Annotated in this window: 52 protein-coding genes and 1 tRNA gene; 14 read left to right on the forward strand and 39 right to left on the reverse strand. The window is 40.7% G+C overall.

The annotated features are described in order from the left end of the window. The first annotated feature begins 434 nt into the window (after positions 1-434). The gene (locus PAT01_RS11700) at positions 435-1,013 is read left to right on the forward strand and encodes a sulfite exporter TauE/SafE family protein (RefSeq protein WP_154945531.1); all 579 of its coding nucleotides are present in this window, start codon (positions 435-437) and stop codon (positions 1,011-1,013) included. 92 nt (positions 1,014-1,105) lie between these two features. After that, entirely contained in the window at positions 1,106-1,339 is a 234-nt protein-coding gene (locus PAT01_RS11705) for a hypothetical protein (RefSeq protein ID WP_154945532.1), read from the forward strand. A 177-nt stretch (positions 1,340-1,516) separates the two neighbouring features. Here the strand turns inward: PAT01_RS11705 and PAT01_RS11710 are convergent. The 12 genes from PAT01_RS11710 to rppH form a co-directional block, all read right to left on the reverse strand. After that, positions 1,517-1,591: transfer RNA gene (locus PAT01_RS11710), tRNA-Arg, on the reverse strand. A gap of 115 nt (positions 1,592-1,706) precedes the next feature. Continuing rightward, positions 1,707-2,384 (reverse strand): FlgO family outer membrane protein, encoded by a 678-nt coding sequence (locus PAT01_RS11715; RefSeq protein ID WP_154945533.1) that lies wholly within the window; start codon positions 2,382-2,384, stop codon positions 1,707-1,709. Between the two features lie 8 nt (positions 2,385-2,392). Continuing rightward, positions 2,393-3,085 carry a FlgO family outer membrane protein gene (locus PAT01_RS11720; protein WP_004586248.1) on the reverse strand — a complete coding sequence of 231 codons (693 nt, stop codon included), beginning with the start codon at positions 3,083-3,085 and terminating at the stop codon, positions 2,393-2,395. Between the two features lie 13 nt (positions 3,086-3,098). Further along, positions 3,099-3,692, reverse strand: coding sequence for a FlgO family outer membrane protein (locus PAT01_RS11725; RefSeq protein WP_004586247.1), 594 nt, complete (start codon positions 3,690-3,692; stop codon positions 3,099-3,101). A gap of 159 nt (positions 3,693-3,851) precedes the next feature. Beyond that, positions 3,852-4,430 carry an SPOR domain-containing protein gene (locus PAT01_RS11730; protein WP_154945534.1) on the reverse strand — a complete coding sequence of 193 codons (579 nt, stop codon included), beginning with the start codon at positions 4,428-4,430 and terminating at the stop codon, positions 3,852-3,854. Between the two features lie 210 nt (positions 4,431-4,640). After that, the gene (locus tag PAT01_RS11735; protein WP_029771919.1) at positions 4,641-5,339 is read right to left on the reverse strand and encodes an SPOR domain-containing protein; all 699 of its coding nucleotides are present in this window, start codon (positions 5,337-5,339) and stop codon (positions 4,641-4,643) included. A 380-nt stretch (positions 5,340-5,719) separates the two neighbouring features. Further along, the gene (gene galU, locus PAT01_RS11740; RefSeq protein WP_121637835.1) at positions 5,720-6,598 is read right to left on the reverse strand and encodes a UTP--glucose-1-phosphate uridylyltransferase GalU; all 879 of its coding nucleotides are present in this window, start codon (positions 6,596-6,598) and stop codon (positions 5,720-5,722) included. A gap of 19 nt (positions 6,599-6,617) precedes the next feature. Beyond that, complete coding sequence (locus PAT01_RS11745) at positions 6,618-7,469, reverse strand: thymidylate synthase (RefSeq protein ID WP_004586243.1); 852 nt, start codon at positions 7,467-7,469, stop codon at positions 6,618-6,620. A gap of 12 nt (positions 7,470-7,481) precedes the next feature. After that, entirely contained in the window at positions 7,482-8,285 is an 804-nt protein-coding gene (gene lgt, locus PAT01_RS11750) for a prolipoprotein diacylglyceryl transferase (protein WP_004586242.1), read from the reverse strand. A 10-nt stretch (positions 8,286-8,295) separates the two neighbouring features. Continuing rightward, positions 8,296-9,105 (reverse strand): sulfite exporter TauE/SafE family protein, encoded by an 810-nt coding sequence (locus PAT01_RS11755; protein WP_154945535.1) that lies wholly within the window; start codon positions 9,103-9,105, stop codon positions 8,296-8,298. 72 nt (positions 9,106-9,177) lie between these two features. After that, positions 9,178-11,442 carry a phosphoenolpyruvate--protein phosphotransferase gene (gene ptsP / locus PAT01_RS11760; protein ID WP_004586240.1) on the reverse strand — a complete coding sequence of 755 codons (2,265 nt, stop codon included), beginning with the start codon at positions 11,440-11,442 and terminating at the stop codon, positions 9,178-9,180. A gap of 29 nt (positions 11,443-11,471) precedes the next feature. Further along, positions 11,472-11,990, reverse strand: coding sequence for an RNA pyrophosphohydrolase (gene rppH, locus PAT01_RS11765; protein WP_004586239.1), 519 nt, complete (start codon positions 11,988-11,990; stop codon positions 11,472-11,474). 577 nt (positions 11,991-12,567) lie between these two features. Here rppH and mutH point away from each other — a divergent pair. Further along, entirely contained in the window at positions 12,568-13,239 is a 672-nt protein-coding gene (gene mutH, locus PAT01_RS11770) for a DNA mismatch repair endonuclease MutH (protein WP_004586238.1), read from the forward strand. A 290-nt stretch (positions 13,240-13,529) separates the two neighbouring features. Here the strand turns inward: mutH and eno are convergent, their stop codons facing one another. The 5 genes from eno to rlmD form a co-directional block, all read right to left on the reverse strand. Beyond that, positions 13,530-14,828 carry a phosphopyruvate hydratase gene (gene eno / locus PAT01_RS11775; protein ID WP_029771921.1) on the reverse strand — a complete coding sequence of 433 codons (1,299 nt, stop codon included), beginning with the start codon at positions 14,826-14,828 and terminating at the stop codon, positions 13,530-13,532. 113 nt (positions 14,829-14,941) lie between these two features. Then, the gene (locus tag PAT01_RS11780; RefSeq protein ID WP_004586236.1) at positions 14,942-16,576 is read right to left on the reverse strand and encodes a CTP synthase; all 1,635 of its coding nucleotides are present in this window, start codon (positions 16,574-16,576) and stop codon (positions 14,942-14,944) included. Between the two features lie 177 nt (positions 16,577-16,753). Further along, the gene (gene mazG, locus PAT01_RS11785; protein ID WP_154945545.1) at positions 16,754-17,551 is read right to left on the reverse strand and encodes a nucleoside triphosphate pyrophosphohydrolase; all 798 of its coding nucleotides are present in this window, start codon (positions 17,549-17,551) and stop codon (positions 16,754-16,756) included. A gap of 1 nt (position 17,552) precedes the next feature. Further along, entirely contained in the window at positions 17,553-19,709 is a 2,157-nt protein-coding gene (gene relA, locus PAT01_RS11790) for a GTP diphosphokinase (RefSeq protein ID WP_154945536.1), read from the reverse strand. An 8-nt stretch (positions 19,710-19,717) separates the two neighbouring features. Continuing rightward, a complete protein-coding gene (gene rlmD / locus PAT01_RS11795) occupies positions 19,718-21,043 on the reverse strand; it encodes a 23S rRNA (uracil(1939)-C(5))-methyltransferase RlmD (RefSeq protein ID WP_154945537.1) in 1,326 nt (441 codons plus the stop codon). Positions 21,044-21,154: 111 nt separating this feature from the next. Here rlmD and barA point away from each other — a divergent pair, with 111 nt between their 5' ends. Then, positions 21,155-23,929, forward strand: a complete 2,775-nt coding sequence (gene barA / locus PAT01_RS11800; protein WP_154945538.1) for a two-component sensor histidine kinase BarA — start codon at positions 21,155-21,157, stop codon at positions 23,927-23,929. A 104-nt stretch (positions 23,930-24,033) separates the two neighbouring features. Here the strand turns inward: barA and pdxJ are convergent, their stop codons facing one another. The 10 genes from pdxJ to rpoE form a co-directional block, all read right to left on the reverse strand. After that, a complete protein-coding gene (pdxJ, locus tag PAT01_RS11805) occupies positions 24,034-24,765 on the reverse strand; it encodes a pyridoxine 5'-phosphate synthase (RefSeq protein WP_064385222.1) in 732 nt (243 codons plus the stop codon). A 21-nt stretch (positions 24,766-24,786) separates the two neighbouring features. Continuing rightward, the gene (gene recO, locus PAT01_RS11810) at positions 24,787-25,479 is read right to left on the reverse strand and encodes a DNA repair protein RecO (RefSeq protein ID WP_024033080.1); all 693 of its coding nucleotides are present in this window, start codon (positions 25,477-25,479) and stop codon (positions 24,787-24,789) included. Positions 25,480-25,499: 20 nt separating this feature from the next. After that, entirely contained in the window at positions 25,500-26,432 is a 933-nt protein-coding gene (gene era / locus PAT01_RS11815) for a GTPase Era (RefSeq protein WP_121637841.1), read from the reverse strand. Continuing rightward, on the reverse strand, positions 26,422-27,099 hold the full coding sequence (gene rnc, locus PAT01_RS11820) for a ribonuclease III (RefSeq protein ID WP_004586228.1): 678 nt from the start codon (positions 27,097-27,099) through the stop codon (positions 26,422-26,424). The genes era and rnc overlap by 11 nt, the downstream gene beginning before the upstream one ends. Positions 27,100-27,101: 2 nt before the next feature. Continuing rightward, the gene (gene lepB / locus PAT01_RS11825; protein WP_154945539.1) at positions 27,102-28,037 is read right to left on the reverse strand and encodes a signal peptidase I; all 936 of its coding nucleotides are present in this window, start codon (positions 28,035-28,037) and stop codon (positions 27,102-27,104) included. A 16-nt stretch (positions 28,038-28,053) separates the two neighbouring features. Further along, a complete protein-coding gene (lepA, locus tag PAT01_RS11830; protein ID WP_029771928.1) occupies positions 28,054-29,841 on the reverse strand; it encodes a translation elongation factor 4 in 1,788 nt (595 codons plus the stop codon). Between the two features lie 189 nt (positions 29,842-30,030). After that, positions 30,031-30,480, reverse strand: coding sequence for a SoxR reducing system RseC family protein (locus PAT01_RS11835; RefSeq protein WP_004586225.1), 450 nt, complete (start codon positions 30,478-30,480; stop codon positions 30,031-30,033). A 19-nt stretch (positions 30,481-30,499) separates the two neighbouring features. Continuing rightward, a complete protein-coding gene (locus tag PAT01_RS11840) occupies positions 30,500-31,450 on the reverse strand; it encodes a MucB/RseB C-terminal domain-containing protein (RefSeq protein ID WP_029771929.1) in 951 nt (316 codons plus the stop codon). A gap of 4 nt (positions 31,451-31,454) precedes the next feature. Next, positions 31,455-32,081: a sigma-E factor negative regulatory protein gene (locus PAT01_RS11845; protein WP_138579040.1), complete on the reverse strand. Its 627-nt coding sequence runs from the start codon at positions 32,079-32,081 to the stop codon at positions 31,455-31,457. Position 32,082: 1 nt separating this feature from the next. Continuing rightward, positions 32,083-32,664, reverse strand: a complete 582-nt coding sequence (gene rpoE / locus PAT01_RS11850; protein WP_004586222.1) for an RNA polymerase sigma factor RpoE — start codon at positions 32,662-32,664, stop codon at positions 32,083-32,085. 245 nt (positions 32,665-32,909) lie between these two features. Here rpoE and nadB point away from each other — a divergent pair, with 245 nt between their 5' ends. Next, the gene (gene nadB, locus PAT01_RS11855; protein WP_024033085.1) at positions 32,910-34,520 is read left to right on the forward strand and encodes an L-aspartate oxidase; all 1,611 of its coding nucleotides are present in this window, start codon (positions 32,910-32,912) and stop codon (positions 34,518-34,520) included. Here nadB and PAT01_RS11860 read toward each other — a convergent pair. Beyond that, complete coding sequence (locus tag PAT01_RS11860; RefSeq protein WP_138579038.1) at positions 34,495-34,914, reverse strand: hypothetical protein; 420 nt, start codon at positions 34,912-34,914, stop codon at positions 34,495-34,497. The genes nadB and PAT01_RS11860 overlap by 26 nt on opposite strands. Beyond that, entirely contained in the window at positions 34,907-35,158 is a 252-nt protein-coding gene (locus PAT01_RS11865) for an FAD assembly factor SdhE (RefSeq protein WP_004586219.1), read from the reverse strand. Before PAT01_RS11865 ends, PAT01_RS11860 begins: the two co-directional genes overlap by 8 nt. 162 nt (positions 35,159-35,320) lie before the next feature. On the opposite strand from PAT01_RS11865, the gene ygfZ reads away from it, so the two are divergent. After that, a complete protein-coding gene (ygfZ, locus tag PAT01_RS11870; protein WP_004586218.1) occupies positions 35,321-36,232 on the forward strand; it encodes a CAF17-like 4Fe-4S cluster assembly/insertion protein YgfZ in 912 nt (303 codons plus the stop codon). A gap of 12 nt (positions 36,233-36,244) precedes the next feature. Beyond that, complete coding sequence (locus PAT01_RS11875; RefSeq protein ID WP_004586217.1) at positions 36,245-36,730, forward strand: FKBP-type peptidyl-prolyl cis-trans isomerase; 486 nt, start codon at positions 36,245-36,247, stop codon at positions 36,728-36,730. Positions 36,731-36,771: 41 nt separating this feature from the next. Here PAT01_RS11875 and PAT01_RS11880 read toward each other — a convergent pair whose 3' ends face one another. From PAT01_RS11880 to PAT01_RS11890, 3 genes are all read right to left on the reverse strand, one after another. Further along, positions 36,772-37,260, reverse strand: a complete 489-nt coding sequence (locus PAT01_RS11880; RefSeq protein WP_138579036.1) for a hypothetical protein — start codon at positions 37,258-37,260, stop codon at positions 36,772-36,774. Between the two features lie 16 nt (positions 37,261-37,276). Then, positions 37,277-38,056: a DUF481 domain-containing protein gene (locus PAT01_RS11885; protein WP_276537847.1), complete on the reverse strand. Its 780-nt coding sequence runs from the start codon at positions 38,054-38,056 to the stop codon at positions 37,277-37,279. Between the two features lie 66 nt (positions 38,057-38,122). Beyond that, complete coding sequence (locus tag PAT01_RS11890; protein ID WP_029771932.1) at positions 38,123-38,452, reverse strand: HI1450 family dsDNA-mimic protein; 330 nt, start codon at positions 38,450-38,452, stop codon at positions 38,123-38,125. A gap of 249 nt (positions 38,453-38,701) precedes the next feature. Here PAT01_RS11890 and PAT01_RS11895 point away from each other — a divergent pair, with 249 nt between their 5' ends. The 4 genes from PAT01_RS11895 to PAT01_RS11910 all read left to right on the forward strand — a co-directional run bounded on the left by PAT01_RS11895 (position 38,702) and on the right by PAT01_RS11910 (position 41,502). Continuing rightward, entirely contained in the window at positions 38,702-39,493 is a 792-nt protein-coding gene (locus PAT01_RS11895) for a crotonase/enoyl-CoA hydratase family protein (protein ID WP_154945540.1), read from the forward strand. A 72-nt stretch (positions 39,494-39,565) separates the two neighbouring features. Continuing rightward, positions 39,566-39,919, forward strand: coding sequence for a CidA/LrgA family protein (locus tag PAT01_RS11900; RefSeq protein WP_138579034.1), 354 nt, complete (start codon positions 39,566-39,568; stop codon positions 39,917-39,919). Next, positions 39,912-40,631: an LrgB family protein gene (locus PAT01_RS11905; protein ID WP_154945541.1), complete on the forward strand. Its 720-nt coding sequence runs from the start codon at positions 39,912-39,914 to the stop codon at positions 40,629-40,631. The genes PAT01_RS11900 and PAT01_RS11905 overlap by 8 nt, the downstream gene beginning before the upstream one ends. 37 nt (positions 40,632-40,668) lie before the next feature. Next, positions 40,669-41,502 carry a mechanosensitive ion channel family protein gene (locus tag PAT01_RS11910; protein ID WP_004586209.1) on the forward strand — a complete coding sequence of 278 codons (834 nt, stop codon included), beginning with the start codon at positions 40,669-40,671 and terminating at the stop codon, positions 41,500-41,502. 42 nt (positions 41,503-41,544) lie between these two features. Here PAT01_RS11910 and PAT01_RS11915 read toward each other — a convergent pair whose 3' ends face one another. From PAT01_RS11915 to PAT01_RS11930, 4 genes are all read right to left on the reverse strand, one after another. Beyond that, positions 41,545-42,897: a magnesium transporter gene (locus PAT01_RS11915; protein ID WP_024033089.1), complete on the reverse strand. Its 1,353-nt coding sequence runs from the start codon at positions 42,895-42,897 to the stop codon at positions 41,545-41,547. Positions 42,898-43,164: 267 nt separating this feature from the next. Then, positions 43,165-43,914, reverse strand: a complete 750-nt coding sequence (locus tag PAT01_RS11920; RefSeq protein WP_154945542.1) for an RIO1 family regulatory kinase/ATPase domain-containing protein — start codon at positions 43,912-43,914, stop codon at positions 43,165-43,167. 146 nt (positions 43,915-44,060) lie between these two features. Next, complete coding sequence (locus PAT01_RS11925; RefSeq protein ID WP_052026274.1) at positions 44,061-44,534, reverse strand: MarR family winged helix-turn-helix transcriptional regulator; 474 nt, start codon at positions 44,532-44,534, stop codon at positions 44,061-44,063. A gap of 306 nt (positions 44,535-44,840) precedes the next feature. Then, a complete protein-coding gene (locus PAT01_RS11930; protein ID WP_154945543.1) occupies positions 44,841-46,508 on the reverse strand; it encodes a methyl-accepting chemotaxis protein in 1,668 nt (555 codons plus the stop codon). A 385-nt stretch (positions 46,509-46,893) separates the two neighbouring features. Here PAT01_RS11930 and PAT01_RS11935 point away from each other — a divergent pair, with 385 nt between their 5' ends. Next, positions 46,894-47,211, forward strand: coding sequence for a hypothetical protein (locus tag PAT01_RS11935; RefSeq protein WP_138579026.1), 318 nt, complete (start codon positions 46,894-46,896; stop codon positions 47,209-47,211). 103 nt (positions 47,212-47,314) lie between these two features. Here the strand turns inward: PAT01_RS11935 and PAT01_RS11940 are convergent, their stop codons facing one another. The 3 genes from PAT01_RS11940 to PAT01_RS11950 form a co-directional block, all read right to left on the reverse strand. Continuing rightward, positions 47,315-48,316: a D-Ala-D-Ala carboxypeptidase family metallohydrolase gene (locus PAT01_RS11940; protein ID WP_138579024.1), complete on the reverse strand. Its 1,002-nt coding sequence runs from the start codon at positions 48,314-48,316 to the stop codon at positions 47,315-47,317. A gap of 15 nt (positions 48,317-48,331) precedes the next feature. After that, positions 48,332-49,648, reverse strand: a complete 1,317-nt coding sequence (locus PAT01_RS11945; RefSeq protein WP_138579022.1) for a L,D-transpeptidase family protein — start codon at positions 49,646-49,648, stop codon at positions 48,332-48,334. Positions 49,649-49,859: 211 nt separating this feature from the next. Then, positions 49,860-50,837 (reverse strand): DNA topoisomerase IB, encoded by a 978-nt coding sequence (locus PAT01_RS11950; RefSeq protein ID WP_138579020.1) that lies wholly within the window; start codon positions 50,835-50,837, stop codon positions 49,860-49,862. A 344-nt stretch (positions 50,838-51,181) separates the two neighbouring features. Here PAT01_RS11950 and PAT01_RS11955 point away from each other — a divergent pair, with 344 nt between their 5' ends. Together PAT01_RS11955 and purU are read left to right on the forward strand one after the other, a co-directional pair. Further along, on the forward strand, positions 51,182-53,068 hold the full coding sequence (locus tag PAT01_RS11955) for a hypothetical protein (protein ID WP_138579018.1): 1,887 nt from the start codon (positions 51,182-51,184) through the stop codon (positions 53,066-53,068). 297 nt (positions 53,069-53,365) lie between these two features. Further along, positions 53,366-54,196 (forward strand): formyltetrahydrofolate deformylase, encoded by an 831-nt coding sequence (purU, locus tag PAT01_RS11960; RefSeq protein WP_154945544.1) that lies wholly within the window; start codon positions 53,366-53,368, stop codon positions 54,194-54,196. The last annotated feature ends 7 nt before the right edge of the window (positions 54,197-54,203 follow it).

Below are 54,203 nucleotides of genomic sequence, written 5' to 3' on the forward strand. Positions count from 1 at the left end.
TGTAAGCTGTAAGCTGTAAGCTGTAAGCTGTAAGCTGTAAGCTGTAAGCTGTAAGCTGTAAGCTGTAAGCTGTAAGCTGTAAGCTGTCAAAATTTTAAAGCGAGTAGATTTTTATTTACTCGCTTTTTTATACGTAGTTATAATAATTACTGTTTTACTAACACTTCAACTCAGTAGTTATTGGCATCTTTGGTTTTTTAAGGGCGGCTTTGAGCGATAATTGATCGTTCAAGTGATTCGTCATCAACTTAGTACTAATAAAAGCAAACTTTCCTCTTATTTAGATGTTCATATAAGCTACAGAAAGCATAATATTTATAGCTGGTAATAACACATACAATTTGTTATTAATCTAAGCTCATTAAATATGGACGTTTTCGCGCTAAAAAGGAAAGTGTCCTCTGATAAAGTTGTTATATACCTTTGGAGCATTAGTGTTTAACTTTCAGTTTCTTATTGGCTCTATTGCTGGTTTTTTTATTGCCTTTATATTATTTGTTTCCCTTCTTGTCACTAACGTCAATCTTGATGTTGCTGTTGCAACAAATATATTTATTGCTTTAGCTACAGCAGTAGCAACTGCTATTCACTACAGCTCAATACAAAAACAAAGAAAAGATCGTATTTGGGAAATTAACAAAAACGTTTTGTTAGAGCTAAGCCATTCCTTGTCATTAGTAATACAGGCATCACGCTATTATCAACAATTAGAGTATGCAAAACACAAAGTTGAAGATGAACCATCTGAGATGGATAGACCGAACCCCAATGTATTTAAGGACTTCAAAGATAAACAAGAATTTGCGATTAACGTTTATAAAACACTTATGAACAAAGAGCTAATCATTAGTATTCAAAAAGCTAAAGAAGCTAATGAAGAAATTGATAAAGCTGTTAATGAAAATCTCATTGATTACATCCCTGCATATGATTACTCAATTGAAGCTAACGAAGAGCTTCAAATAAAACTTGGAGAATTTATGGCTGAAATGTCTGGTGTAAACGACATATAACAAGGTGTTGAAATCGACCATGCTCCTCAGTAATTTTTTAGCCAACAAATTTATTGCCACTTAGCGAAGCGTAATATTTAGAAAGAGGTTTGATGCAGTTATTCAACATTAGTCGTTTAAAAACAGACTTTGGGATCTTTCGCGTAGCAGGTGATTGGTGTTCAGAAAAACCTGGAGTTGAAAATATCAACATTGAATCAATCGAAGTTATGGGAACTGATGGCTGGGTTATGCTCGATAAATCTAGCAAAAGCAATGCTCGATTAATTAATAGTCTACTACCACTATTTTTGTCACATTTACTTTTAAAAAACAGTGCTGTTTAAACGTAAATATAACAAGGCCTAAGGTGGCAACCGTCTGCTCATGGCACTCCTCAGCCACTCGTCAGCAATAAAATATTGATAATAATTGGTAAGGTATTTTACTGTGTCGGATGGCGCTTCGCTTATCCGACCTACGCAGGCACAAAAGAGTTACTAATATTGCATTAGGTTTTTGGTTGGTAGCCCCTGCAGGAATCGAACCTGCAACTGCCCCTTAGGAGGGGGCCGTTATATCCATTTAACTAAGAGGCCGCACCGAGCTTACAGCTTACAGCTTACAGCTTACAGCTTACAGCTTACAGCTTACAGCTTACAGCTTACAAAAATTATAACGGCTTCTTGTTTTTCATATCAAGCTAAAATTAACTTAATTGCTTGATAAATATATATCTTCTTTGTTTAATACGTACAGCGGTATGAGTTTACGGCTGCTTGCTACAATATGTTTGCTGTGAACATTTATAACGCGGGTGTTTACTGCTACGCCATTTGGGCGGTAAATTAACGTACCTGCTAATACATAGTTAGCCATGCTGCTTTCGCTTAGCTTTTCTATATCGCGCGATAACACGAAGTCGCCTCTGTTTGATACATCAATGTTGTCCATGGTTTTAAAATCTACCACGCCGTAGCCAAATTTTTGCAGCTGATGAATAAACGTCTCTGCTAGTTGATTACCCAACTGATTACTTTTATTAAGCGATGCGTCTAAATCTACAATGGTGGTAACCGCTATGTTGATGCTGTTGTTATCGGGCGCTTCGGCTTCAAGCGTATCGACTAAATCCAGCGCCATTTGCTCTACATAGTTTGCCAGCGTTTTGTGGTGTTTAAGCGGTGTAAACTGCCTTGCTGTGTCGTACTCACTTTGCTGCTGCACAGATTGGTTGGCATACATAGGCGTGGGTTGGCTACTTTGCGTTACCACGGTGTAGTCTGAGCGTGTGTTTATGCTTTCGTTATGCTCATTATTTTGCGTTATTGAACAGCCAGTTAATGCTAACGTTGCCGTTAGCCCCGCTATAGCAGATAGTTTGTAAAGCATGGTCAACCTCACTCGCTGGCTTGTTTAAGCATAATTCCGTCGGTGCGATAGCTACTGTTTAGCGCATCAACCACTGATTGAGGGATAAACCCTTGCGCACTGCCCACTACCGCTTTACTTTTAATGCCCACTATTCGTGCATTTACCAGTACGCCACCTTGGTGGCTCACAAGTGTTCCTGCTAATACGTAATTAAAGTTTTGATCTTGGTTTAGCTCTAGGTAGTCGCGGCTAAATACAAAGTCGCCTGCGGGGGTTACTCGCATATAATCGGTGGTTTTAAAATCGATAACCGGTACTCCAAAACTATGCAGCTCGTGCATAAAGCTTTCGGCTATTTGGTTACCTAACAGGCTTCCATCGCTGTAATCATCATCTAAAAATACAAAGCTAGAAACGGCAAGTGGCGTTTTGTCGTTTACGTATTGCAGGTTTTCGACCATGTCTTGCATTATACCGCGCACATAATGGTTTATATTTTTGCGTTTTGCAGGGGCACTTTTGGTGTAGTTACTTTGCTTGTTTAAATTAGACTGAAATAACGCTTCATTTGGTGCAGGTGCTTTTACCGCACGTTGCTCTGAAACAAGCTGGGCTGCATTGTCTTGCTCAACTTGCTCCGGCTCTGAATGTAGCGAATTTAACATTTGCGAACAGCCAAAGCCTAATGGCAAACATAGGGTAATTAATAGGTTTCTCATGGTGTGCTCCTGATTAATATTCGCTGCGGTACAAAGAGCCGTCACGCTGCTGAATTTTTTCATTTCCCCACATTACATTTATAGGGATCTCTGTGCTGCCTGCCGACAGTACTTGCTTGTTTTCAATATTAACGAGTCGTGCATTAACTATATAAGCATGCTGTTGGCGCGTTACAGTGCCGGTGATGACTAAGTCAATATTTTGGCGATTGCGTAATTTACTTAAGTCGCGGCTTAATATGCTGTCTGCGTTTTGCGCTAATATAAGGTTATTACCTAGGCGGTACTCAACGGTATGATAGCCAAGCTGGGTAAATTGCGTTAATAAGCTTTCTTGAATTTGTAAGCTCAAACCCGAGGCCTGCCCTGCTACTAGCTTAGTATCTAAAGCATCTGCATAAAAAAAGCTACTCACACCAATGCGCGCATTGGCATTTAAAGCGCCATTTACATGGTTAAGCTGCGAGGTTAGATTTGCTACATACTCGTTAACGGTATAGGGTGCCATTGCTGCTTTTGGCGCGTCAGTAGGCACACTCGGCTCTGGGGGCGGAACCAAGTTGCAAGCAGTTAAATTTAACAATACTAAAGGCAGTAAAAGGCGCATAGTTGCCGTCCTCTTTAAAACATACCGAGGATAAAGCAATTATTATGCCTAATTAACCTAAACTCTGGATAATAAACCTATCTCTAGCCAGAGATAATAAATTTAAGTATCAAGATAGTTCAATATGCTAGTAAGGCTCTTAACCAGAGTTCAGGTTAATTAACTTTGAGGCGTTTTGACGTAGTAGGTTACAAAGCAAGTATTATTGTTTATTAATAACTTACATGCATCGTTTGCTGCTTCTTTTGTTTTAAACGCACCAAGCTTTAATCTATAAAAGGTGTGCTGGTCAATCAGTACTTGCTCGGTATTTACTTCAAGCTTATTTGAGGCCGATTGAAATTGCTTTATAGCCGCTTCAAGTACCGCTTTATTTTTATATGCCCCCACTTGCACAGCAAACAGCGCATTTGTATTTACAACAGCTAAGTGGTTAGTTTGCTGCAGTTTTGGCTGCGCGTTAAGTTGTTTTAATTTATCTACTGTGCGCTGTATTTCACTTTCTAGCTTTAACAGTCTTTCTAGTTGAGGCTTGGTTTGTTGCCACTGCTGCGCTGACTCTTTTAGTACGGCTAAGTCATCTTTTTTAATGAGCACCGCCTGCTTTTGGGCCGTTGCTAGTGCGTGAGCACTGTTTGCTAATGCAAAGCCTAAAACTAATGTGGCTAAAAAATCCTTGTAGTGCAGCATAAGTATGTTGTTAATATGGGTAAGAGTGGGCGCTATTTTAACAGCCAATCAACGCTTAGCAAGTCACGCGTGCTAGTACCTATTGCGCTTTTATACCAATTAGCTTAATTAAGTAATCTATTATGAGGATAGTAAAACGTATTGATAGCTAGGCAAAAAAATTGCTATTTAGTTGTTCTAAACGAGATTTATTAACGCAGAACGCAACACGATTAGCCCCGTAAAATGATTATTTATTATTGCGGGTTGGTATCACTATTAAAGTTTAATTGGCTTATCGGTGTAGTTACTTACAATGCAGTCGAGCTTATACATTTTAAATACTTCACAGTCGGCTTTGGCATTTTTAAGGTTTTTATAAGAGCCAAGCTTTAAGCGATAAAAGGTTTTATCATTTATTTTTGCGGTTTCTACGTTGGTTAATATTTTATCTCTAAATAGTGGCGCTGCTTTGGTATTTAGTTCTTGCCAGGCTTTGGCTACATCCTGCTTAGAATCAACCGAGGCAACTTGTAATGCAAATACATGTTTAGGGGTATTAAGCTTTATAGTTTGCTTTTGGTTATTGTTAGCAGCTTTGTAAGTTTGCTGACGACGTGGCTTATTACTGGTTGTACGCGAAGGCGTGCGAGTGTAACGGCTGCTGTAGGCAGGGCTTGCATTAGATTGTGCAATAGCTTTAGAGTTTATTATATCTATGTGATTAACCAGGTAAGTAATTTCTTTTTCAAGCTTTAAAATACGCTCTATACCGGCGCGTGCTTGCTGCCATTGCATTGCGGCATCTTTTAATTGCGCAAGCTCTAGTGCAGTTATCGATACGTAATCGGGCGTGGTGTTAGGTATTTCATTATCAACAGCAGGTTTAGCGGTAGGCGTAATAGAGCACGCCGTGCCAAACGTAAGCGTAAAAAGGCATACAAAAAAGTGTTTATAGTATTTTTTTAATTTAAGCATGTACCCGTTATCCTGAAAGCAGTGCCTGTGCACTTACATTTCAGTTAAACATTCTCACAAGAAAGCGTTTAACTTAGCAATTTAAACAATGAGCGATTTTTGCTCCCGCACGCTAATTTACCTGCTTAGATAAAATTAACATGACCCTTCCGTGAGTTTGGCTTTTAATACAACTTTGATGCCAATTAACATAAACTTTACAATATAAATTACGTTATGTTGCTATATAACGCAAGTCAAATTCAGAACATAATTAAGCGTAGACCATCTTTATTACTGGCGTGGTTAAAATTAAGTAAACCCATACCTATTTTTGTATTAATAATTTAGCACTAAAAAAGGCGCCTAAACAGGCGCCTTGGTGGGTAATTTAATAAAAACTAAATTAACGATTTAATAAATGTTTTTAAATCATCTGCAAACTCGTCGCGGCGCAGAGCAAACTCTATCGTTGCTTTTAAGTAGCCTATTTTACTACCACAATCGTGGCTGCGGCCTTTCATTGCGTACGCGTCTACTTTTTCTTGCTGCATTAGCATGGCAATTGCATCTGTAAGTTGAATTTCGTTGCCAGCCCCTTGCGGCGTTTTAGCAAGCAGTGGCCAAATGTTTTCGCTTAATACATAACGCCCTACTACCGATAGGTTTGAAGGTGCTTCATCTATTGGCGGTTTTTCTACCATGTTAATAATTGGCGAGCTTTCACCTTGGTGAAGCTCTACGTCACCTAAATCAACAACACCAAATTTGTCTACTTCGTCCATTGGTACTGGCTCAACCATAATTTGGCTGTGCTTAGTTTCTTCAAAACGGGCGATCATCTCTGCTAGGTTGTCTTTTTTAAGGTCGCTCTCTACGTCATCAACAATTACATCTGGCAAAATAACCACAAAGGGTTCGTTGCCAATAATTGGCGCTGCACAGTTAATTGCATGACCTAAGCCTTTGGCTTCGCCTTGGCGTACGTGAATAATGGTCACATCTTTAGGGCAAATTGCCTGTACTTCGGCAAGTAATTGCCGCTTTACGCGTTTTTCAAGCGTGGCTTCTAGTTCAAAGCTGGTATCAAAATGGTTTTCGATAGAGTTTTTACTTGAGTGCGTTACAAGTACAATCTCTTTAACGCCTGCTGCTACCGCTTCATTTACTACATATTGAATAAGCGGGCGGTCTACCACTGGGAGCATCTCTTTAGGGATAGCTTTTGTGGCAGGTAACATACGCGTTCCAAGGCCTGCTACGGGGATCACTGCTTTCATCTTGTTCTCCTTAATCTTATTATACTGAAAACGGATATTGGATTGGTTCGTGGCATTGATAGCCTACTACTTCAAAATCGTCTCGTGTTACCCATGTTTCTATATCTTCTAGTGATTTTATGTTTGGGTTAATATTTAATTGCGGTGAGTCAAACGGCTCACGTGTTAGCTGTACATCGCGCATTAACGGTAACTGGTTTTCGTAAATATGCGCGTTAGCAATTTTATGATACGCCTTACCTGCTTTATGGCCGGTAATTTGCGCCACCAATGCCAGTAATACAAAGCACTGAATTTGATTAAAATTAAGGCCCAGCGGCACATCGCAACTGCGCTGATACGATGTTAAATACAGCGTGTCGCCAAGCAGCGAAAACGTATGCGTGTGCATACATGGGCGCAAGCAACCAAGCTCAAACTCACCAGGATTATAAAAGGTAATTATTTCACCTCTGTCATCAATCCCGTTTTTTAAGTTATTTATTACTTTAGCAAGCTGATCGAGCGTTGAGCCATCTGGGCGCTGCCAATTTCGCCCTTGCACGCCATAAACGCGGCCCATGTCGTCCTCGCCTTTGCGGTTAGGGTTATTTAGCCATGCGTTATTATCGTTTGCGTTTGCATCCCAGGTTTTACAGCCTATATCGCGAAATTGCGCTGCGCTATCGTACCCGCGTAAGTAACCTAAAAGCTCTGCTATAGCGGCTTTATAGTAACTTTTACGAGTGGTGATCATAGGAAATTTATTATTACCTACATCGTATTCTAAGTCGGCATTAATAACGGTTAAGCAACGCGTGCCTGTGCGTTTGTTTTCTACCCATACACCTTCGTCAACGATGCGCTGACATAATTTTAAATATTGTTTCATGATCTGTTCTTACTATGCCTTTGCTGCGGTTACAGGTTGCGGTTTTTTGTACGCCCAAATTAATAGCCCTAGGCCACCAATTATCATAGGTAACGAGAGTATTTGGCCCATTGAGATAAAATCGGCAAATAAGCCAAGCTGCGCATCTGGTTGGCGGAAATATTCAATACAAAATCTAAATACGCCGTACCCTAATAAAAATACACCGGCTACACTGCCTGCAGGGCGAGGCTTTTTAATAAACCATAATAAAATTAAAAACAGGACTAGCCCTTCAAAAAAGGCTTCGTATAACTGTGATGGGTGACGCGCAAGCGGCCCACCCGTTGGAAATACCATTGCCCATGGCACATCGCTTACGCGGCCCCATAACTCGCCATTTATAAAGTTACCAATACGCCCTGCTAATAAGCCCACCGGAACCAGTGGCACCACAAAATCCCCCACTGCGAATAGTGATTTTTTGCGGGTTTTTGCAAATAGTATAATAGCGGTAATAACCCCTAATGTTCCGCCGTGGAACGACATACCGCCTTGGTCAATTCTAAATAAATATAATGGATTTTCTAAAAAGTAACTAAACTGATAAAACAATACATAACCAATTCTACCGCCTAAAATAACCCCTAGCATGCCGTAAAAAAGCAAGTCGCTAACTTGCTCTTTAGTCCAACCAGAGTTTGGTTTTTCGGCTTGACGATTAGCAAACCACATCGCAAATGCAAAACCAATTAAATACATTAAACCGTACCAACGTACGCTTAGCGGTCCAACAGAAAAAATTATTGGATCGATTTGAGGAAACTCAAGTGCCATAAATAAACCTTTAGCTAAAAACCATTTTAAGTGCGATGAGCACAAGCAACACCGCGAAAATTTTCTTTATTATATTAACAGGTAAATAATGAGTTGCTTTAGCCCCTAAGGGCGCCACAAACCACGATGTTATTACAATACCAAATAATGCAGGTAAGTATACAAACCCTGCGAACCCATGAGCTAAATCGGTTACCTGCCAGCCTGTGCTTATATAACCAATAGAGCCAAATAGCGCGATAACAATGCCGCTCGCTGATGCACAGCCTATCGCTTTTTTCATATCAACTGAAAAGTAATTAAGCATAGGGGCAATAAGTGCGCCGCCACCAATACCTATTAAACCAGAAAGCGCGCCCATAAGGGCAGAAATGCTCCCTAAAATAACCCCTTTTGGTAGCGGTTTTTCTTTAAGCGATTTACTACGTGATGCCCACACCATTCTGCCTGCAATAAACACAACGCTAATTGCAAACACGCTGCGTAATGCTTGTTCGGGTATTAAACTTGCGGCAAAGCCACTTATTAACGCGCCTAAGCCTACACCCGACATAACCCACGGTGCAATTTGCCACGGCACATTATCATTTTTATGATGAGCCAAGACTGAAGAAGTAGAAGTGAATAAAATAGAGGCAAGCGATGTTGCAATAGAAATAACTAATACGTGATCAGGTGAAGTAACGTCAAACATCAGTAATAAGCTACTTAAAACAGGCACAATAATTAAACCGCCGCCTATCCCTAATAGCCCAGCTAAAAAGCCAACTACACAGCCAAGTAGCGCACAACTGGCCACGAGTAAAGCTAAGTCATACATAGTGTTCTCAAATACCTTTTCGTGCGCCTATATTAAAGGATTATAAAGTTAATAGCATCTTTAAGCGCTGCATTATTTGGCGGTGTAGAATAGATCGCCTAATTGGTGTTCAATCATAAAATTGCGCGTTAAGCGCAGTACCTGTTTAGCGTTCGATTGCACTAAACACTCTGCGAGTAATTGCTGCATATCGTTAATATTTAAGCGCCTTAAAATCCACTTTACTTTAGTTAACGACGACATGTTCATACTTAAATGCCTATAGCCCATGGCAATGAGTAAAATAGCACCCTCTGGCTCGCCGCCTAGCTCGCCACATAAACTAAAGGGTAAACGGTGTTTATTACATTCATTCGCTACTTTATTTAATACCCTTAACACACCGGGGTGATATGGGTTAAATAACTGAGCCACGCGCGCATTTGCTCTATCGACAGCAAGTAAGTATTGCGTTAAATCGTTACTGCCTACTGAGCAAAAATCTACTTTTTTAGCCCACTCGTCGAGCATAAATATACTTGAGGGTACTTCAAGCATAATGCCCACTTCTGGGCGCTCCAAATTTTGCTCTGGGTGTTTTTCTGCCAGTTCAAAATAAGCTTGTTCAAATAACGCGAGCGCTTCGTCTACCTCTTCTGTACCGCTGATCATAGGCAGCATTATTTTTAAATTACCTAAGCCCATATTTGCTTTTAACATAGCTTTGAGCTGATCTAAAAATAGCTCTGGATGGTCAAGGCTTATGCGTATGCCGCGCCACCCTAAAAAGGGATTTTCTTCGGTGATATTAAAGTAATCTAAAACTTTATCGCCACCAATATCTAGGGTTCGCATAACCACTGGCGCTGGGTGGTAACTTTTTAGCACCTCCCTATACCAGTTTTCTTGCTCAGCTTGCGATGGAAATTGCCCCTTTTGCATAAACCATGCTTCGGTACGATAAAGTCCTACCCCATCGCAAATATGCGCACTGCTTTGCTCGGTATTAAGCTCAAGCCCTGCATTTAGCATTAAATTTATTTGCTCACCATCTAAGGTAACCGACTGCGCACTTTGCTCTGCTAAAAAGCGGTTATTGAGTAGTTTATCTTGGTGCTTTAACTGTGCGTATTCGTCGAGTAACACTTGCGAAGGAGAAATATATAAACGCCCAGCAAAGGCATCTAAAATCATTGGTTTAGCATCAAATTGCAATAAGGGTAAATCTTCAATACCCCAAATAGCCGGTATTCCCATCGCTCGGGTTAATATAGAGGCATGGCTATTGGCTGAGCCATTCACACTCACTACACCCGCTAAATGCCCGTTGGGTACTTCAGCCAGCATGGCGGGCGTTAAGGTATTCGCAATTAATATGGTATTGGGTGGGTAATCTTTTACTGCGTGCTCTGTGTTTACAAGGTGGTGTAATACCCTTAAACCTATGTCTTTTACATCAACTGCGCGCTCTTTAATGTAGGGATCTTGCATGGCATTAAACTGCGAAATAAGCCGCTCAATAACAATTTTTAAGGCGCTTTTTGCACACCAGCCCTCTTGTAACTGTACCTCAACATTGTGGCCTAAACTTTTGGCATCAAGTAATTGTTGGTATACATCAAATACCGCGAGTGCTTCTCGCGGGATTGAGTCACTCAAGGTCATTGACAGGGTATTAAATTCTTTGCGGGTGGCAGCAACGGCTTGTGTAAACAAACGGCGTTGCTCGGCGCTATCGGGATCTTTTTTTAGTTCTATAGATTTAAAATCAAGCTTGGGCAGTACCACAAAGGCTTGGCCAATCCCAATACCTGGCGCACTCGACACCCCTTTGAGCACTGAGGTTTGGTGTGATGATTCGTCTTGGCGTAAAAGCTCTTTTATTTCAGCATGCGCAAGTTGCGAGGCTAGCTGCGCTGAAAGGGTAATTAAAAACGACTCTTCGTCTTGGCTAAAAACCCGCGCCATTTTTTGTTGTACAACAATAACGCCCAATACCTTTTTTTGATGGACCACAGGTACAGACAAAAAGGCATTGTAACCTTCTTCGTTTACTTCGGGGGAGAGTTTAAAACGCGGATGAGATTTTGCAAAAGCAATATTAATGGGCTCTTCACGCTGGGCCACTAAACCTACAAGCCCTTCGGTAAAACCAATTCTAAACTTACCTACGGCGTCGGGGTTAAGGCCTTCGGTTGCCATAAGTACAAAGTTATCTTGGCTGTAGTCGGCAAAATAAATAGAGCAGCACTGGGTTTTCATGGCCTCTTTAACCATTTTCACAAAGCACACTAAGGCACTGTCTAAATTCGCTTGTTGCGAAACAGACTCAGCAATAGTTCTAAGTGTTGCCAGCATTACCTGCTCCTTATTTTATAATTATGCTACTACCTTTTGTGTCGCCACTGTTCTTTATGATGTTCTCTTTTATTAAAGGGCATTGCAAACGGTGCAAACTCTTTCATCACCCGTCTGTATACATCGCGTTTAAACGATACCACTTGCCTTACTGGGTACCAATAACTCACCCAGCGCCAATCATCAAACTCGGGATGATGTGTTTTAAGCAAGTTTACATCTTCATCTTTGCAACGCAGTTTTAATAAAAACCATTTTTGTTTTTGCCCAATACACACCGGACTAGAGTCGCGGCGAATTAATCGCTTGGGTAATTTATAGCGTAACCAATGTTTTGAACTTGCAACTATTTCTACATCTTCTGGTCGCAAACCTACTTCTTCGTGTAATTCACGGTACATGGTTTGTTCGGGTGTTTCTCCGTCATCAACACCGCCTTGGGGAAATTGCCAAGAATGTTGACCGTAACGTCTAGCCCAAAAAACCTGCCCCTGATTATTGCAAATTACAATTCCGACATTGGCACGAAAACCTTCGGCATCAATCACCTTAGTGCCTCATTTGTAAGTCGATTTTTAATGATTGTTCCACATTAGCTGCAATTCGGCAAACACTATTATCCCCAAAGTCATCACGCCCTAATCGCACGTTTACTATTTACGCTGTGCATAACGACTTAACCTTAAATGAGCACTGAGTAATTACAAGGATAAAATAACCCTTAATTGACGCAACTTTTAGCAAAAAAAGCTAAGCTATGCCTTGATTATTATGTTTAGTGCTATTTACTCACAGCTTGTGTATAACTTTTGATAAACAAGGCTATTTTGCAAACAAGTCCACAATAGCAGATCTAAAAACTCGCTTTCTCCACAGATTCTGTGGATAAACATGTTTATATAGTTGTATTTATCCCATATAGAATTTGCTAACTTAATTAAAGCTGAATGAGTTAATTGAAAATATTAAAGCTAGTCAGTCACTTACAGTTAAACTGTGACTTTTTGGGGTGAGCAAAATTACGCCAAACACAGTGCGTATAAAAAACAACCAAAAGCAAAGATATCCACCTTACGGGGGTTTTGCTATCATGGCGCTGTTAATTATTCAAGGTAAATGAGTAGCATGCGACCAACAAAACCCCATTCAATTAATGACTTAATGCAACGCGTGAACGCTATTGCTGGTTTAACATTAGGGCAATTAGCCTCTCAATACAGCTTTAAAACCCCTGACGACCTATTACGTGAAAAAGGCTGGACCGGGCAACTTATTGAATACGTGTTAGGCGCTACTGCAGGCTCAAAACCCCTCCCCGACTTTGAAGATTTAGGCATTGAATTAAAAACACTGCCTATTTCGTATAAAGGAAAACCCTTAGAAACCACTTTTGTGTCGGTTACCCCCCTTATAAACGTAACCGGCATGACGTGGCATACAAGCGCTGTGCGTAAAAAACTCAATCATGTTTTATGGCTGCCTATATTGAGTGAGCGCGATATTGCGCCTTTTGATAGAACCATAGGCAGTGGCTTTTTATGGCAGCCTACGCCTGAGCAAGATGCGTTGCTACAACGAGACTGGGAAGAACAAATGGAGTTAATAGCGCTTGGGCGAGTTGATGAAATATCGGGCCATTTAGGGGATGCTATACAAATTAGGCCTAAAGCCGCTAATAGCAAAGTAGTTACCGATGCTATTGGTCCAAATGGGCAAACAATAAAAACCTTACCGCGTGGTTTTTATTTAAAAACCAGTTTTACAGGGGCTATTTTAAAGCAGCAATTTCAGCTCTGAGCTGTGCAGAAAATATTATGAGTTAAGCAAATCCTGTTTCGCACTACTTGCGCGTGTCAGCGAGCTTAACTCCTACAAGATATTTCACCTTTTTTAATAAAATAATTTGAGGTTTAAATAAAGAGTTTTCGCTTTTCTTGTACCCTCTTTTCGCACTGAGTGCGCGTCAGTAAGATTAACGCCTACAAAGCATTCTCATCTCTTTGATAAATTATCAGGCATAAAAAATCCCCGCATTAGCGAGGATTTTATTATCTAAAATTAAAAATAAGATTCTATATAAAATAGAATTACTGACCTTTAACTTCTTTAAGACCGTTGTAAGGTGCTTTAGAACCTAGCGCTTCTTCAATGCGAAGAAGTTGGTTGTACTTAGCAACACGGTCAGAACGGCTCAATGAACCTGTTTTAATTTGGCCTGCAGCAGTACCTACCGCTAAATCAGCAATAGTTGCATCTTCGGTTTCGCCAGAACGGTGCGAAATAACAACTGTAAAGCCTGCATCTTTAGCCATTTTGATTGCTGCTAACGTTTCAGTTAGTGAACCAATTTGGTTAAATTTAATTAGGATTGAGTTAGCAATACCGTTATCAATACCGCGTTTTAAAATCTTTGTGTTAGTTACGAATAAATCATCGCCTACTAATTGGATTTTATCGCCCATTAATTTAGTTTGGTGTGCAAAGCCATCCCAATCTGACTCATCTAAGCCATCTTCAATAGATACAATTGGGTATTGCTCAGTTAGATCTTTTAAGAAGTAGTTAAACTCTTCTGAAGTGAATTTTTTGCCTTCACCTTTCAGATCGTAAATGTTTGCTTCTTTGTCGTAAAACTCAGAGGCTGCACAGTCCATAGCCAGTGTAATATCTTTACCTAGCTCGTAACCTGCGTTTGCTACAGCTGTTTTAATAGCTGCAAGTGCCGCTTCGTTTGATGCAAGGTTTGGTGCAAAACCACCTTCATCACCTACCGCTGTAGAGTGGCCGTCTGCTTTTAATACTTTAGCAAGGCTGTGGAATACTTCAGCGCCCATACGTAGGCCTTCGCGGAAGTTTTCAGCGCCAACAGGTTGGATCATAAATTCTTGAATATCGACAGAGTTATCTGCGTGCTCACCACCGTTGATGATGTTCATCATAGGTAACGGCATTGAGTAAACACCTGGTGTACCGTTTAAGTCTGCGATGTGCTCGTAAAGCTCAACTTTTTTAAATTGTGCAGCGGCTTTTGCAGTTGCTAGTGATACCGCTAAAATAGCATTTGCACCTAGTTTTTCTTTATTTTCGGTGCCATCTAAATCTAGCATTACTTTATCTACAGCACTTTGCTCTAATGCATTTTGGCCTTTTAGCGCATCCGCAATTTCGTTGTTAATAAAACCAACTGCGTTTAATACGCCTTTACCTAAGTAACGGGCTTTGTCACCATCACGTAGCTCTAGTGCTTCGCGAGTACCTGTTGATGCACCTGAAGGAGCGGCAGCGCGGCCCCAAGAACCATCAGCTAAATATACATCAGCTTCAACAGTAGGGTTACCACGCGAGTCCATAATTTCGCGACCAATTACTTTTACGATTTCTGACATCTTGATTCCTCTATATTCCCAAAATGGTGAGTTCAGCTAACTTTACTACGTTTTATATCTTTTAGTCAGCCCTTTAGACAAAAAAGCCGTGCAATATGCACGGCTTTTTTTAATTACGAAGACGTTTTTTGATGAGTATGAGCAGCTGCTACAAACCCTTCAAATAACGGGTGACCATCACGTGGTGTTGACGTAAATTCCGGGTGGAATTGCGCGGCAATAAACCATGGGTGATCTTTATTTTCGATGATCTCTACTAGTTTTTTATCTTCTGATAAACCGGTAAAGCTTAAGCCTGCTTGCTCTAATTGCTCTACAAAGTTGTTGTTTACTTCGTAGCGATGACGGTGACGTTCAATAATTTCTGTATTGCCGTACACTTCGTGCACCTTAGAACCCGGCGTTAAGTGACATTTTTGTGCGCCTAAACGCATGGTGCCACCTAAATCAGATTTTTCATCACGTATTTCAATGTTACCCTCAGCATCTAACCACTCGGTAATTAAGCCCACTACTGGCGCTTTTGAGTGAATATTAAACTCAGTTGAGTTAGCGTCGGTTAAACCTGCAACATTACGTGCGTATTCAATAAGCGCTACTTGCATACCTAAACAAATGCCTAGGTAAGGTACTTTGTTTTCACGGGCATACTTAGCCGCTAAAATTTTACCTTCAACACCACGGCCGCCAAAACCACCTGGTACTAAAATAGCATCTAGATGAGAAAGCAGTTCTACCCCTTTGCTTTCTAGGTCTTGCGAGTCAACGTATTCAATATTAATGGTTAAACGGTTTTTAAGACCTGCATGCTTTAGTGCTTCGTTAACTGATTTGTATGCATCTGGTAGTTCAATGTACTTACCAACCATACCAATCGTTACTTCGCCAGTCGGGTTAGACTCTTGATAAAGTACTTGTTCCCATTCAACTAAATCAGCTTCTGGTGCGTCAAGGTGGAAACGACGACATACAAAGTTATCTAGCTCTTGTGATTTTAATAGCGCAGGAATTTTGTAAATGCTGTCTACGTCAGGAAGCGAAATAACCGCTTTTTCTTCAACGTTTGTAAACAATGCAATTTTTGCACGTTCGTTGTTAGGCAATTTACGGTCTGAGCGACAAATAAGAATATCTGGCTGAATACCTACAGAGCGTAACTCTTTAACTGAGTGCTGTGTTGGTTTGGTTTTCACTTCGCCTGCAGGGCCTAAGAATGGCACTAGCGTTAGGTGAATAAATAGCGCGCGTTCGCGGCCAATTTCTGTACCTAACTGACGAATTGCTTCAATAAATGGTTGTGATTCAATATCACCTACTGTGCCACCAATTTCTACAATCGCAATATCATGACCTTCAGCACCGTCGTATACACGTTGCTTAATGTCATTTGTGATGTGTGGAATAACCTGAATGGTTGCACCTAAGTATTCACCACGGCGCTCACGACGTAGTACATCTTCGTACACTCGCCCTTGTGTGAAGTTGTTGCGGCTGGTCATTTTGGTGCGAATAAAACGCTCGTAGTGACCTAAATCAAGATCCGTTTCGGCGCCGTCTTCTGTAACGTATACTTCACCGTGTTGAATTGGGCTCATTGTGCCTGGGTCAACGTTTATGTAAGGATCCAGCTTTAAAATGGTAACATCTAAACCGCGGGCCTCTAAAATAGCTGCCAATGACGCTGCTGCAATACCTTTACCCAACGAAGAAACAACCCCGCCAGTAACGAAGATAAATTTTGTACTCATGCGAACCCTAGAATATCAGGAATTAAAAGGAATATAACACCCGAGAAAGAGACTCTGGGTATATCATCAAGACGGGGCGAAATTGTACCAAAACAGCGTTGAGCAATCCAGCTAAAAATAGCGTTTACGCGCACAAAAAATGTTCGTTGATTAACATTAGGTTGTGCTGGGCTCATCTTATTTCGCTTTTTTAATGGCTTCCCATGCTTCTTCCATTTCGTCAAGCGTTGCGCGCTCTAAACTTTTACCTTTTGCAATTAAATAACCTTGCACTTTTTCAAAGCGCGCCGAGAACTTATCGTTGGCTTGTCTGAGTAGTTGCTCTGGGTCGCGTTTAACATGGCGAGCCACATTTACTGTGGCAAATAATAAGTCGCCTATTTCTTCTGCTGTATGATCGGATGAAGGGTCGTGCTCAAGCGCTTCTTTTACTTCAAATACTTCTTCACTTACTTTATCAAGTGCCCCGTGGTAGCTTGGCCAATCAAAACCAAGTGCGGCAACACGCTGCTGAATTTTTTTAGCTTTAGTTAGGCTTGGCATATTGGTAGGTATATCTTGCCAAAGTGAGGCTTTGCTTGGCTGTACTTTTGCTGCACGCTCTTGTGCTTTAATTGCTTGCCATTGCTTTGCTAATTGCTCGTCGGTTAACGCTTGCTTAGTGGTAAAAACATGAGGGTGACGGCGGGTAAGTTTACTATTTAGCTCACTAACCACGTCGTTAAAATCAAATAGCTCCTGCTCTTTGGCAAGTTGTGCATAAAAAACTATTTGAAACAGTAAATCACCCAGCTCATTTTTAAGCTCGTTTAAATTACCCGACTCTATGCAATCGGCCACTTCAAAGGCTTCTTCTAGCGTGTGCGGAACAATCGATTTAAAGTTTTGCTTGCGATCCCACGGGCAACCGTCGGTAGGATCGCGAAGCAACGCCATAATATCGAGGAGTTGCTCAAGGGCGTTACTGTTTGCCATTTTATTGGTTTCGCTTGGCACTGTGAACACCTTCAATTTGATGCAGTTTAGACAAAACCCGGTTTGTGCCCGATAAATCATGCACTTCTATTTGCATAGTAAATACCGCTAACTGATCAGCCCCAACAGTATTAACGTTCATGTTGATCACATTTACTTTTTCGTTAGCCAGTACAGAGCTAATATCGCGAATTAAACCTGAGCGATCGCTGGCTTCTATTTTTATACTTAGCGCATAAGAGCCGTTTATTTCATCTGACCAACTAACCGATATAACACGCTCTGGGTGTTGCTCTTTTAAGTTGTTAAATGAATCGCAATCTTCGCGGTGCACCCCAATGCCACGGCCTTGTGTAATATAGCCAATTATTTTATCGCCAGGTACTGGGCGACAACACTTAGCAACGTGGCTCATTAAGCTGCCCACGCCATCCACCACAATGCCGTTTTTATCGCCAGTTACTTTACTTGGCGCTTTAAAACGAATAACGGGTTCTTCTTCAGTACGATCACTGACAAAGTTAAGCATTTGGTTTAAGCGAACATCGCCGGCACCAATGGCAACCATTAAGTCATCTAGTTCTTTAAAATTAAAGCGCTTAATGGCTGGGTCTAAATCTTTGTAGGTTAAATCTAGCTTTTGCAGTTCGTTATCAAGAATCTCTTTACCGGCGCTTAAGTTTTTATCGCGGTCGAGCTGTTTAAACCAATGATGGATTTTAGCCCTTGCACGCGACGATTTAATGTAACCAAGCGATGGATTTAGCCAATCGCGGCTTGGATTAGGCTGCTTTTGCGTGAGAATTTCTACCTGATCGCCCGTTGATAGCTGATGTGTAAACGGCACTATTTTGCCAAATACTTTAGCCCCTATACAGCGGTGCCCTACATTTGAGTGAATGTAGTAAGCAAAATCAAGCGGTGTAGCGCCAACAGGTAAATCGATAATATCGCCGCTTGGGGTAAATATATAAACGCGGTCTTCTACAACTTGGTTTTTAAGCTCTTCGGCTAAATCGCCCCCATCAACCACTTCTTCTTGCCATTGTAGTAATTTGCGCAACCAGCTAATTTTTTGCTCATAGCCTGAGCCACGCCCAGGTAAAGCGCCTTCTTTATACATCCAGTGCGCGGCTACGCCTAGCTCTGCATCTTGGTGCATTTCGCTGGTGCGTATTTGTATTTCAACGGTTTTCCCTTCAGGGCCAAATACCACGGTATGAATTGATTGATAGCCATTTTGTTTAGGTGTAGCAACGTAGTCGTCAAACTCTTTATTAAGGTGGCGCCAATTAGTGTGCACAATACCTAGCGCGCCGTAACAATCTTGCAGGCGCTCTACAACAATACGCATTGCCCTAATATCAAACAGCTGATCAAACTCGTAGTTTTTTTGCTGCATTTTTTTATAAATGCTGTAAATGTGCTTAGGGCGACCATACACTTGCGCCTCAATACCGGCTTCGCTTAAGCGAGCTTTTACTTGCGCAACCATATCTTCCATATAGGCTTCACGGGCAAGGCGCTTGTCATCAAGTTGTTTAGCAATGCTTTTATAGGTGTCGGGGTGTAAATACCTAAACGATAAATCTTCTAGTTCCCACTTAAGCTGCCCTATACCTAACCTGTTTGCTAACGGGGCAAAAATATCGGCGGTTTCTTTAGCGGCAATAACACGCTCTTCTTCATCGCCATTTTTTACATTGCGTAAATGGCACACTTGCTCAGCAAGTTTAATCACCACAGCGCGCACATCTTCAACCATGGTAAGTAACATTTTACGAATGTTATCTACCTGCATAGTGCCTTTACCTTGGTGCGATAAAGTACTAATAGCAGCCATTTGCGCAACCCCTGTTAAAAGCATGGCTACATTTTTGCCAAGTTGTGCTTCTACGGTTTCAAGGTCTACTAAGTCATTTAAGTAGTAATGCGTGAGATACGCGGTTGCGAGAGATTCTGCATCTAAATTTAGCTCGGCTAAAATCTCGACCATTTCTATGGCCGTGTTTTGCCGTGCTTGGTTGTCACATGTAACACACAATGCTTGCGCTTTGTTTAGTAGCGTTATTTTCTCTTGCGATAACGCTAACTGTTTTAGGCTAGTAGCAAAGTCACCTTTGTCGTCCTGCTGATGTGATTGACGTGTAGCGACCATAAAACGCTTTACCTCCGTTGAAATAACGCCATTGTTTCTATGTGTCCTGTATGTGGAAACATATTCATTAGCCCAGTTTTAGTAACTTCAAAGCCTGCTTGCGAAATAATTGCACTGTCACGGGCTAAAGTAACAGGATCGCAAGAGACATATAAAATGGTTTTAAACTGCTTTAAAGGTAGTTGCTCTAAAACAGCCATAGCACCTGTGCGAGAAGGGTCTAATACTAATACGTCTAGCGCCTTATTAAACCATTGTGCTGTTTCAATTTTTTGCGTTAAATCAAAACAATGAAAGTGCGCATTAGTGATAGAGTTAGTTTGCGCATTTTGCGTCGCCATTGCAACCGCCGATGCAACCCCTTCTACTCCAATAACCGATTTAGCATGCTGGGCTAGCACTAATGAAAAGTTACCAATACCACAAAATAAATCCAATACTTGCTCGTTTCCTTGCAAGTTAAGCCAATTTACTGACTGAGCTAACATAGCTTGGTTAACTTCATCATTTACTTGAATAAAATTACCAAGGCCAAATTCAAATTTTAATTTAAACTTTTCTAAAAAATAATACGGCGTAGGCAAATGAGCCTGCTCTATAACATCGCTGTTGTCTTGCCAGGTAATTAACCACTGCTGTGCGTTTGCTGCTTCTTGTATATAGCTTTTGGCTTCATCTGGTATCGCTTTAGTATGGCGAATAACAATAAAGTTCCCAGCTTCGTTTTGGCACAACTGCAAATGACTTATACTGTGTAGCGCTTTGTATTGATTAATAAGCGTTTCAAAAATACTAAATACGTTAGTAAATGCCTTACTAAGCACATCACATTGCTCAATACTAATCACATTTTTAGAGCTAGGCGCACGATACCCAACTCGCATTTTTTTAGCGGCTTTATCATACATTACGGCAATACGGGCACTGCGTCTGTAATGAGTGGGCTTACTTAAAAGAGGCGCTTGCCAATTTAAGTCGCTTAATTTGGCAAATTTTTGAAACAATTGCGTCACTGCATTTTGCTTTTCAACCACTTGCTGATTTATTTCTAGGTGCTGCAACTGGCAACCACCACAGTGATTATAATGCTGACAAAAAGGCTGCGTGCGTGCATCGCTTGGATTAATAACCTTAACCAGCTTTGCACTACTGTATTTGGCCTTATCTTCAATTAGGGTTGCCGTTACTTTTTCATTCATTAAAGCGCCGCTTACAAAGCACACTTTATTATTGTGTTTGGCAACGCCCCGCCCTTGATGATCCATGGCCGTAATATTAAGTGTGAGTGTTTGCTGTTTAAGTGGTTTTTTCTTTGCTTTAAAAATTTGCGCCATGCGGCATTACCTTAAATTTTGTATTACGTATAAGCAAATCAGATGCTTTGAGAATAGCCGATGAACCGTATATACTCGATCCATACTAATAATGATAATAACGCTTCCATTATGACCAAATTAGGCTTACGTGATTCTGTTTTAACCTTAACCTTGATCCCCACAGTGATCATTGGTTTGTTACTTGGCGGCTATTTTACAATAAATCGTTACATTGAGCTTGATGAAATTTTATATCAGCAAGGCAGCTCAATATCTGAACCCTTAGCAATTGCTTTAGAGCAGCCTTTACTTGAAAAAAATAAAAAGCTGCTCAACCGTCTGATTAGTTACACACACAATAAGCACTCCCCAACCATTAAATCGATTGCTATTTTTGATACCAGCAATCAGCTTATTATGACCAGCAACTATCATCGCTCGTTTGATGAACTAACTCAAAAAGAACAAATTGAAAATCTTCACACAACAAAAATTAATAAATCAGAAGAGTTAATCACGTTCTATACTCCAATTTTTAATCACTCTGCGCCGGTATCAAAATGGGATATTAATGATTTTCAAACCCCGCTTGGCACCGTTATTTTACAACTTAATAAAGACCAAGCGATTATAGGCCAGCAGCGAGCGGTTTTAATTAGCGGCATTGTTATTTTATTTTCAATAATATTGGCATCTATTTTAGCGCTTAAGCTTAGCCGTATGTTTATGAACCCGCTTAATAAGTTAGTACTTGCCACCGACAAACTAGTTGAAGGTAAAAGAGACACGGGTTTAAACGACACCATGATGGGCGAATTTGAACTTTTGCGTGAAGGGCTTAATACCATTGCCCACACTATGGTTATGCAAAAAGACGAAATGCAGAAAAATATTGATCAAGCCACGAGTGATTACCGCGAAACCCTAGAGCAATACGAAACCTCAAATATTCAGCTAACCATGGCCAAAAAAGAGGCGCAAGATGCTAACCGCGTTAAGTCCGACTTTTTAGCTAAAATGAGTCACGAGTTACGCACCCCACTTAATGGGGTTATTGGCTTTACGCGCCAATTGTATAAAACACCTTTAAATAAACATCAAAAAGACTATCTCGATACCATAGAACTTTCTGCCAATAGCTTATTGACGATTATTAGCGATATTTTAGATTTTTCTAAACTTGAAGCGGGCGCAATGGAGCTTGAATCAATCCAGTTTCAACTGCGCGATAGCGTAAACGAAGTTATGACATTATTAGCTCCCTCGGCGCATGAAAAACAACTAGAGCTATCTATTTATATCAACCCACAAGTGCCTGATGATTTAACCGGTGACCCCACTCGCCTTAAACAAGTACTCATTAACTTGTTAAGTAATGCCATTAAGTTTACTGAAAAAGGCTCTATAAAAGTTGATATAAGCTACCGCTTATTAGATGAAGACCGCGCCTCTATTTTAGTATCAGTAACCGATACCGGTGTGGGTATTCCAATGGATAAGCAAGATGCGTTATTTACTGCATTTGGCCAAGCAGATTCCTCCATTACCCGAAAATTTGGCGGCACTGGTTTAGGTCTCATTATTACCAAACACATTGTAGAGGCTATGAATGGCCGAATAACGCTAAATTCAGCCCCGGGAAGCGGCACCTGTTTTACCTTTAATGGTGTGTTTAGGTTGCCTGATCATACCTTTAGTAACGACTTACCTTCTAAATCACTTATTGGTAAACGCATATTATACCTAGAGCCACACGAGCATACGCACCACTCAGTGCTTTCTGTATTAAACGAGTGGGAAGCGGTTGTAACCGCCTGTTTTAATGAAGCAGCGTTTTTAGACGCCATCAAACATAAAATGTTTAAGTACGATATTTGTATCATTGGTGATATGACATCGGTAGATGATATGCAGCGACTTAAGAGCTATGTGAATATGGTTCGCGAGTCGTGCGATTATTTATACCTTATGCTCAATACTGTATCGCATAATATGCGCGAAGCGTTTATTGGCAGCGGCGCCGATGCGTGCTTAAGTAAGCCGCTTAATCATCGTAAATTATGTGAAGTACTGGCTGCGCCTTATCGCCTTGATCATCCAACCTTAAATATTGAGCCAAGCGACCAAACATTATTGCCATTAAAAGTACTGGTGGTAGATGACAACGATGCAAACTTAAAACTTATTTGCACCTTGTTAAAAGAGCAAGTTGAATTTATAGACACCGCTTATAATGGCTCGCAAGCCTACAGCTTAAGTAAAAGCCATAAGTACGATGTTATTTTTATGGACATACAAATGCCGATTATGGATGGCATTACCGCGTGTAAACTTATTAAGGAGTCTTCTTTAAACGAAGACACACCTATTATTGCGGTAACCGCGCATGCACTGCACAGTGAAAAAGAGCAGCTATTAAAAGATGGCTTTAAAGGCTATTTAACTAAGCCTATTGATGAGGACATGCTGAGCCAAATTATTTGCGATCATAGTCCGCAATCGCCCGTAAGCCGCGACAAAATTAAAAGTGTAACGTCGCAAAGCCCAGCTCCATTTGAAAGTGACTGCTTAGATTGGTCGCTTGCGCTACAACGTGCAGGGGGCAAAGGTGAGCTGGCGCTGGAAATGCTCAATATGCTATTACAAAGTGTGCCAGAGACACTCTCGCAGCTCAACGAAGCTATTGAGCAAAACGATTGCCAAACGGTATTAAGTGTTATCCACAAATTCCATGGCGCGTGCTGTTATACCGGTGTGCCTAAGCTTAAATCACTGGCAGAAACCATAGAAACCTCACTTAAAAGTGAGTGCGTGCTAGATAACGTTGAGCCTGAACTATTTGAGCTTCAGGATGAGCTGGAAAACCTCATGGCAGATGCAAGTGTTACCGAGCATCAACGCTAAAAAACACGTAATAAAAAAGCGCAGTAAATGCGCTTTTAACAGGTTTTGATACCATTTTACTTAATTAAGTATTTCTATGAAATGGTGCCACCATGGGGTTAAATTTATAACCTTGCCTCAATCATGAGGCGTTTCATGTCGCGTACTGCTTTTTCAAGGCCATCAATAGCTGCGCGCGCAATAATAGCGTGGCCAATGTTAAGCTCATAAATTTCAGGCATTGCAGCAATTGGTTTTACGTTATGATAATGAAGGCCATGCCCTGCATTTACTATTAAGCCTAAGCTCGCCGCGTATTTTACACCCTCTCGTATGTGCTCAAGCTCTTTGTGTAAATCTTCATCATTAGTGGCATCTGCATACGCGCCGGTATGAATTTCTACATACGGTGCACCACACGCTTTAGCTGCATCTAACTGTGCTTTATCGGCGTCAATAAATAATGACACTTTAATACCCGCATCAGTCAGTGTTTTAGTGGCCGCTTTAATTTTATCTACATTAGCGGCCACATCTAGGCCGCCTTCGGTCGTAAGCTCTTCACGTTTTTCAGGTACTAAACATACGTACTCAGGCTTTACTTCAAGGGCAATATTAATCATTTCATCTGTAACCGCTGTTTCAAGATTCATACGCGTTTGAATTGTTTTAGCCATTACGTATACATCGCGGTCTTGAATATGGCGACGGTCTTCACGCAAATGAATAGTAATACCATCTGCACCGGCGTGCTCTGCCACACTGGCTGCATGTGCTGGGTCTGGGTATGATGTACCACGCGCTTGGCGAAGCGTTGCAATATGATCAACGTTTACGCCTAAAAGAATGTCTTTCATTTTGTTACCTGTAAAATATGTTTATTGAGAGGCCATAAATAATTCACGGCTTTTTAATGGTTTATTACCCAGTAAAGGTTTTAGTAAATAACGGCTTAATTGTTTTGCCATATAGAGTACATCGCTTTGGCTAAAATCATGATTAGCAATCGCTTTGAGCTGCGCGCCGCTAAACCCTGAGCGTGTATCTTGTTGCATCAAAAAACCCAACTCAGGAAAGTAACTATACGTTTGTCTTTCATCAATTGGCTCACCACTGGCATCAAAGCTAAAGTCGACGCCATAGCCCAACAACTCTAATAATTGAAATTCGTATGAGCGCAGCACCGATTGTAAATCGACATCGCTATTTAAGTTCTCTAGGTGAGTTTTGTAGAGCTCAAACACTTGTTCAAGTGGCTCGTTTACCGGCACAATGCGGTTAGTCAGCTCATTTAAATAAAAGCCACAGTAAAGCTTATCCTTTGTTAAATATAAAGGATTACCATGTAGCTCAAATTTATTAATGTATTTTAAATCGTACTTGCCACTGTAATGAACAAGCAGTGCCTGGAAAGGCTGTAATTGTGCTTTGTGTTTAGTGGCCTGGCGACCACTCACTCTGGCTAGCATTCTAAGCTGGCCTACGCCTTCTACCAGCATATCGAGCATTACTTGGGAGTCGCTATAAGGACGCCGATGTAATAGGTACGCTGTGTAGAAGTCGCTATCCATATTAGTTGGTTAAATGCAGGTTAATCTTCGCCATAGCCTAAACTTCTTAAGGCACGCTCATCATCTGCCCAACCCGATTTAACTTTAACCCAAAGCTCTAAAAACACTTTGTTATCGAGCATTTCTTCAAGGTCTTTACGGGCTTCACGGCCAATCACTTTAAGCTTTTCGCCTTTGTTACCTATTACCATGCGTTTTTGGGTTTCACGCTCAACAAGAATTAACCCGTTGATATGCCAAACACCGTTTTCTTGCCATTTAAACTGCTCAATTTCTACAGTAACAGAATACGGCAGCTCTTCGCCCATAAAGCGCATTAGCTTTTCACGAATAACTTCTGCCGCCATAAAACGCATTGAGCGGTCGGTTACATAGTCATCAGGAAAGTAAAATTCGCACGGTGGTAAGCGTTTAGTCACTTCGGCTTTAATTAAATCAACGTTTTTGCCTTGTGTTGCCGATACCGGCATAATGCCCACAAAATCAAATTTGTCGCCAAGCATCTTCATATGCGGTAATACTAAGTCGCGGTCTTTTACTTGGTCTATTTTATTAATAACAAGTAAAACGGGCTTACCACTTTGCGATACTTTAGTAAGTACCATTTCGTCATCGGCATTCCAGTGAGTGCCCTCAACAACAAAAATAATAAGCTCTACATCACCAATTGAGCTCGATGCAGCACGGTTCATTAAGCGGTTAATAGCGCGCTTTTCTTCAACGTGTAAGCCCGGCGTATCAATATAAACAGCTTGGTGTTGCCCTTCTGTATGAATACCCATAATACGGTGGCGAGTTGTTTGTGGCTTGCGCGAGGTAATACTTACTTTTTGCTCAATGATTTCATTAAGTAATGTTGATTTACCTACATTAGGGCGGCCAACAATGGCAACCATGCCACAAAACGTATCAATATCACCTTCATGAGGCTGTATTAAGGTATCAAGATTCATTTTTTAGTATCTTCAATGCTTTTTCGGCAGCTTTTTGTTCGGCTTTACGGCGCGAGCTACCAACAGAAATAATGCTATCCATACCTTCAACTATACATTCAACCGTGAACGTTTGATTGTGCGCTTGACCTTTGGTATCAACAACGGTGTAGCCCGGTAGAGATAACTTACGCGCTTGTAAATACTCTTGCAGCAGGGTCTTAGGATCTTTTTGATTAAGCCCTGGTGAAATAGCATCAAGTCGAGATTCGTACCACGCTAAAATTAGCTCGCCACAGCGGTCTATGTTTGAGTCTAAAAACACAGCCCCTATAATGGCTTCTACAGCATCAGCTAATGTTGATTCACGACGAAAACCACCGCTTTTTAACTCACCCGGCCCAAGGCGCAAGTAGTCACCTAAACCAAACTCTAGCCCAAATTCAGCAAGTGTTTGGCCACGCACAAGCGTAGAGCGCATACGGCTTAAATCGCCTTCACGCGCTTTTGGAAATTTGTCGTACAAAGCATTGGCAATAACAAAGCTCAAAATTGAATCGCCTAAAAACTCTAAGCGTTCGTTGTGCTGACCTTTATGACTGCGGTGCGTCATTGCCTGCTCAAGTAAACCTTGATCAGCAAATTCGTAGCCAATTCGTTTATATAATTCTGTTACATTTTTTTTCATTGTTACTGAATATTACCTAGGCGTTCAAAACGAACACCAGTTGGAACCCATCCTGGTAAAACATCATCTGGGCCATTCTCAAATTCAAAACTCATCCATATAAAGACAGCTTTACCCACCAAGTTTTCTTTTGGTACAAAGCCCCAAAAGCGACTATCTTGGCTGTTGTCGCGGTTATCACCCATCATAAAATAATGATCAGCTGGTACAGTCCATTCATCCGAAGGAGTCCCTGGTTGCTGATAGTAACGCCCTTTACGTTCAGGTGCGCGTGGGTTGATTAAAATGTCGTGCTTGAGTGTTGTTAAATCTTCATTTACTCGCGCAAGCGACATTTGGCCTTGTTTAAACTCATTATCGTTAATTAATTTAAAATCAATTTTATTAAACTCATTACAAAGTAGGTCACCCTGCTTGGTCTCGCCTTCTTTACAATTAGGTTGAATATATAAACGCTTATCACGATAAACAATTTTATCGCCCGGTAAACCAATAGCACGTTTTATATAATCTACTCGCTCATCTAACGGGTATTTAAAAACAACAATATCGCCGCGTTCAGGCTCGCCTACATCTACAAGCTGGCTACGCCATACCGGGTCTTTAATCCCGTACGAGTACTTTTGTACTAAAATAAAGTCGCCCACCAACAGGGTTGGCATCATTGAACCTGACGGTATTTGAAAAGGCTCAAAAATAAACGACCTAAAAATAGTAATAGCTGCAATCATCGGAAAAATCGATTTTGCAGTTTCTGTAATTGCCGGCTCAGGTGCAATTAACGCCGCTGTTTCTTCATCAAGCTGGCCACCGGCAGATGTTTGGGCAAGCGCCAAACGCTCTTGCCTTTTTGGCGCATACATTAGGTGGTCAATTAACCATATTAAACCTGAGCCTAACGTTAATAACACCAATAAAACTGAGAAATAACCAGCCATCTATAATCCTTTGTTTTTATTTACCAACTTTCAAAATAGCTAGAAACGCTTCTTGCGGTACTTCTACGTTACCCAATTGCTTCATTCGTTTTTTACCATCTTTTTGCTTTTGCAGTAGCTTTTTCTTACGACTCACATCACCACCGTAACACTTAGCGATTACATTTTTACGTAATTGCTTAACCGTAGTACGGGCAATAACATGTTGTCCTATTGCAGCTTGAATCGCAATATCAAACATTTGACGTGGAATAAGCTCTTTTAACGCATCAGCAAGTTGGCGGCCGCGTGATTGTGCACTGTCGCGGTGAACAATTATAGCGAGTGCATCAACACGTTCACCATTGATAAGTATATCAACACGTACCATGTCTGATGTTTGAAAGTGCTTAAAGTTGTAATCAAGCGATGCAAAACCACGACTGGTTGACTTTAATTTATCAAAAAAGTCCATAACCACTTCAGCCATAGGTAGCTCATAAGTTACAGCGACTTGCTTGCCGTGATAACTCATTTTAGTTTGCATACCACGTTTTTCTACACACAGAGTAATAACGCTACCTAAAAACTCTTGCGGTACAAGTATGTTTGCCTCTACCACTGGTTCGCGTATTTCAACAATATCATTTACCGCCGGTAAGTCAGACGGGTTATCAATTTGACTCGTACCTTCTTTGGTTACTACTTCGTAGATTACAGTAGGTGCCGTGGTAATTAAATCAATATCGTATTCACGCTCTAAACGCTCTTGAATAATTTCCATGTGTAGCATACCTAAAAAGCCACAGCGGAAACCAAAACCCAGTGCTGTTGAATTTTCAGGTTCAAAAAATAACGACGCATCATTTAAGCTTAGTTTATTAAGCGCATCGCGGAACGATTCATAATCATCAGAGGCAATTGGGAACATACCTGCATATACTTGCGGCTTAATTTTTTGAAAGCCTGGTAAACGCACTGGTGCCGCATTTTTTTGATGCGTAATCGTATCGCCCACTGGGGCGCCGTGTATTTCTTTAATACCGGCAATAACAAACCCTACTTCGCCGGTACGTAAAATACCCGTGTTGGTTTGTTTAGGGGTAAAAATACCCACGTGATCAGCTGTATGTACTTGCTCGTTCGACATTATTTTTATTTTGTCGCCGGCACGTAGTTCACCGTGCTTAATACGCACTAGTGATACAACACCTTGGTATGGGTCAAACCACGAGTCAATAATAAGCGCCTGTAAAGGTTGATCTTTTTCACCTACCGGTGGTGGGATATCCTTTACAATCATCTCAAGTACTTCAGCAATACCAACACCTGTTTTTGCACTACATTGCACAGCATCTAGGGCATCAATACCAATAATGTCTTCAATTTCTTCTGCTACACGAAGCGGATCGGCTTGCGGTAAATCTATTTTATTTAAAACAGGGATTACTTCTAAATCCATTTCAATGGCGGTATAACAGTTTGCCAGCGTTTGTGCTTCAACACCTTGTCCGGCATCAACAACTAAAAGCGCACCTTCACATGCCGCTAAAGAGCGAGAAACTTCATAAGTAAAGTCAACGTGCCCTGGTGTATCGATAAAGTTAAGTTGGTAGGTTTCGCCATCGTTAGCAGTGTAGTTAAGCGTTACACTTTGCGCTTTAATGGTAATACCACGCTCACGCTCGATGTCCATTGAATCTAACACTTGCTTTTGCATTTCGCGGTCTGTTAAGCCACCACAAACCTGGATCAAACGATCTGAAAGGGTCGATTTACCATGGTCAATATGGGCGATGATCGAAAAATTACGGATATGCTTCATAAACTGGATTCTAAACTTCTATTTTAATAGGCTAAGTACGAACACCTGAGTGACTTGAAAATACTTATTGGGTATAAGTGCTATATAAGTGGCTAAATGCGCTTTAGAGAATCAAATTTTTGATTGCCTTTTTACCCTGTATTTCCAAGTTACTCTGGTATAAAACGGCAATTTTACATTTAATTGGCCTTAATCACCATCTATTTGCGTTAAAGGAAGGCTAATTGGATGAATTTTTATCACTTTTACATCATGCCTGAGTGTTTTTACTTTGCTTTTAGCTAAAAAGTAACCACCTACACCGCCCAAAGCGGCGAATAATATTTGCCATCCCTGCGCTAAAAGTAGTAATTCGGCACTAATAAATGCAAGCGTTAATCCTAAAAATAAAGGCAGCATGTATACAGCAAAAGCATGTTTGACTAGATGCGAATCATCTAATGAGAGCGTTACTTTTTGGCCCACTTCTACAGGAGTATCAAATTGATATGGAAAGGTTTTTTTATCGCTACCAAAGAGTTTGGCAAAGACTTGCGAGCCACAGCGACCATTACACCCTTCGCAGGCTTTTTTTTGCTGGGCTTCTAAGTGGGCAGTGGTGCCATCTAGGGCAACCACTGTAAGTGTTTGTTCAATCATAACAACCCTTACGAATTGTTTATAATGCGCGAGTCACTGACTCAGCAATTGCCTTTGCGGTTTGGCTTGGCACATTACCAACAACGGATACATCAAAGTTTCCGCCATTATGCACATAAATTGTCGTTGCGCCAGAAGTTAATGATCCGCTTAAGCGGCGACCTGGTAAGGGGCGCTGTACAAAAACTGAAATTTCAACAAACCCATCAGAATATAAATAATAGTCAGTAAGTTCGTTATTTAAATCAAGTTTATGGCGGTCTGACTTTAGTAATTTAAAGCCATTAGGTAACCAACCAATGCGCCAGTTTGTGGCATTGCTTTTTTCACCTTTCAGTGCGTTACCTGGTAATGGCGTTGGAAAATTACGATTGAGCACTTCTAAAATCATCGGTGCTGGTTGCTCTGTTACGCTAATATGGGTTAACTGTAGCTGCTCTAATGCTTCACCTTGGTGGTTAACATAAGCGGCTTTTAATAACAGCGATGACTCTGTATCAAGCCAAATCCAATAGTTATATTTGTATTCATCTTTTGATTCTATTCTCACCAGTTGCGCCGCTCGCCCTGCAATACGGCCTTTACCACCTAGCACAAAATCATATTGGCTGCTTAATGCTTCAATATCTTTAAATAATACTTCAGGTATTGGCCCAGCAATGGAGTCTGTATTTATAGAATATGGCTGCGATTGCGGTTCAAAGTAGGTTACTTGGTCGTTAATTCTCACCATTTCTAAGCCCGCGCCATTAAGTAAACTTAAATGCTCAAGCTCTGTTTCACCTTGCTTTGCATGAACCCAACGGTAAGGTTCCATGGCTTTACCCTTTACCACCACAAAAGAGGCATCAAAATTACGGGTATGCACTGCATTCGCCATGTTTAGTAATAAATCTTTGGCGGGATTTGTGTCGTTAGCAAAAACATTAAAGCTTAATACCAACGACAGAACAAAAGTGATTACTTTCATTTAATTAGTTTTTTTCCTCTTGCGCTTTGTCACTATTTTGCGCTGTTTGCAAAGAGTGTGCAACACGTGCTTGACGTTGATGCTCTAAAACTAACGCGCCAATGCGTTGTTGCTGTAATTCGCGTAAACCTTGCTCAGCGTTTTCAAGAGCAGGTTCTGATGAATAACTCACCGGCGACGCCATACCTGTTAATGGGGTAGTTTGTAAAAGCGGAATTTCGCTTTCTTGCTCGCCCGCACCTTGCGGCAAGGTATTTACGCCAACAATGGCAAACATAGCTACGCTTGCAGCAATAGCAAGTTGTGCAACCGGCTTACGCCAATTAAACGCCACTACTTTGTTGTCTTGCTGCGTTTCACTGTGCTCGGTATCTGGAGCTTTGTTTGCTGTCGATTGGGTGAAATCGGCATACACAGGCTCACTTTCAAGTGCTAAGGCGATGTTATCGCTTATATCGATGTGTATGTCGTTGTTATTTTTTTGAGCACGCATCGCATCACCAATTAGCGCATATCGACCAAACGTAGCAACATCCTGATCAGAAATTTTACCCTCTGCAAGGTGTTGTTCGCCGTCAAGTAATGCTGATAACGTTTCGCTATCCAACTTGTTAACGTGTGCTTTTGTCATACTAAGACTCGCCTATTAATGGGTTTAATTTATTATCTATTGCTTCTCGGGCTCTAAAAATACGCGAACGTACTGTCCCAACAGGGCAATCCATTACCACGGCTATTTCTTCATAGCTCATCCCTTCGATTTCTCTTAGGGTAATCGCGGTTTTAAGGTCTTCAGGCAAACTATCAATCGTATTAAAAATAACAGCGCGTACTTCGTCGCTTAACAGTAAGTTTTCAGGCGATGCGTTTGAACGCATCGAATCCGCACCGTCATAAAACTCGGCATCTTCAGCGTCTATATCGTTTGCTGGCGGTTTACGGCCCTGAGCTACTAAATAATTTTTAGCACAATTAACGGCAATACGGTATAACCACGTATAAAAGGCACTATCACCTCTAAAGTTTGGAAGTGCACGGTAGGCCTTAATAAATGCCTCTTGTGCTACATCTGCAATATCGCCTTGGTTAGACACATAACGTGAAATTAACCCTGCAATTTTGTTCTGATACTTCTTTACTAATAGGTTGAAGGCGTTTTTATCTCCTTGCTGGACCCTTTTTACAAGCGCTAAATCTAATTCCTGCTCGCTCATTCGAGCCGGTACTCCTCTGTTTGATTCTTGCTGGTTATTCATAGTGTCGCCATTGTTCACAAATACTCTGACCTCTTTATGAATAAAAAGTTCTGCTTAATATTATTTTTTTATAAAATAGTCGTAAATAACGGCGCTAAGCCATTAAAATCACTACGTAGTAATATGACAAATATGATACAACTACACTATTAAAAACAAATATTGCTCTAATTTGAGCATTGTAACCGCAAAGTACCTCTGACATGAACCAAAATAAACATCATATTGCTGATGTCGCTATTATCGGTAGCGGCGCGGCGGGCTTATCTCTTGCATTGTCTTTAGCTAACTATTGTAATGTTACTGTGATCAGTAAAGGTGCCCTCACCGAAGGCTCTACACTGTATGCACAAGGCGGGATTGCCGCAGTATTTGATAAAAAAAACGACAGCATAGAATCACATGTTGAAGATACCCTTGATGCCGGCGGTGGTTTATGTGACCGAGAAGCTGTGCATTATACTGCAAGTAATGCGCATCAGTGTTTACAATGGCTCATTGAGCAAGGCGTTCCTTTTGATATGGAGTTTGATAGCAAAGGAAAAGAGCGCTTTCATTTAACCCGCGAAGGCGGACACAGCCATCGCCGTATTTTACATGCAGCCGATGCCACAGGTAAGGCCGTACAAACCACGTTAATTAGCCAAGTTAAAGCGCATAAAAACATTACCTTGCTCGAGCAATACAATGCTATCGATTTGATTAGTGATAAAAGCTTAGGTAAGCCGGGTTCGCATATTCATGGCATGTACGTGTGGAATAAAAAAGCAAAAAAAGTAGAAACTATTTCAGCTAAATTTGTAGCGCTCGCAACAGGGGGGGCAAGCAAGGTGTATTTGTACACTTCAAACCCTGATGTATCTAGCGGTGACGGTATTGCCATGGCGTGGCGTGCAGGCTGTAGGGTAGCCAATATGGAATTTAACCAGTTTCACCCCACAAGCCTTTATCATCCAGAGCTACAAAACTTCTTAATTACCGAAGCTATGCGCGGTGAAGGAGCGTATTTAAAGCGCCCCGACGGCACTCGCTTTATGAAAGACTTTGACGATAGAGAAGAGCTGGCACCGCGCGACATAGTAGCCCGTGCTATCGATTTTGAAATGAAGCGTTTAGGTGCAAATTGTGTATACCTAGATATTAGCCACAAAGATAAAGACTTTATTATTGAGCACTTCCCTACTATTTACGCAAAGTGTTTAAGTGTAGGGCTGGATATAACCAAAGAAGCCATCCCGGTTGTTCCTGCCGCGCATTATACGTGTGGCGGTGTAATGAGCGACTTTAACGGTAAAACCGATTTAGATAACTTATACGCTGTAGGCGAAGTAGCCTACACAGGTTTGCACGGCGCTAACCGTATGGCGAGCAATTCATTATTAGAGTGCATTGTGTTTGCTCACGCTGCCGCAAAAGATATTTTAAGTAAACTTGAGCATGCGCCAGCACCACTTGCGCTGCCAAGCTGGGATGAAAGCCGAGTCAGTAATTCTGATGAAGAAATTGTTATTACCCATAACTGGCACGAACTGCGGTTATTTATGTGGGATTATGTAGGCATTGTGCGCTCAACTAAACGCCTAGAACGAGCACTGCACCGTGTTGAGTTATTACAACAAGAAATACATGATTATTACGCAAACTTTAGAGTAAGTAATAACTTATTGGAGCTTCGTAATTTAGTGCAAGTAGCCGAGCTGATAATTAGAAGTGCAATGCAGCGTAAAGAAAGCCGCGGCCTTCACTATACGATTGACTATCCTGAGCAAAATGAAAACCCAACACCCACTATTTTGATTCCACCTCGCCATTAATGGCAATCAATGCTACGCGCTTTAAACGTGCGTAGCTTTGCTTATTTACACCATTAGCTGAAATAATAAGCCATTGGCGTTTATTAAAACCTTTAATGTGTAACCACACACTGGTATTTAATATTTTTGTTTTAGGGGTTATTTGCCCCTGAACCTTTAAATTTTCGTTTTCAAAGCGTATTTGCTTAGGCTCTAAAATAATAACGCCACTTTCAGGGTGAATAGCCACTATTTTTTGCCATACCCAGTAAAACGCAATTGTATTTACAGTTATACAAACAACAATGCTAAAAAAAGAGCTTAAATAAAGCCCTAATACCACACTTAATAAGCAGAAAAACAGCACCACAGGCCGCTGTTCTGCTTTGTTATTTACTACCGTAAACCTATACACGAACTCGGTCTAAAATTAGCGATACCATGGTATTAAGCTCAGCATCTTTACATTCTTCATGGCCCATAAACCATGCAAATAAATCAGGGTCTTCTTGGGTTAGCAAACGCTGAAATACAGCCTGTTGCTGTGCATTTAACGAATCATACGCCTGCTCTACAAATGGCATAAACAAAACATCTAACTCTAACATGCCGCGGCGACAAGCCCAGCGTATACGTGCTTTACTATGAATTTCAGTCATTTTAAACCTCATACTTAATTGTCCCGAGTTTAACAAATACCCGCCTAATTAGCAGCTATTAATCTGTGTTCAAATAATAAAAAACTGCCCGCCTTCGTTGCTGTACCCTTGGTTATAACTGCGTTATTATGTCTACTCATTTGTATTGCACAGAAGGTTTTTATGTCGAGCGTTTATGCATGTCCGTTATCTCACCAACTTATTAGCCTAACCGGTGCGGATAAATTGTCTTATCTTCACGGACAAATCACTCAAGATCTCAATAAACTATCTAACAGCAATTATTTATGGGCTGGTCACTGCAGCGCCAAAGGCAAGTTGTGGGGTGTGTTTAAATTATTTTCTCACCAAGATAGCTACTACTTAGCAGGTTCACAGCCTGAGGTAGAGAAGTCGCTCAGTGAGCTAAAAAAATACGCTGTGTTTGCCAAAGTAGATATTGATGTTTCTACGAACAGATTAATCGGGTTGATCAGTGACGATTTAACCCCTGTACTAGAAAAACTTGATATTCGTTTTTCTGATGACCAAACGGCCTGTGATTTCCCAAGCGGTAAAGCCCTTAAGTTAGCGCCAAATCGCGTTTTACTAATGGTTGATAGCCAATTTAGTATGCCAGATGATGTCTCTACATTAGATAACTGCGCACTATGGCAAGAAGCCGCAATAAAAGCGGGCGAGCCACAATTAAATAGTGACGCCATTGGCGAATACGTACCACAAATGGTAAACCTTCAAGCGATTAACGGCATTAGTTTTAAAAAAGGCTGTTACACCGGCCAAGAAACGGTTGCCCGTATGAAGTACCTAGGTAAAAACAAACGCGCTATGTATATTGTTACAGGTAAAAGCGATGGCCTACTTGAAGAGCCAGAGCTTGAAACCCAAGTGGGCGAAAACTGGCGCCGCGCTGGTAAACTAATTGCCCAAAGCTATAACGAAAATAGCCAAACCTTATTTGGCCTTGTTGTGCTGCCAAACGATACACCAAGTACACACGTACTTCGTGCAAAGCACACCCCTCAGGTAGAGCTAAGCATTCTGCCTCTACCTTACTCTCTTGAAGATGAATAAATAGGAATGACTATGATCGTTGCACCAAACACAGTAGTAAAAATGCATTATTCAGTACTGGATAACGATGGCAATACCATTGATAACTCTTTTGATGGCGAGCCACTGGTTTTTATTATTGGCACAGGCTACTTAATCCCAGGGCTTGAAAATGCACTCCAAGGCAAGCAAGCCGGTGATACATTAAATGTAAAAGTAGAACCTGAAGAAGGCTACGGCGAACGTCACGATAACCTAATGCAAGCGGTGCCTAAGTCGATGTTTGATGGCATGGAGATTGAAGTAGGTATGCAATTTAGAGCGTCAACTGATGATGGTGATCAATCTGTGATGATTATCGAGATTCAAGATGAAGACGTTATAGTTGATGGCAACCACCCGCTTTCGGGTATTACCCTTAATTTTGATGTAGAAATTTTAGAGGTGCGCGAAGCAACCGAAGAAGAGCTTGCGCACGGCCACGTGCACGGTGAAGGCGGCTGTGGTCACGATCACTAATCATACCGCCGTTTATAAAAAAAGCGCCTAAGGCGCTTTTTTTATAACATATTGTTGTAGGTCGCGGTTTTTATTGGCGCCGGTTCCTCTAAAGGGGTTTCACAGGGTGTTATTTTACCCTCAAGCGCACGTAATAAGCCTTGCTGATCGTTTGTTCCCACTCGGTACTTAGTACCGTCTTTTAAGGTTAACTGTAGCGCACTAAACCCGGATACAGAATACACCCACCCATCATGTGTAATACGAATACCAATACCATGACGGTAAGAGTTTTGCACCGCTTTAGCCTCTACTATGTCCGCAAGTGCTAAACGTTGCCCCGCAACGCCAGGGCCAAAAGCCCAACTAATTGTTTGCTCGTCAACTTTTACAGTTAAACCATGAAACAAAAAACCGACTAAAACCAATACACCGGCAAATACCATTAATGGCACATCAGCGCCCATTAAGTTCCAGGCTAGGGCTACAAAGCCGCCTATCCATGCTAAAACAAAAAATATAAACATCGCATATTGTTTATGCTGATACATAACGCTCTCTTTATTATTAAAAACTGTACACCAACGTGGCGCTTAATTCTGAGTCGTATTTAAGGTTATCGTCTTCAGGTTTTGAATTATAACGATACATATAGGCAAACTTTAACGATACCGCACCTATGACTTGGCTAATCAAAGCGGTTTCTGACTTCAAACGCGAATTTAACCCCGACAAAGACTGCTCAATACTCACATCTTGATTAAAGCGCGTGCGCTTTGATACCAAACGCTCCCACTGCATTGCAATACGTACTAAATAACCAGTTTTATTTTCATCTTCTTCGCTTACCTCTGATTCATCATCAGCGACGGAGCGATATAAGCCCGGGCCAATATCAATATCTACTTTATTTTTTACACCTTGGTAAACTCTGGCACCATAGCCTGTAGCCACCGTACTTTTGTAATCTAGGCCGCTAAATTTATCTTCTTCGTAGTCACCGTAAATAAAAAATGAAGAGTTTTTAACGCCCACTTTGTAGTTACCCTGTGCAGAGACAAAAATACGGTCTGCCGTTACATCGGTTTGCCCTGTATCTTCGTTTTGATCTCGTTTATACAAGGTGTCTAATTTAAATTGGTTACGCCAATTTTCGAAGTCTTGGTATAAATTCCCTCTAAACTTAAAGCTGGTAGAGTTAGTATTACCCTTACTTAAAATCAAGCCAAATTCAGTATCGCCATAGAGCATTTCGCCTTTATGTAGCTCGTGAATTTCTTCATCAGAGAGTTGTCCATATTCATGAAAGTCTTCAAATGGATCAACAGCCCAACAGCGGCTGCTCATTATTAAAAACACGAATAGTAAATACTTATGCACGGTAAACTCTCTTGCACATACAAACAAAACTGCTTACTCAGCGTGCTCTGTTTCTTTCCACAAAATATGACAAAACGGCGCGTCTTTATCACGGCTAATTAAAATTTTTGCAAATAACACATCTTCGTTTTCAAACTCTAACCCCACTAGCACTTGCACAAATAACTCCGGCTCTATTTCAAGTGCAACAAAGTTTTGCCATTGCTCATCAGGCTCGCCCTCTTCAATAAACCCAAGCTCTTCTCGGTATTCGTTAAAGTCTTCAACATCTTGTTCGCTAAGATTATTTGGCGCCAGCTCTAAAAAAATATCGTACGCTTGATGGGTAACTTCTTCTTCGCTATATAAACGTGGGCCTGACATGGGTAAAACCTCAATGCATTTTAAGTGCGCACATAATATCAAAACTCATCTGTGTTTTGAGAAAAAACAGCTAAAAATAATGACTTTTTTGTTACCAGCTCATGCGCGGTTAAGCTTAAATAAGATTCAAAGTGCTTTGACTAAAAAAGTTAAAAATAATTCAATTTATTTTTTATTATAAAACAAACCGTTACTTTACTTAGTAAGGCGTACATCATAAGCTCAAACACATAACAATAGGAGAGCGCAATGATAAAACTAGAAATACAACAAGGCATTGCTAACGTTATTTTAAGCCGCGCAGAAAAACAAAATGCACTTAGCTTTGATATGTTCATGCAATTAAACAGCACTATTAAACGTATAAAAAAAGATAAAAGTGTTCGCGCCGTAGTGATAAAAGGTGATGGTGAGCATTTTTGCTCAGGGCTTGATGTGGCTGCAGTGATGGCCTCACCATTAAACATTGTTAGGCTGTTGCTAAAATGGCTACCTGGCAATCAAAACCTAGCGCAAAAAGTAGTACTGGGCTGGCAATCGTTAAGCGTACCTGTGATTGCGCAAATAAACGGAAATTGTTTAGGGGGTGGGCTACAAATAGCATTGGGCGCCGACTATAGAATTGTTGATACCCACGCAAAACTAGCCATTATGGAAGCGCGTTGGGGGCTATGCCCCGATATGGGCGCTAATGTAGTGCTTGCTGGTTTATTAAAGCGCGACCAAGCGCTGTGGCTGGCAAGCCACGCCAACCCTATTAGTGCTCACACGGCCTACGAGCTGGGGTTAGTCACAGAGCTTACAGACAATACCGAACAGGCCACACAGCGCATGTTAAATATATTACGTGAACGCTCCCCCGATACACTGGCAGCGATAAAGCGCGTTACTCAACAAAGCTACACAACAAACCAACGACAAATTTTAGCTAAAGAAACGTTTAGCCAAATTCGCTTGTTACTCAATCCTAATACTAAAAAAGCAATTGCCAAAGCAAAAGGGAAAACAGATATAAGCTATGCAAATCCAAAGCGCTGGTAAGACTAAATTAGCATTTAATAATAGTGCGTATTTGCTAACGTTAATTTCTTTCTATATTAATGAGCCATTATCATGAAGTACTTACTTAGCAGTGCAATTATTTTACTGTGCTTAGGGTGTGCTAAATTAATAATGCACTTAATTGGTGGCAGCTTCCCTGCACCGCTCCTTGGCATGGTTATTTTACTGAGTTTATTACTGTTAGGTGTAGTGAAAGAGCACTATATTAAGCCCTCGGCCTCCCCTATTTTAAATATTATGCCAATATTTTTTATACCCGCGGGGGTAGGATTTATCGAGCACATTGCACTTATTAAGCTGCATTGGCCCTATTTGGTTTTGGTTATTTTGCTCGTCCCTGCCAGTACGCTTTTACTGGTAAGCAGCGTTGTTGGCTATGTTAAAGGTAAAAATAACAATGACTGAGCTGCACCTTACGCTATGGTACTTAACAACTCCCGCTATTATTTTGCTGTTTTTATTATTAAGAGCGTTTAATAAACACTGGCAGCACAGCATAGTAAAGTCGCTCACCAACCCGGTGTTTTTAAGTATTGCGATTATTGCCTTAGTGCTTGTTAATTTAAAATTACCTTATGCTGATTTTTCCACGCATAGCCAACTACTTAGTTGGCTATTAGAGCCTGCTATAGTGGCACTGGCCTTACCTTTGTATCAGCAGTTTATACATGTCAGAAAAAATCTACTGTTAATAGTAAGCACGTGTAGCTTAGGCATTATTAACGCCACAGTGGTGGCTTTTATTTTAAGTATTTTATTTGATGTACCCGCCAATTTAAGCGCCTCCGTAGCTTCATTAAGTGTAACTACGCCTATTTCGTTAATAGTTACTGAGTCCTTAGGGGGGATTAGCTCTCTTGCCGCAGCATTAGTTATATTTATTGGCTTACTAGGTGCGCTCTTTGGGTTAATGCTCATTAAGTGGATAGGTGTTAATAACCAGCAAGCTCAAGGAATAGCAATGGGAACTGCGTGCCATGCTATAGGCACCGCAGCAGCACTGGACGAGCACCCAAAAATAGGCGCGTTTTCCTCGGTTGCTATGGCTTTAAGCGCATTATTAACCGCCATAATAGTCCCCGTGCTATATCCTTTTTTAGTCAACACTTTGCTATAGTTAGCAAAAAATAATTACGCAATATAAAGAGCCCACTATGATCAGTTCTGAAATAGAACAATTTGAAAAATACTACACCATGCTCACTGAGTATTTAGTTACCTACAGCATGCAAATTGTGGGTGCCGTTTTTATTCTTATACTGGGTTTGTGGGTGGCTAAAAAACTCTCAAATTTAGTCGCTAAATTGATGGCTCGTCACAATATCGATATCACGCTTACCAGCTTTGTCAGTAACGTGGTAAAAGTATTGCTTATTGTGATGGTTGTAGTGATAGCGCTTGGCAAAATAGGCATTAGTGTTACCCCCTTTGTAGCGGCTATAGGTGCTGCTTCTCTGGGTGCGGGTTTAGCCTTACAAGGAATGCTTTCAAACTATGGCGCAGGCCTTGCTATTATTGCCACGCGCCCTTTTGTGGTAGGCGATACCATTGAAGTAAAAGGGGTCAGCGGCCAAGTAAAAACAATTGAGCTGGGTTACACCATTTTAATTGATGAAGAAAAAGTAGAAATCACTATTCCTAACAAGCATATAGTGGGTGAAATTATTCACAACTCATTTAGCTACTCATTAGTTAAAGGAGAAATAGACATAGCCTATACTGCCTGCGCTGATACCGCTGTTAGCCTTATTGAAGAAGTGTTAAAGGCTCATGATCAGGTGGCTCAAAACCCTATTTCTCAAGTGGGCATAGAGCGCTTTGCCGATAGCGGCGTAACCATTAGTTATCGCTATTGGGTGCCTACAACCAAAATAATAGAAACCAAACTTGCTATTAACGCAGGCGTTTATAAAGCCATTAATAGCGCTGAGATAGAAATACCCTTTCCGCAGCGGGTGGTTACTATTAAAGAGCGCGACCTTTCTTAATAAAAAACAAAGCCGCTTAATGCGGCTTTGTTGTTTTTTAGCTTAAAGCAGTAATAAACTGCCTAACCCTAAAAAGGTCACAAACCCAACTATATCGGTAACCGTGGTTAATATTACCGAGCCAGAAAGCGCAGGGTCTATTTTCATTTTGTCTAAAATAGACGGTATAACAACCCCAGCTAACGACGCAGCAACTAAGTTAAGCAATATAGCAACGGTAATTGTAATGCTTAGCATTATGTCGCTAAACCAAACAAAGGTGAGCGCGCCAATCACTAATGCCCACACTAAGCCGTTCACCGCCCCCACCCGTAGCTCCTTTTTTAAAAGTGCATTGCGGTTAGAGTCGGTTACCTGGCCAAGCGCTAAACCGCGCACTATTACCGTTAAAGTTTGACTCCCGGCGATTCCGCCCATAGAGGCCACCACAGGCATAAGTACCGCCAGTGCCACAACTTGCTCTATTGTTGCGCCAAATAAGCCAATAAACCAAGATGCTAAAAACGCAGTGGCTAAATTTATACCCAGCCAAATTCCCCGGTTTTTAGCACTTTTTCTTACACTGGCAAACAGGTCTTCGTCTTCGCGTAAACCACCAGCTTTGGCCGCAGCTTCGTCGGCAATTTCTTGGCGTAGTTCGTATGCCGAGCTAATGGTTAAACGCCCGACTAATTTGTTATCGGTATTAACCACCGGCATGGCCATTTTTTCACTGTGAATAACCACTTCTGCCGCTTCGTATAAATCATCATCAGCATGCAATGATGAAAAATCATAGTTTGCCAGCGCCAATAGGTTATCGCCTTCATCGGCTTTTATTAAATCATTTACTGCAAGTTCACCTATTAGGCTGCCTTGGCGGCTAACTAAATACACAACTTCGCTGTATTGTGGCAAACCTTTATGCAGTAATTTTTTAACGCCTGCAATTGTTGCTTTTTCAGTTATTTTTAGAAAGTCGAAACCAACCCAGTGACCTAATTGCTCAGGCGGATACTGCTGAGCAAGATCGTATTGTTTCGTTTGTGCTTCATCGAGTTGCTTTTTAGCATAATCAACAAAGCGCTCAGGAATAACCTCTTCAAGCTCAAGTAATTCTTCAACATTCACTTCATCTAATAGCGCGTATGCCTCGCTATCATCTAAGGTTTGTAGTAACCATAAGCAGCTGTCATCGCTCAGGGTGACAAATATTTCATGCTGCGTATCTTTATCTAATAGCTGCCAAATTTCTAGACGCTGTTCTTTTGGTATGGCCTCAAAAAGTAGCGATAGGTGCTCAGTAGATAAATTAAGCTGTGCATCGGCTAAAAGCTGGCTTTTTTGCGTGTGTGTTTCGCATTGTAATAAATCGTTTATTAGCTGCGGTAGTTGGTCGACTGGATACTCAATCATCTTGAAACCTTAAATTTAAAAATGCACATTGCTTATAGTTTACTTGAACAATAAAAAATTGCAGAAAAAACCTAAACTTATTAAGACGCTTTAAGCTTTGATGGTTGAAACTGCGCTCATTATTTTTGCGCATTGTAGGGGCAAAAACACCAGCGATACTACTGTTTATTTTAAAAATTAAAAAAGAAATTATTGGCCTTATTTTTAGCCAAAAAAAACCCATAACGCTAAGCTGTTATGGGCAAAGTCACACAATGAAAAGGGGAATTAAAATCTATCGGTTAAGTTACGTATTAGGTCAGAGTCTACAAACTGCGTGATCATTGCAGCACCCCATGCATATGCACGTTGTATTGGGTAGCCTTTAAATATCCAGCGTTTACGAACATGGTTAAAACGCTGTAAATACTGCTGCTTAGCACCCGGCAAAGGTGTACTACTTAGCTTATCCCACGCTTTATATACGCCCGACATGTCAGAACCGCGCATAAAACGTTGCAACCAACGCGCAAAGCGTGAAAAGCTAATGGTTGACTGAAAATCAATGATATAAGGCTTGCCATCGCTACCACATAATATATTGCCCATATTACGTAAATCTAAATGCACAATGCCTAGGCGGTGCATTTTTGCAACTTGGCGTTCAAGCTCAATAAAAAATTCAACAGGCAACGTCTTACCCTGATGTATTAAGCTTCTAAGCGGCGTGCCTTCTATGTAGTCATACGCCACCGCTATTGGCGATAAACGACTAAACCGATTAGCAACTGCATCAAGCTGTGCTAAGCGGCTCAACCCTTTAAATTCTTGATTTACAGAAAGCTTGGCAAAGGTTTTACGAATAAACCACGGGCTTTGGCTAAAATCTTTTACTATTAAGTCAAACGTATCATCTTTGTACCTGTATACAATTGCGTTCGCAAAACGCCCTTTATGAACAACACTTAAATACTGTTGCATAAATACATGTTCAGGAAACTGCTGCTGTAATTGTGATAACAACTTATTTTCAATCATAACAAACCTAACAAGATGATAACTTTAATTGCCTAGGCAACTATATTAGCAAAGTTGGATTTGCCGCACAATTAGATCTAGTACTTAGCAGGCTAAGTTTTTATTGAAACAGTATCGCTAAAATGTTGATAATCTTTTTTAGAGATTTAAGAAGGTGTATCTAGGTTGTTTATTGCTCGGTTTAGTAGGTCCATAACGCTGTGTTTTTCATTTTCAGAAAAACCGCTAAGTGCTTTTTCGTACACTTGATTTACTAAGGGCATTATTTGCGGATAAAGCGCTTTGCCTTTATCACTTAAACTTAAAAGTGTAGAGCGTTTATCAAACTCACACTGTGTTTTTTCAATTAAGTCTTTTTCTTCTAAACGCTTTAACAAACGGCTCATCGCCCCTTTATCGTACACCATATGATCGCTCAGTCCGGCTAATGTGTTTACTGAGCCACGCGCTAATAGCACTACCACAATATATTGCGCAGAGGTTAAGTCCATACAATCGAGTTGGGCATCAATGTGTGTGGCAATTTTTGAACGTAAAAACGATATCAACCGGCCTAGGTCTTGCTCTGCTACGAGCGTTTCGGGGTCGGCGTTTTGTACTGAAGGCATACTTTGTTGCATATAAGGGTTACTCTGTTTATTCAAAATGCGTGTAATAGACTACACATAATTAATAAAATTCCCTAGGGTTAGCGTACTTTCAAAAATAAAAATTTGTTCTACCTAGGGTCTGGCATGTTTGGCGTTAATACTGCGTTATCGCCTATGCCTCTGCAACAACCTTAAAATATAAGCACAGCTTTACCAAATAAAAGTACGTTGCTAAAAATTCAACCTCAAAAAGCAAACAGCCTCTAAACCATTTTGTATTTAAAATAAAAAGCCGCAACATAAGTTGCGGCTAGTAGTGGTTTATGCAGTACCGTTTTAAACCTTAAACTGCCCTATTAATTGTCCTAAGTTTTCACCGCGCCCAGCTAAATGCTGGCTAACCTCAGAGGTGGCCTTACTTGCTTGGGTTAGTTCATTAACAATTTCTTGAATGGCAAACACATTACGGTTTATCTCTTCTGTCACTGAGCTTTGCTCTGTTGCAGCGGTTGCAATTTGCGTACTCATGTCGTTAATGGTGGTAACCGACGTAGTCACAGCACCTAAACTTTGCGATATATCGCGCGATGACTCAACTGAGCGATTACAACTTGCTTGGCTCGCCTGCATGGCATTTACCGCGGCGCCCACTAAGTTATGTAATTCACTTAGCATTTCACTAATTTCATGGGTACTAAGTTGTGTACGACTCGCTAAGCTCCTTACTTCATCAGCCACCACGGCAAAACCCCTACCCTGCTCGCCGGCACGTGCGGCTTCTATGGCGGCGTTAAGTGCAAGCAAGTTAGTTTGCTCGGCAATGCCACCTATTACACTAAGTACACTGTCTATTTTTTTAGATTGCTCACTTAAAGAATTTACCTGATCAGCAGCTAGGTTAATTTCGCCCATAAGGTTGGAAACTTCACTTAGTGAAATATCTACGCACTCTTGCGCTTTTGCCACTTCTAGCGTTGCCGTATGAGTAGACTCAGCAACTTGCGTGGTATTTTTAGCCACTTCGTGAGAAGTAGCCGACATTTCGGTAATCGCTGTGGCAACTAAATCTGTTTCGTGGTTATGATTAAGCAGTTTATTTTCAAACAGTTTTGTTTGCGAATTAATATCGCTTGAGGCATTTTTTACATCATTAGTAACATCAGCCACATTACTTATAATGCTTTGCAGCTTGCTAACAAACACATTAAACGATTCGCCCAACTGCCCTATTTCATCGTGCGTATGTATAGCTAGGCGTTTTGTTAAGTCGCCTTCACCTTTAGCAATATCATCTAAGCTTTGGCCCATTATTTGGATAGGTTTAACCATAGCGTTAGACGCTAAAAGTGCGCCCACTACGCTAACCACAACCCAAAATAAGGCAATTAATAACAAGGTGGTTATTTTTTCGCGAGTATGTGATTGCATTGTTTGTTTATAATTTGCAAGCTCTGTTTGTATATCATCCATATAGGCACCCGTACCAATCATCCAATCGGTACCTGGTATCATTACGGCATACCCTATTTTCTCTACTAACCCGTTGGTATTTGGCTTTTGAAAATGGTAATTAAATGCCCCGCCACCTTTACGTGCTTGCTCTAATAATCCAACAATTATTTTTTTACCATTTGGGTCTGTCATCCCTATTTTATTTTGCCCTTCAATAGCACTTCCTAACAAGGCATGGAACACACTAACGCCGCGTGTGTCGTAAATAAAAAAGTAACCGTCGTCACCAAAAGTAAGCTCCCTAAGGACATTTTTAACACTTTGTGTTGATCCGTTATCCAACTGATGGCGTACCAACTTGCTTGCTATTTCCACTTCGGTGGCAAGTAGCGTGTGTTTGTCTTTAATGAGTTTAGATTTAATTGTTTCAAAATTTTGTCGCTGGTTTTGCGATTCTAAATAGTACGAGCTGGCCATTAAGCTAATTAATAACAAGCTCAACGGTAAAATAGCCAGTAATAAAAGTTTATTTCTCAAGCTCAAATTACTCATTAACTCTCCGGTGTAAATGCGTAAAGCATTAAATTTAGTAACTTTAATAAATACTTATAGAACAGGTTTAATAAGGTTAAACCCACTATATGGATATAATATTAACGCCCACATATAGTTTTGATAGAAGTGAAGTGTTGCCAAGTTAATGGCGTTATTAGATATATTATAATTTTATATAAATCTTTGAACATACTAATGATGCGCTACATTAGTCTAATGCTAACTATTTTTATCTATAAAATCAGATTTAATAACCTAGGGTTTTATCAAAACAATTTGAAGAGCTTGAGTACGAAACTTTTATGCTGCAGTAGAACCGTTGTACCATTAATGGTAACTTACAAAAGTAAAGCTAACTTTAATTAAAAAGGACATATCTTTAATGAAAAAAGGAATTACCACGCGCTTTAATATCTTTGCAACCATAGCTTTGTGGGCTATTAGCTTGTTGTGTACGTTAATGACGTTTGATGTAGGGAGTACATATCAAACGAATAGCCTTATTGATATTTATATACAAACATTCACAGTAAAAATGGCGCTATTGCTAGCAATGTGGATTATAAGCGCCTGTATTTTGTCGGCACTATTTAAAGAAGTTTGGAACCGTTTAATTTCAGACATCTTCAACCTTCGCTTAATTGGTTTGAACGAGTCTTATACCTTATGTGTTTTAATAACATGGCTGTTATTGAGTTGAATCTTTGCACTTTAATTTTGAGTAAAGTGACCTGCTTAGTATTGGCAATAAAAAATTGCCAATACTTTTTATGCTAACGTGATTACTAACCATGAAACATATATTACTTACTCACCCAGCGCGCTTTAAAACCACGCGTATCAACATGTATAAATGCACCGCGATGCGATTTTGGCCCGTAAACACCTAAACCGCCAAGTAAACCTTTAAATGATTCTCGCTTAGCGAGCGACTCCACTATGCTAGCCATAGCTTGTGCATCGCCAATAGAGTGCTTGCCGTCGTTGTTTATATCATCCATACGGTAGTCGCCGTCATTATCTATAAATATATCGGCAGCATCGCCAAAAACATGGCGGCTAAGCTTTACGTTACCAATGGCTTTGTTGTAATAAGGGGTGCGGTAACCGCTCATTACCACCATATTTTTAACCGGTATGTTTTCTAAAATCAGCTCTTTGCGTATTTTTTCAAGTTTAAGTAACAACTTGTTTTGTAAAAATAAGTATTTAGGGTGCTTACTTCGTTGCTTACTCACAAATTCTTTAAGAGAAAAATGCGGTGATATTTTTATATTTTCGTTCTCTGGGGTCACCTTTACAAAACCATCGGGCACTATGTAATGCTTACTATCTTTAATTTGTGAGGGCGTTGGGTAATGGCCAATGTGGTAATATTTAAGCTTTCCACCTTGTACTTCATCTGCAGGTACTTTAACAAACACATTAATTGTCATACGTTGCTTTTTGTCGGGGGATTCAATAATTACCCGTGTTAAGCCAGGCTTTTTAGGCGCCTGCCACTGCCAGCGGTTTGTATCCGTTAAGGTGGCGTTGCTATGGTTATTAATAAATGAATAGGATCGTTTTGATTGTGCGTAAAGCACTTCAAATTCAACTGCCTCATTAGGCATCACAAATACAGAAAACACCGAATACGGCACTACTATGTCGTTAATTTTTAGGCTAAACTCTGCATCTTCAAAATTTGCTTTATTTTGAATATCAACGCTTGGGTGTGCTTTTTTCACGGGCTCGGCGGCATAACTACCTACGCTTACGCAAAGCGCTAATATGCAGCCTAAAATACTCGGTATAAACGGCATAAATCCTCTCATAGTCTATTTAATCAATGCAGCAATGACTGACTGATCTTCGTTTTTAAGTAATGCTTTTGCGTCGTGTTGATAAATATCGTCTCTAAAATTAACGAGCATGTCTTCATCAACCCACGCCGTCCAATACACTAAATGAATAGGTAAGGGCTCATTTAAATAAAAAGTTTGAGTGGTATCGGTATCTCTGGCTTTATCCACTTGCTTAAGGGTGCGCTCTTCACCTTGGTGCTTAATTATTTCACGCGCCAATGAAAATGGCTCTTCAACCCTTATACAACCATGTGATAACGCACGCTGCGCTTGGTTAAAACGCTGCTTTGCTGGCGTATCGTGAACATAAATGGCTTCAGGATTTGGAAACAAATACTTTACTTCGCCAAGTGGGTTTTCATCCCCTGCACGCTTAACTAAAAAGTGATCAAACTGATAGGGCTTAATAGACTGCCAATCAATATTACTGGGATTAACTGTTTTAGAATCTAGGTAGCTGCTTTTTCTAACTTCGATATTATTTTTAGCAAGGTACTGAGGATCTTTTGCCACCTTTGGTGCTATTTCTTTGGTTGCAATAGAGGTTGGTATGCGCCACTCAGGGTTTACTACAAATTTTTCGATTTCGTCACTAAAGGCAGGTGTTTCCCAACTCGGCTTACCCACAATAACGTTATTTTGTAGTTTTACTTCGCCTGCTTTTACATAGCGCAAGGTGTACTCAGGTATGTTTACATACACATACTGCGAATCACTTGAGCCTGCGAAGTTAGTTATGCGGTAAAAGTTAAGCTTTAATTTAGCCAATTTTTTCTTAGCGGGTACATTAAGCTTAGCTAAGGTGTGCTTTCCTACTCGCCCATCAACCTTTAAACCGTGGCGACGCTGAAACTGTTGCACAGCCTGCTCTATGGTTTTATCAAATGTGCACATTGCGCTGTCACATACATTACTGGTTAAGTCACGCTCTTGATACAAACGCAGTGCTAACTGACTCACCGCCTTGCTGGTGCTGCCAAGTTCAAGCAACTCATTGGTGTATAAAGGGGTAAACCCGCCACTGTTAACTATTTCTGTGTACCAGTTAATTGCTTTTTCGGTGCGCGCTATTAACTGTGATGCATTTTGATCAAAATAATAATCGCCATTTTGCAATTGTTGTTGCGAGTTGTAAGTGGTCAATGAAGAGTTGGCAAGTGCCACACTTTCAAGATCTGCACTGCCTAGCGCTTGCCCTGTTAGCAAGGTGCTAACGCAGCCTGCGAGCGTAGCGTGTAACGTAATGTGTTTTACCTTTGTAGACAATGCCTTTGAAAATAACCCCTTCACTTTGTACCTCCTCGCTAAATATCATTGATAAATGCTTTTGTACTTACTGCTTAACAGTAATTTGAAGGTGCAATGCAGGTGCCAAAATAAAACAAAAACACAACACACTGAAATTTAATAACTTTTTAAACTTTTACATGGTAATTAAAAAACACTTCAACTACGCAATTATGTAATTTGGTTGCTGTAGTGTGTAAAGTTGCTATAGCAATTAGTCTTTTAAAAAGGCTAAAAAGCCACGCTCATAACGACTCAAGTATTTTGTTTTTCGCGGTAAAGAAAGCGACTCTCGCCACGCTGTTTGAGTTTGTTCATCTTCTTTACACAAGGCAATTAAATCCGGGTGAACATACGATTTACGGGCAATAGCGGGCGTGTTACCTAGCTGCTCAGACACACTCTCGAGCATACTCTTTAAACTAAGTGCGCCTTTTGCTTTTACAAGTTGCTTAAAGGCAATAACACTGGCTCGCCAGGTTCTAAAGTGCTTAGCGCTAAAGTCCTCACCCATAATTTGTTGAATATACTGGTTAATTTCACTAGAGGTTACGTTTGTGCGCTCTCCATCGCTTATATATTGAAACAAATGCTGACCGGGTAAATCTTGTAGGTCTTTAATTACATGGCTAAGCACTCTATCGGTTATGTTTACCTCGCGCTCTTTGCCCGATTTAGCCCGATACCGTAGCTGTATATTTTTACCCGTAAGCTTAGCATGGCGATTGCGCAGGGTTGTGGCGCCAAAACTTTTGTTTTGCTTTACATTTCGCTCGTTACCTACCCGCAATGCACCTAAGTCCATAAGCCTAACTACCGCAGCTAATGTGCGCTCTACGCTGAGCTCATCCCCTTGTAAATCGTTTTCTAAACGGGCACGCAGTAATGGCAGCTTATTGCCAAACACCCCACAGGCTTGGTATTTTTTCGCCTCTTGTTGAGCTCTAAAATTTTCATGGTAACGGTATTGCTTACGGCCTTTACTATCTATCCCCGTTGCTAAAATATGGCCATTTTCTTCAGGGCAAAACCAAGCATTTTTGTAGGCGGGAGGAAACGCTAACGCATTTAAACGATCAATCACTTTTTGATCGGTAATTTGCTTTCCTATTGGGTCAAAGTACAGCCACGTTTTGTTTTTACGCTTACGGGTTATACCGGGTAAATTATCATCTACGTAGATTAGTTTCATTTATGCTCCTAGCAACTTAAACCACCATCAATAAATGTATCACTGTAAAATAACCTTAAACTGAACAACGTTATTGATATATAATCAAAAATTGAACAATAATATAAAAATCCGTTTAGTTTAATTACCTGCTTAAGTATATAAACTGCACCTTTTGGTATCGTTTAGCTATGCTCGTTTTGGCCAAAATATACACGGATAATAATACCAACTCGCTTAATTAATTAGTCTATTTGAGCCCGGAAAAACATAGCTAACACTAGGTTTGGGCCCGCAAATGATTAAGTATTATTGCAAAACTGGTAACCCCCCTTAAATAATGTGCTGTTTACAAGGAGCATACAATGGCATTTGATTATGGTTCTATTGATCTTGGGTTAAAAAACCCCTTTAAGTTGGAAGGTAAAGTAACCGCGCTAAGAGGTATTATTGAGTCGGTAGCAGGCGTAAGTTTACTTGTTATAGCTGCAAGCTCGGTGAAAGAAAGTACCACCGCAGGCTGGATTTTAATGCTATTTGGCATGTTTATTTTAGCGCTGGGTATTCGCTCTTTATCGTCAGGTATTTATGCCACCTTAAAATATTTTGTAGGCAGAAACCACCCTACGTCGCTTGCGTATAATTTTAGTAAGTCTGAAAGCTCTACCGCGCAAGAAGAAAAAAAAGAAGTAGCCTATAACGCCCAATCACTCGAAGAAATGTTGGTTGGTCGTAAAAACAGTACCTTTAAAGAGCCTAACGGGTTTTTATCTCGTTTGTTACACAGCTTAATTCCCAAACTGTTATTTTTACCTTACCCAATCCGAAATGTTGCGCAGCGATTATTTGGCTCATGGGTGAGCACGCTTGTTGCCTTAATTGCTTATGGGCTTGTAGCGTTTGTTTCGCTGTCGGGCTTTACTGGGGAAGCTGGCGAATTAGCCTTTCCGGTTTACAGTGCTATTTTAATGTTTTATGTGCTTTTTTCTTGGCGCTCAAGTAGCAAACCTATCTCTCGCAATGCTGAAAGAAACATTGAAGCGCTGGGAGGCGGTACATTAGCTAAAATTATTTCGTTGTCATTTATTTTGCCGATTGTTATTGGCCTTTCTATGTCGTGGCTAATGCAAGAGCAACATATCAGCAAACAAGAAATAGACGCGTGGATGGCACAACTGCCAAACTTGCATGCTGGCATATACTTCATTGCAATTATTATATTAGCAACGTTAAGCTGCGCATTAGTATTTACAATGATCAAAGCACGCTTAAACGCAGTGACCCCTACCGCCGAAGTGTCAGAATTACGTGAAAACTGGCAAGAGTCTGTTCACCCTGATGAAGTATTTATAAACCTTGATAATCTTGTCATGGCAAATAGACGCTACAAAGAAGTGCCTAATAGAGTTTACCGCGAGCTAGACCCAAAATTGCAAGAGCAAATAGAGGGTAAAGGCGGTTTTAAAGGCGAAATGATTCAAGAGGTTCAGCCTAAACTACACGCTATGGAGCTAGGTAAAAACTTTACCCTAGCCAGGTTAGTCGCGCTAATAAGTGCTAATTTACTTTATATTGTGGCGTTAGCATTAACAGTGTTGTTAGCCTATTCATTAATAGATATTTATTACTACATAGATAGCGCTAATATTAATAATTTACAGCAAGCGTTTAATAATCAAAACGTTATACAGTTTAGTAGCTTACTAATGAGCAGTGTTCATATTTTAATAATAGCAGTGATTATTAAAGCCTTTGCTCGTTTATTGGCTAACTGTGCTCATTTATTTTTTGCCGAAATGCAGTTTGAATCATTACTTGTGTACTTTAAGTGCGAAGGTACATTTACCGAATCTAAAATTTCAACGGGTACAGGTATTCACGACAGCACTCGCTCAGAAAACACCTTAGTGCGCAGCAGTATCACGCCATGGGTCATTGTCTCTCGTGTTATTACGAGCACGTTTGCTGCCACCGGTATGAAAAACCTTGAACATCCTCGCCATATAATGGAAATGCACAAAGATGAAGGTCAATTACAAGCCATTAAAAATGATGTAATTGCCTTTCTAAAAGACCGCGAATCGATAGCCTCCATTACCAGTGAGCGCGATTTAGGCAATGCATCGCAAATACATCAATTAAACCAACAAACCCGTGCAATACCTACTCAGCAAGCAATAACAAAAGAGGATGAAGAGGCCGCTGGTTACCTAAGGCAAGAAGAGAACTTAACACCAGAGCCTAAAGCTTAATAATCGCTTTGCTATATTTGTAAAAGCTAAACTGCGCCGCGGTTTGTAATCTAGGCAACTAGGTTACAAACCGTGCGCGCACTAAATACACACCACTAAACCTTTTTTAAATACCCGCTTGTTAAAATTTATGGTGTTTACCTGCCTTATTATTAACGTATTTTTAATTGTCCTTCACTTTATTGAATCATTTATACCTATTTGACCGATTAATTCTAAATTTACGCATAAACCCCTTGCTTTATGCGTTAAAAACCAAATAATGAAGCAATTATAAACTGGGTAAGAATGAGGAAAATGAGCTATATACTAACCACCCAATGTGCCGACGATGTAGGCCTAATTGCCAAAATTACAGGGCTTTGCCACGCGCACAATTTAAATATTACACGTAATAACGAATTTGTAGATAAAGACGCCAGGCGCTTTTTTATGCGCACTGAACTAACCGGCGAACCACAAAGTGACTTTTTATCGCAATTACGCGCTTTATTACCTGAGGGTGCACAACTTGCTCTACATGGTGATACAAAAACTAAAGTGGTACTGCTTGCAACAAAAGAAGCACATTGCTTAGGGTCTGTATTACTTAAACAGTTTGAGCAAGCGTTAAATATTGAAGTATTAGCTGTAATTGCCAACTACCCAGATTTAGAGCCATTAGCAAAAGGCTTTGATGTGCCTTTTCATGTTGTTTCGCACGTAGGCCTAAGTCGCGCCGAGCATGATGAAAAAGTAGGTGATTTAATTGCCTCTTATAACCCTGACATTATTGGCTTAGCAAAATACATGCGCATACTAAGTCCTGAGTTTGTGGGTCGCTTTGAGAACAAAATTATTAATATTCACCACTCGTTTTTACCGGCCTTTATTGGCGCTAAACCGTATCATCAAGCATTTGAGCGCGGCGTAAAAATTATTGGTGCTACGGCTCACTTTGTAAATAATGAGCTAGATGAAGGCCCTATTATTTTACAAGACGTCACCAGCGTAACGCACGCTAATACCGCTGAAATGATGGCTAAAATGGGTAAAGACGTAGAAAAAACCGTGTTTAGTAAAGCCTTACAACTAGCTTCTGAACACAAACTATTTATTAACGGTAATAAAACCGTGGTATTTAGCTAATACCATT

The organism is Pseudoalteromonas atlantica, from assembly GCA_007988745.1.
Lineage (GTDB): Bacteria > Pseudomonadota > Gammaproteobacteria > Enterobacterales > Alteromonadaceae > Pseudoalteromonas > Pseudoalteromonas atlantica.

What these genes read in the sequence shown, in the direction of transcription:
- mazG (WP_154945545.1), bottom strand. Translation starts at nt 17,551, where the DNA reads ATGGCAAACAGTAACGCCCTTGAGCAACTCCTCGATATTATGGCGTTG.
- PAT01_RS11900 (WP_138579034.1), top strand. Translation starts at nt 39,566, where the DNA reads ATGAAGTACTTACTTAGCAGTGCAATTATTTTACTGTGCTTAGGGTGT.
- PAT01_RS11735 (WP_029771919.1), bottom strand. Translation starts at nt 5,339, where the DNA reads ATGCTTAAATTAAAAAAATACTATAAACACTTTTTTGTATGCCTTTTT.
- purU (WP_154945544.1), top strand. Translation starts at nt 53,366, where the DNA reads ATGAGCTATATACTAACCACCCAATGTGCCGACGATGTAGGCCTAATT.
- PAT01_RS11835 (WP_004586225.1), bottom strand. Translation starts at nt 30,480, where the DNA reads ATGATTGAACAAACACTTACAGTGGTTGCCCTAGATGGCACCACTGCC.
- recO (WP_024033080.1), bottom strand. Translation starts at nt 25,479, where the DNA reads ATGGATAGCGACTTCTACACAGCGTACCTATTACATCGGCGTCCTTAT.
- PAT01_RS11895 (WP_154945540.1), top strand. Translation starts at nt 38,702, where the DNA reads ATGATAAAACTAGAAATACAACAAGGCATTGCTAACGTTATTTTAAGC.
- ptsP (WP_004586240.1), bottom strand. Translation starts at nt 11,442, where the DNA reads ATGCTGGCAACACTTAGAACTATTGCTGAGTCTGTTTCGCAACAAGCG.
- relA (WP_154945536.1), bottom strand. Translation starts at nt 19,709, where the DNA reads ATGGTCGCTACACGTCAATCACATCAGCAGGACGACAAAGGTGACTTT.
- PAT01_RS11890 (WP_029771932.1), bottom strand. Translation starts at nt 38,452, where the DNA reads ATGTCAGGCCCACGTTTATATAGCGAAGAAGAAGTTACCCATCAAGCG.
- barA (WP_154945538.1), top strand. Translation starts at nt 21,155, where the DNA reads ATGACCAAATTAGGCTTACGTGATTCTGTTTTAACCTTAACCTTGATC.
- PAT01_RS11920 (WP_154945542.1), bottom strand. Translation starts at nt 43,914, where the DNA reads ATGATTGAAAATAAGTTGTTATCACAATTACAGCAGCAGTTTCCTGAA.
- PAT01_RS11845 (WP_138579040.1), bottom strand. Translation starts at nt 32,081, where the DNA reads ATGACAAAAGCACACGTTAACAAGTTGGATAGCGAAACGTTATCAGCA.
- nadB (WP_024033085.1), top strand. Translation starts at nt 32,910, where the DNA reads ATGAACCAAAATAAACATCATATTGCTGATGTCGCTATTATCGGTAGC.
- PAT01_RS11755 (WP_154945535.1), bottom strand. Translation starts at nt 9,105, where the DNA reads ATGTATGACTTAGCTTTACTCGTGGCCAGTTGTGCGCTACTTGGCTGT.
- PAT01_RS11930 (WP_154945543.1), bottom strand. Translation starts at nt 46,508, where the DNA reads ATGAGTAATTTGAGCTTGAGAAATAAACTTTTATTACTGGCTATTTTA.
- lepA (WP_029771928.1), bottom strand. Translation starts at nt 29,841, where the DNA reads ATGAAGCATATCCGTAATTTTTCGATCATCGCCCATATTGACCATGGT.
- PAT01_RS11875 (WP_004586217.1), top strand. Translation starts at nt 36,245, where the DNA reads ATGATCGTTGCACCAAACACAGTAGTAAAAATGCATTATTCAGTACTG.
- PAT01_RS11865 (WP_004586219.1), bottom strand. Translation starts at nt 35,158, where the DNA reads ATGACTGAAATTCATAGTAAAGCACGTATACGCTGGGCTTGTCGCCGC.
- era (WP_121637841.1), bottom strand. Translation starts at nt 26,432, where the DNA reads ATGAATCTTGATACCTTAATACAGCCTCATGAAGGTGATATTGATACG.
- ygfZ (WP_004586218.1), top strand. Translation starts at nt 35,321, where the DNA reads ATGTCGAGCGTTTATGCATGTCCGTTATCTCACCAACTTATTAGCCTA.
- eno (WP_029771921.1), bottom strand. Translation starts at nt 14,828, where the DNA reads ATGTCAGAAATCGTAAAAGTAATTGGTCGCGAAATTATGGACTCGCGT.
- galU (WP_121637835.1), bottom strand. Translation starts at nt 6,598, where the DNA reads ATGAAAGCAGTGATCCCCGTAGCAGGCCTTGGAACGCGTATGTTACCT.
- rlmD (WP_154945537.1), bottom strand. Translation starts at nt 21,043, where the DNA reads ATGGCGCAAATTTTTAAAGCAAAGAAAAAACCACTTAAACAGCAAACA.
- PAT01_RS11840 (WP_029771929.1), bottom strand. Translation starts at nt 31,450, where the DNA reads ATGAAAGTAATCACTTTTGTTCTGTCGTTGGTATTAAGCTTTAATGTT.
- PAT01_RS11915 (WP_024033089.1), bottom strand. Translation starts at nt 42,897, where the DNA reads ATGATTGAGTATCCAGTCGACCAACTACCGCAGCTAATAAACGATTTA.
- PAT01_RS11955 (WP_138579018.1), top strand. Translation starts at nt 51,182, where the DNA reads ATGGCATTTGATTATGGTTCTATTGATCTTGGGTTAAAAAACCCCTTT.
- PAT01_RS11905 (WP_154945541.1), top strand. Translation starts at nt 39,912, where the DNA reads ATGACTGAGCTGCACCTTACGCTATGGTACTTAACAACTCCCGCTATT.
- lgt (WP_004586242.1), bottom strand. Translation starts at nt 8,285, where the DNA reads ATGGCACTTGAGTTTCCTCAAATCGATCCAATAATTTTTTCTGTTGGA.
- PAT01_RS11715 (WP_154945533.1), bottom strand. Translation starts at nt 2,384, where the DNA reads ATGCTTTACAAACTATCTGCTATAGCGGGGCTAACGGCAACGTTAGCA.
- rpoE (WP_004586222.1), bottom strand. Translation starts at nt 32,664, where the DNA reads ATGAGCGAGCAGGAATTAGATTTAGCGCTTGTAAAAAGGGTCCAGCAA.
- pdxJ (WP_064385222.1), bottom strand. Translation starts at nt 24,765, where the DNA reads ATGAAAGACATTCTTTTAGGCGTAAACGTTGATCATATTGCAACGCTT.
- PAT01_RS11745 (WP_004586243.1), bottom strand. Translation starts at nt 7,469, where the DNA reads ATGAAACAATATTTAAAATTATGTCAGCGCATCGTTGACGAAGGTGTA.
- PAT01_RS11725 (WP_004586247.1), bottom strand. Translation starts at nt 3,692, where the DNA reads ATGCGCCTTTTACTGCCTTTAGTATTGTTAAATTTAACTGCTTGCAAC.
- PAT01_RS11910 (WP_004586209.1), top strand. Translation starts at nt 40,669, where the DNA reads ATGATCAGTTCTGAAATAGAACAATTTGAAAAATACTACACCATGCTC.
- PAT01_RS11940 (WP_138579024.1), bottom strand. Translation starts at nt 48,316, where the DNA reads ATGCCGTTTATACCGAGTATTTTAGGCTGCATATTAGCGCTTTGCGTA.
- PAT01_RS11950 (WP_138579020.1), bottom strand. Translation starts at nt 50,837, where the DNA reads ATGAAACTAATCTACGTAGATGATAATTTACCCGGTATAACCCGTAAG.
- PAT01_RS11880 (WP_138579036.1), bottom strand. Translation starts at nt 37,260, where the DNA reads ATGTATCAGCATAAACAATATGCGATGTTTATATTTTTTGTTTTAGCA.
- lepB (WP_154945539.1), bottom strand. Translation starts at nt 28,037, where the DNA reads ATGGCTGGTTATTTCTCAGTTTTATTGGTGTTATTAACGTTAGGCTCA.
- PAT01_RS11935 (WP_138579026.1), top strand. Translation starts at nt 46,894, where the DNA reads ATGAAAAAAGGAATTACCACGCGCTTTAATATCTTTGCAACCATAGCT.
- mutH (WP_004586238.1), top strand. Translation starts at nt 12,568, where the DNA reads ATGCGACCAACAAAACCCCATTCAATTAATGACTTAATGCAACGCGTG.
- PAT01_RS11705 (WP_154945532.1), top strand. Translation starts at nt 1,106, where the DNA reads ATGCAGTTATTCAACATTAGTCGTTTAAAAACAGACTTTGGGATCTTT.
- PAT01_RS11885 (WP_276537847.1), bottom strand. Translation starts at nt 38,056, where the DNA reads ATGAGCAGCCGCTGTTGGGCTGTTGATCCATTTGAAGACTTTCATGAA.
- PAT01_RS11780 (WP_004586236.1), bottom strand. Translation starts at nt 16,576, where the DNA reads ATGAGTACAAAATTTATCTTCGTTACTGGCGGGGTTGTTTCTTCGTTG.
- PAT01_RS11720 (WP_004586248.1), bottom strand. Translation starts at nt 3,085, where the DNA reads ATGAGAAACCTATTAATTACCCTATGTTTGCCATTAGGCTTTGGCTGT.
- PAT01_RS11925 (WP_052026274.1), bottom strand. Translation starts at nt 44,534, where the DNA reads ATGCAACAAAGTATGCCTTCAGTACAAAACGCCGACCCCGAAACGCTC.
- rnc (WP_004586228.1), bottom strand. Translation starts at nt 27,099, where the DNA reads ATGAAAAAAAATGTAACAGAATTATATAAACGAATTGGCTACGAATTT.